Here is a 56929-nt window from a genome sequence, read left to right as displayed (position 1 = left end):
CGAAGTCGGCGGCGAACCGCTCCGCGTTCCGGCCCTCCTGCAGATAGTCGAGCTCGGCGCGCAGCGTGCGGGAGAACTCCTCGACGATGCCCGGCAGGTTGTACTGGCGGGCGGCATCCCACCGCTTGTCGGCGCGCTCGGCGAGGTTCTGCAGGATCTCCAGGTCTTCGTGGATCTGGGCGACCGCGCCGGGTCGGCGGACCTTCACGACGACCTGGGTGCCGTCGTGAAGGGTCGCGGCGTATGCCTGCCCGATCGACGCGGCGGCCAGCGGTTGCGGGTCGAACTGTGCGAAGAGCTGTTCGGGGTCCGCGCCGAGCTCCTCGCGGATCACCGCCTTCATCGGCTCCCAGGCCTCGGGCGGCGCGGCGTCCTGAAGCTTGACCAACTCGGCGAGGTAAGCGGCGGGCAGCAGGTCGTTGCGGGTGGACAGCAGCTGGCCGAGTTTGATGAAGGTCGGTCCGAGCTCCTCGAGGGCGAGTCGGAGGTGTTCCGGACTGGTGTAGGGCTCGTCCCGGCGCGCATGCCCGAGAACGCCTTTGTTGAAGGGAATCCACTTCTCCAGTCCGAGCAGCCCGAGGCCGAGCCCGAGTCCGTGGTGCTCGAGGATGGTGGCGATGCGCCGATACCGGCTCCGATGCGTGCTCATCAGTCGAGGCCTCCTTCGCGGTTGGTCGCGTCGCGGGCCGAGGTGCCCGGGCCGATCGCGAACGTCTTGGTCTGTCCGGCCGAGAGCGGCACGGCGACCGCGCCGACGCGCACGTGGATCGCGGGTGCTGAGCCGGCGTGCACGCGAAGCTCCAGGCTGCGGTCACGGAGCATCACGTCGACGAGGTGGCCGCGGTATCGGATCTGGAACCCGACCCGGGTGAGGTTCGGCGGCAGTTGGGGGGCGAAGACGAGCTCGTCGTCACCGAGGGCCATGCCGGCGAAGGAGCGGACGGGTAGGTCGATGGTGCCGGCCATCGCGCCGAGGTGGATCCCTTCGCGGGTGGTGCCGCCCTGGGAGTCGTCGAGATCGGCGATCAGCGCCTCGCGGAACGCGATCCAGGAGCGGGACGGGTCGATGCCGGCCAGGACGGAGGCGTTCACGACTCGGCTGAGCGTCGACCCGTTGGCGGTGCGGGCGAGGTAGTACTCGACCGTGCGGGTCAGGTCCTGCTCGGAGAACGGGTAGCCGAGCGTGGCGAGTTGCGCCCGGAGCCCGTCGTGACCGAGCAGGTAGACCAGCATGACGACGTCGGGCTGCTTGGCGAGCTTGTACCGGTTGGTGCTGTCGTTCTCGGACTCGAGGATGAGATCGAGCCGGCCGATGTTCCCGTACTCCTCGCGGTAGTGGTCCCAGTCCAGCTCCTGCAGGCTCTCGTAGCCGTCGAACTGGGTGAGGATGCCGTCGCGGTGGAACCCCACCGCCAGTCGTGTGCTGAGCCGGGCCCATCCCGCGATCTCCTCGTCGGTGACGCGGAGCCGGTCGCGGAGGCCCTCGCCGCGGTGCCCGTGGAGCAGGGCGAGTGTCCGGGCCGCTCGCGTGGCGACCCACGAGGCGAGGACGTTGGTGTACGTGTTGTCGCGCAGGCCGCTGCCGGGAGCGTCCGGGGCGCCGTCGTGGAACTCGTCGGGTCCCATCACCCCGGCGATGTGGAAGCGGTCGGTGGCAGTGTCGTGCTCGGCGAGCGAGGCGAACAGGCGGGTGACCTCGATGATGAGCTCGCCGCCGCGTTCGGCGAGCCACTCGAGGTCGCCGGTGGCCTGGTAGTGCTGCCAGGCGTTGTAGGCGATGGCGAGGCCGACGTGGCGTTGACGGTGGGAGTTGTCCGGCATCCACCGACCGGAGCGCGGGTTGTAGAGCGCCTCGGGCGTCTCCTCGCGACCGTCGCTGCCGCTCTGCCAGGGGAAGAGGGCTCCGCGGAGTCCGGCGGCGGTCGCCGCGGCGCGGGCGGCGTCCAGTCGCCGCCAGCGGTAGTCGATCAGCGCCCGGCTGATCTCGGGCGTGCGCAGAGCGATCACGGGCAGGACGAACACCTCGTCCCAGAAGACGTGCCCCCGATACCCCTCGCCGTGCAGGCCGCGGGCGGGCACCCCGGCGTCGAGCTCGACGGTGTGCGGCGAGAGGGTCTGGAGCAGGTGGAAGACGTGCAGGTTCAGGATGAGTCGGCTGTGCGTGTCGGCGTCCAGGGTGACCGCGAAGCGTTCCCAGAGTCGCCGCCACGCCGCCGCGTGGCGTTCCCGCAGCGCCTCGACGTCGCCACCGCGTTCGGTGAGCAGGGTCAGGGCGGCACCACCCGGCTCGCTGATGGCCCGATCGTGGGAGGTGTAGATCGCGGCCGTCTTGGTGAGGGTGACCGGTCGACCCTGCTCCAGAGGGATGCGCAGCTCCCGGGTGGGCTGCGATGGCGTGTCGATGCGGTGATCGGTCGCGCTGTCGGTTCCGGTGAGGGTCGTGCGGACGGCGGTGGCGATGTGGACCCGGCTCTGTCGGGTCCGCACCTCGCAGAGGGTGGTGTCGCCGACGTGGCGGAACGTCGGCTGCGTGAGGTGGGTGGCGTCCGATCCGAGGTACGCGGCCACGTTGCTGTTGCGCACGCCGGCGTCGATCCCGGCGCGAAGGGTGACCGTGCCGCTCCAGTCGGGGGCGGTGAGCGTGGTTTCCAGCACGGCAAGGTGAGGTTCGTCCAGGGAGGTGAACGTCGTCTGCACGAAGTCGAGTCGATCCCCGTTCGGAGCGGTGAGGACCGCGCGGCGGACGACCAGGCCGCGGCGCAGGTCGAGCTCGCGTCGTTCGCTGTGCGTCACGACCTGGCCGGTGGACAGCCACGGCCCGTCTCCGATGCGGAGGTCCACCGGAAGCCAGTTGGGCGTGTTGACGAGATGCTCCTCCTCGAGCTCGCGCCCGTGGATGGTGCTCGCCAGTCGGTTGTACACGCCGGCGAGGTAGGTGCCGGGATAGTGGATGCCGTCGTCGTGGTGCTCGGGCCGGGCGCCACGGGTGGCCAGGTAGCCGTTCCCCAGCGCGGTGAGCGCCTCCCGGTGCCCTTCGTGCGCGGGGTCGAAGCCGTCGTAGACCAGCTGCCACGGATCCGTGGTGGAGACGCCCAGGTCGAGCTCGGCGACATCGGCCAGGACGAGGTCGGCGCCCGCGGCCTCGAGCTGCTCCCGCGCTCCGGCGCGGTCGATGCCGACGACGAAGCCGAAGCCTCCGCGCCTCGCGGCCGCTACGCCGGCGACCGAGTCCTCGACGACCGCGGTGCGGGCCGCGGCGACACCCAGTCGCCGGGCCGCCTCGACGAACATGGCGGGATCCGGCTTGCCTTTCAGGTGATGCGTGAGCGCGATCCGGCCGTCCACCACGGTGTCGAAGCAGCCGGCCAGTCCTGCGGCGGCGAGCATCTGCTGCGCGTTCCGGCTCGCGGTGACCAGCCCGACCGGCACGGCCGCGTCCCGCAGGCGATGCAGCAGCGCCGCGGTGCCCGGATAGACGCGCAGCCCACGGGTGCCCAGCTCCGCCAGGAACAGCTCGTTCTTGCGCGCCGCGAGCCCCGCGATCGTCCACGCCGTTGGTGGGTCGTCGGGATCTCCGGCGTCCAGGGCGATCCCACGGGTCGTCAGGTACGCCGATACCCCGTCCTCGCGGGTTCGCCCGTCCACATAGCGGCGGTAGTCGGCGGCCGGGTCGAAGGTCGTCTCGGGGTCGTCCACCTGCACACGCGGGTCTCGCAGCACCTCGTCGAACAGCTGCTTCCACGCGGCGGCATGGATCGCGGCGGTGTTCGTGACCACGCCGTCCATATCGAACAGCACCGCGTCGTAGACGGCATCGAGGTGGTGAGTCCCGTGCTCTGCCGACCGCGGAGTCATCGCGGCGCCTCGCGTCCGGTCATGAGGCGCCGCCGGGCGTCGACGCCGGGGCGAGGCTGCTCGCCTCTGCCGGGGCCGCGGGGGCCTGCTGGGCGGGCAGCCGGAGCCGCTTGAGCAGGAGCGCGTTGACGGCGACGATCACGCTGGAGCCGGACATGCTGATGGCGGCGATCTCGGGGGTGAGCATGATCCCGAACGCGGGGTAGAACACGCCGGCGGCGATGGGGAGGGCGGCGGCGTTGTAGCCGATGGCCCAGCCGAGGTTCTGCCGCATCTTCCGCAGCGTGCCCTTCCCGATCTTCAGCGCGATCGCAACATCGAGCGGGTCGGAGCGCATCAGGACGACGTCTGCGGTCTCGATGGCGACGTCGGTGCCGGCGCCGATCGCGATGCCGAGGTCCGCCTGGGCGAGGGCGGGGGCGTCGTTGACGCCGTCGCCGACCATCGCGACCTTCTTGCCGGATGCCTGGAGCTCGGCGATTTTGGCGGACTTGTCCTCGGGGAGCACGTCGGCGATCACGGTGTCGATGCCCAGCAGCGAGGCGATGCGCTCGGCGGTGGGCTTGTTGTCGCCGGTGAGCATCGCCACCTCGATGCCCTGCTCGTGGAGTGCGTCGATCGCGGCTTTCGCGGTGTCGCGGGGGGCGTCGGCGAGGGCGATCACGCCGGCGATCTGCCCGTCGACGGCGAACATGATCGCGGTGCGGCCGCCGTCTGCGAGGGCCTGCTGCTGCGAGACGACCGGGCCGGTGTCGATGCCCTGCGCGGCCATCAGCCGGGCGTTGCCGAGCACCACCTGCCTTCCGTCGACGGTGGCGATCGCGCCCTGCCCGGTGACGTTGCGGAACGCGGACGCGGTGCGACGCGGGATGTTCCGGCTCTCGGCGTAGGTGACGATCGCCTTGGCCAGCGGGTGCTCCGACTCCCGCTCGAGCGCGGCGGCGAGGGCGAGTAGCTCGAGGTCGTCCATGCCGATGGGGATGTAGTCGGTGACCTCGGGCTCGCCCTTGGTGAGAGTGCCGGTCTTGTCCAGCACGACGGTGTCGATGTGCGCGGCGGTCTCGATGCCGGTGGCGTTCTTGAACAGGACACCACGCTTGGCGCCCAGGCCGGTGCCGACCATGATCGCGGTCGGGGTGGCGAGCCCGAGGGCGTCGGGGCAGGTGATGACGACGACGGTGATCGCGAACAGGATCGCCATCGGCACATCCGCCCCGGCGAGGAACCACACCAGGAAGGTCAGAGTGCCTCCGACGAGGGCGAGCAGGACGAGCCAGAACGCGGCCCGGTCGGCGAGACGCTGCCCAGGGGCCTTGGAGTTCTGCGCCTCCTGCACCAGGTTCACGATCTGCGCCAGCGCCGTGTCGGCGCCAACCTTCGTGGCGCGCACCCGGAGGGTGCCGACGGTATTCACGGTCGCGCCGATCACCTCCGAGCCGGGCGCCTTCTCGACCGGCATGGACTCGCCAGTGACCATCGACTCGTCGATCTCGGACTCGCCGTCCTCGACGACGCCGTCGGTGGGGACCTTCGCGCCGGGGCGGATGAGCATGAGGTCCCCGGGGACGACCTCGGAGGTGGGGATTTCGACCTCCTCGCCGTCGCGCAGGACGACCGCGCGGGCGGGAGCGAGCTCCAGCAGCCGTCGGATGGCGTCGTTCGCGCCGCCCCTGGCGCGCATCTCGACCCAGTGGCCGAGGAGCACGAAGGTGGCCAGCACGGTCGCCGCCTCGTAGAAGACCTCGCCGCCGCCGGTGAGGGTGATGATCAGGCTGTAGATCCAGCCGGCGCCGACGCCGACCGCGACCAGCACCATCATGTCGAGGGTGCGGGCCCGTAGGGCTCGGTAGGCGCCGTCGAAGAAGATCCAGGCCGAGTAGAAGATCACCGGCAGCGACACGATCAGCATGAACACGTCGTCGCGCAGCCCGAACGGGGCCGGCACCTCGAAGCCGAGCACCTCCCGGCCGATCGGGGACCACAAGGTGATCGGGATCGACAGGATCAACGCGACCAGGAACCGGTTGCGCATGTCCCGGATCATCGCGTCCATCGACATGCCGCCGTGATGCCCGCCGTGGCCCATCACATCCTGCGCGCTGCGGCCGGCCGGCTGAGCCCCGTGATCGTGCCCACCCTCGGTGGCCGGAGCGTGACCGGCATGCTCACCGGCGTCCACTGCGGAGTGGTCAGCGTGGTCCGCTGCCGGGTGCGGGTGCTCGTGCCCCGCCGGGGTGTCATGACCGGTAGAGACCGCGCGTCCCTCGTGCTCGGCGTGCTCCTGATAGCCGTCGTGCGCGTCATGCTCGGCGTGGGCATCGTGCTCGGCGTGGTCGTGGTGGTCGGCGTGCTCGTGGGGTTCGTGGGCGGGGTCGCAGATGTGGTCCGGGACGGACTGCCCGGCGCAGTGGTAGCCGCATTCGATCACCCACTGCTGCAGGTGCGCGACCGAGGTGGTCTGCGGGTCGTAGGTGACGGTCGCGGTCTGGGAGACCGGGTTCGCGTCGACGGACAGGACGCCCGGCTGGCGGGCGAGGTGGGCTTCGGTGACGTTCTTGGAGGTCGCGCGGATCATGCCGCTGACCTGCAGGGTCACGGTCTTGGTGTCGGTCATCGGATTTCCTTCGCGGTGGAGGGGCGGTTCGGGTCGGTGTCGGGGTGGGGCCAGCGCCAGTCGGCGACGGCGGGGATGTCGGTGCCGTGCTCGCGGGTGTGGGCGCGGGCGCGCAGGCGGGCGTCGACGAGTTCCTGCCGCAGCTGCGCGTGGGTCGCGGCAAGGCCCGGGACGTGGTCGAGGACGTCGATCGCGAGCCGGTATCGGTCGAGGTCGTTGAGCATGACCATGTCGAACGGGGTCGTGGTGGTGCCCTTCTCCACGAAGCCGTGGACGTGCAGGTTCTGGTGCCCGGCGCGCTTGTAGGTGAGACGGTGGATCAGCCACGGGTAGCCGTGGTAGGCGAAGATCACCGGCTTGTCGGGGGTGAAGATCGCGTCGAACTCCCGGTCCGGCAGGCCGTGCGGGTGCTGGTCCTCGGATTGCAGACGGGTCAGGTCGACCACGTTCACGACCCGCACGGACAGGTCAGGGATGTGCTCGCGCAGCAACGCGGCCGCGGCGAGCACCTCGAGGGTGGGCACGTCGCCGGCGGCGGCGAGCACCACGTCCGGCTCGGCGCCCTCGGTCTCGGTGCCGGCCCAGGGCAGGATGCCCAGGCCCCGGGTGCAGTGCTCGATCGCCTCGTCCATGGTGAGCCACTGCGGGGCGGGCTGCTTTCCGGCGACGACGACGTTGATGTAGCCGGTGGAGCGCAGGCAGTGGTCGTAGGTGGACAGCAGCGTGTTCGCGTCGAACGGGAGGTAGACGCGGACGATGTCGGGGCTCTTGTTCAGGGCGAGGTCGATGAACCCGGGGTCCTGGTGGCTGAACCCGTTGTGGTCCTGCCGCCAGACGTGGCTGGAGAGCAGGTAGTTGAAGCTCGGCACCGGTTCCCGCCAGGGCACCTCGCTGGCGGCTTCGAGCCATTTGGCGTGCTGGTTGAACATCGAGTCGACGATGTGCGTGAACGCCTCGTAGCAGTTGAACAGGCCGTGCCGGCCGGTGAGGACGTACCCTTCGAGCCAGCCCTGGCACTGGTGCTCGCTGAGCACCTCCATCACCCGCCCGGTCGGCGCCAGATGCTCGTCCACCGGCAGCACGGTCGCGTTCCACTGCTTGCCGGTGGCCTCGAACACGGGCGGGGCGAGCCGGTTGGAGGCGGTCTCGTCGGGGCCGAAGATGCGGAAGTTGTCCGGGTTGTGCCGGATCACGTCGGCGAGCCATTCGCCGAGCATCCGGGTCGCCTCCGTCGTTCCCGTGCCTCGCGCCTCGGGGTCGACCGGGTGGGCGTGGTCGCGGAAGTCGCCCAGGCGCAGCGGGACGGTCAGCTGCCCGCCGTTCGCGACCGGGTTAGCGCTCATCCGCCGCGCTCCGGCCGGGGCGGCGGCGACCGTGGCGGGGAACGGGGCGCCGTCGGCGTCGAAGAGCTCGTCGGGCCGGTAGGAGGCCAGCCAGTCCTGGAGGAGCTGCAGGTGCTCGGGGGTGTCGCGGACCTCGGCGAGCGGCACCTGGTGGGACCGCCAGGTGCCCTCCACGGGGAGCCCGTCGATCACCGGCGGGCAGGTCCAGCCTTTCGGGCTGCGCAGCACGATCGCTGGCCACGCCGGCCGGCCTTCCAGGGTGCCGGCCGCCGCGGCGGTCTTGATGTCCGCGATCCGGTCCAGCACCTCGTCCAGCACGCCGGCGAACCGGGCGTGGGACTCCCGCGGGTCCTCGCCGTCGAAGCCGACGGTGACCACGAACGGCTCGTGGCCGTAGCCGCGCAGCAGCGCGACCAGCTCGTCCTCGGGGATGCGGGACAACACCGTCGGGTTGGCGATCTTGTACCCGTTCAGGTGCAGAATCGGTAGCACCACCCCGTCCGCGGCTGGGTTGAGGAACTTGTTGCCGTGCCACGCGGTCGCCAGCGGCCCGGTCTCGGCCTCCCCGTCGCCGATCACGCACGCGACCAGCAGGTCCGGGTTGTCGAACGCGGCGCCGTAGGCGTGGACGAGGGAATAGCCGAGCTCGCCGCCCTCGTTGATCGACCCGGGCGTGTCCGGGGACGCGTGCGAGGGGATGCCGCCGGGGAAGGAGAACTGCCGGAACAGCGCCTTGAGCCCCTCCTCGGTGCGGTCGATCCGCGGGTACAGCTCCGTGTAGGTGCCGTCCAGGTAGGCGTTGGCGACCATGCCCGGCCCGCCGTGCCCCGGCCCGGTCACGTACAGGGTGTTCAGATCCCGGTCGGTGATCGCCCGGTTGAGGTGGGCGTACAGGAAGTTCAGGCCCGGGGTGGTGCCCCAGTGCCCCAGTAGTCGAGGCTTGATGTGCTCCGCGGTGAGCGGGTCGCGCAGCAGCGGGTTGTCGAGCAGGTAGATCTGCCCGATGCTCAGGTAGTTCGCCGCCCGCCACCACGCATCCACCTCCTCCAGTCGTTCCGGGGTGACGGCGGTGGTGCGGTATGCCCAGCGGGCCGGTGCGGTGCTCATGGTCGGTCTCCTCGAGGTTCGCGGCCGAGACCGCCGAATGTGGTCATGATGATATTGGTCATTGTGCGGTCCCCCCCGGGAGGACGACGGTGGTCTCGGTGCCGTGGATCCAGACGATGCCGCGGTCGTCGACGAGCACGACCGCCCCATCTGCGTTCCCGAGCGCCTGGACGGTGCCCGTGGCGGCACCGACGCTGTCCCAGGATCCGGTGCCGGTGAGTCGCCAGAGGGTGCCGTCGGTGTCGACGCCGACCAGCCCGCCCGTGGAGTCCGCCTCCACCAGGTAGAGCGGCGGCGCATCCGCGACGAGGTCGAAGGTGGCGCCCGCATCCCGGCTCTCCTGCAGGCCCTGCCGCGTCGCGGCGTAGAGGGTGCCGTCGGTGGTGACGGTCAGGTCGGCGGCGGGGAGCTCGGCGCCGTCGATCCAGGTGGTCCCGCCGTCGGTGCTGGTGCGGATGGTGATCGAGCTGGACCCGATCCCGTGGATCGCACCGTCTCCGGCGGTGAGGACGTGGAAGTCCTCCTGCCCGGTGAACGCGACCGGCTCCCAGGTGGTCCCGGCGTCGGTGCTTCGGATGAGTCCCAGGTTGTGCTCGCCGAGCTCCGCCGGGGTGTTCGGTCCCGGGTGCCCGGAGGCGTAGAGGACGTCGCCGTCGGCGGTCAGGCCCATCGCGTCGAAGTCCGCGCCTCCCAGGGGGCCGGAGAGGTCGCCGGTGTCGGTGAGGGTGTAGAGGCCTGCGTGGGCGCCCAGCAGCACGGTGCTCCCGCCGAGGTCGACGATGCCGTGCACATGACCGAGACCGGTATCCGGGGCGGGTGCCGAGGTGGCGGTCGGCGTGGAGGTGCAGCCGCTCAGCAGCAGGCCCGCAGCAGCGGCGACGGCAGCGGCCGTGATCGTGGTGGCGTTGCTGCTCATGCGATCGCCTGGATGAAGAGAATGGTCGCCGCGGACAGGATGATCAGGGCGAGGATGATGCCCACGAAGCACGCGGCCAGAGTCCGGGAAGTCATGACGGGCCTTTCGACGGGTCGACGCTGTCGGTCAGGACGGATGCGCCGGGCGGATCGCCGGGCCTCGGGCGGGGCCAGGTCAGGGGTGGTCGGCGCCGCCCGAGGGGTTCGGGTCAGAGGGCGGCGAGGATGTCCTGCATGGTGGTGATCTCGGCGGTCTGTCCGTCGATGATCTGCTGGGCGAGCGCGGCCACGTCCGGGTTCTCCCCGTTGTCCAGCACCATCTGGGCCATCGTGACGGCGCCCTGGTGGTGGCCGATCATGCCCTCGAGGAACAGCCGGGTCGCCTCGACCCCGGTGGCGGCGTCCAGGGCGGCCATGTCGTCGTCGGACATCATCCCGTCGCCGTGGTCCATGCCGCCCATGTCGGACATGGAGTCGTCGTAGGGGATTCCCCAGTCCTCGAGCCAGCCCTTCATGGTCTGGATCTCGGGGCCTTGGGCGGCTTTGATCTGCTCGGCGAGGGTCACGACCCGCTCGTCGATGCCGTCCTTGGCCAGAATCTGATCGGCCATCTCGATGGCCTGTTCGTGGTGCGGGATCATCATCGTGACGAACATCTCGTCAGCCGAGTTGAACGATGCCTGCCCGGAGGGGGCGGGGGTGCTGCTGGTCATGCCGCCGGGGCCGTGGTCCATCCCGGGCATGGATCCGTCGGTGGGGGCGCAGCCGGCGAGCACGAGCGCAGCGGCGAGCGCGCCGGTGCTCAGCGCGAGAATGCGGAAACGCACGGGTGGGTGTCCTTGTCTAGTCGGTCGAATGGTGAGTCGATTCCCCTGCCGTATGCGGGCACGGCGCAGCATCTCCCGGCACAGCGGTGACGGGAGGGCGGGGAATCAGGTTCGACTGATCGACAGGACGATGAGGGAAGGTGGTCGGGGGTGCGGTAACGCGGTGAGCACATTCCGCCCGTGCAGGCGCAGCAGGGCGAGGGCGGTGCGCAGGCGGGCCAGCAGCGCCGGGGCGAGCAGCACGATGGTGGCGGCCAACAGCGCCAGCATGCACGCCATCATCAGCATCGAATGGTCCGGCATTCCGCCCGAGCCGTCGCAGTCGCCCTCACAGTGCCCGCCCGAAGCCTCGGGGCCTGTCCCGATGGTGTCCTCGAGCATGCTCCCGGTCGCGACGATGCCGCCCAGGTCAGAGGCAGGCGCGGCATGGGCGGCTTCGGAGGCCGCTGCGGGGGTGTCGGCGTGTCCGCTGGTGAGCGTGCCGGTGAGGGTGTGCATGGCCAGCAGGCCGGCGATCAGCAGGAGCGCGGTCGCGAAGGTCAGCAGCAGCCGGTGCAGCCCGGATGGGGCGTGCACCAGGGTTCGGATGTGGTTCACCGCCGACCTCCTTCCCGCGTCCAGCGTACCCTGGTGTGCCTGGATCCCCACCGGCGCCGATCGGGCGCACGGCGGTCCTGCCCAGGCTGGTCGCCCGACCGATGCCTGGCCAGGGGCGATGGTCCCGGATGGGGACCGGCGCGCGGCAGCCGGCTCATCGGCGGCCCGTTCCGGCGCGGTGGGCCTTCTCCATCAGAGCCAGCAGCCCGAGGGTGTCGTCCTTGATCTGGGTGCGACCGACGACGGCCCAGTTGCGGGCGAGGTGATCGCGGAGGTAGTCGAGGATGTGCTCGAGCGGGACGGTGTGCCAGGAGCGGGACAGATTGGGGCGGGCGGTGTTGCCGAACGCGACCGTGCGGATCAGGTGGCCCTCCGGGGCGAGGACCTGCCCGGCCGTCAGCAGCTCCTGGACGAGCGCGGGCGCGTCGGCGGGGGTGCAGCAGCCGAACCGGGCGAACGCGGCCTCCAGCACCGCGGGGTCGCGCATCGCGGGGTTCAGCTTCGGGGCGCCCTCCTTGACCTCGCCGACGATCATGTCCGGCGCCCCGGGGCGGGCGCCGAGGGCCGGGTCGGGGTCGTCGCCGCGGATGTGGTGCAGTCGGATCGCGAGGATGTCCAGGTCGGTGACGGTGCGCGGCCCGTCCGGACCGGTCGCGTCCAGCACCGGGTACTCGGCGACGGTGAAGTACCCGTTCACCCGCAGGTAGGCCTGCACCAGCCCGACCGCTGTATCCATCCCGCGCCCCTGTCCCTGCCGTCGTGGGTCAGGCGGCGTTGGCGTAGCGGGCGGGGTCGGCGTCAAACAGCGGCCCGCACTCGGGGCAGCAGAACCAGTACCGCGTGCCTTCGTAGTCGCGGAACAGGCCGCGCTTCTCGGCCCATGCCGGGTCGACCTGGTTGCCGGGCATGACCGGGCAGGTGACGAGGTTGGTCGCTCCGGCCGGGGGCTCGTGGTGATGGTGCTCGTGGGATCCGTGATCGTGCGCGGCGTGCTCGTGGCCGGTGTGGTGCTCGTGGTCGTGCGTCATGGCGGTCTCCTTGCGTGGGTGTCAGGCGTGGACGGGGGTGGTGTCGCGGCTGGGCGTCGGGGCGGGCAGGAGGCGGAAGCGGCGCAGTCGGAGGCTGTTGGTGACCACGAACACGCTGCTGAACGCCATCGCGGCGGCGGCGAGGATGGGGTTGAGCAGGGCGAGCATCGCGACCGGGATCGCGGCGACGTTGTACGCGAACGCCCAGAACAGGTTGCCCTTGATGGTGCCCAGGGTGCGGCGGGCGAGCCGGATCGCGTCCGGGACCAGAAGCAGGTCGCCGGAGACGATGGTCAGGTCCGCGGCGGTGATGGCCGCGTCGGTGCCGGTGCCCATTGCGATGCCGAGGTCCGCTTGGGCGAGGGCGGCGGCGTCGTTCACGCCGTCGCCGACCATCGCGACCACCCGTCCGGATGCCTGCAGCTCGCGGATGGTGTCGAGTTTGCCCTGCGGGGTGACTCCGGCGCGGACGTCCTCGATGCCGGCGTCGTCGGCGATGGTGCGGGCGGCGCCGGGGTTGTCGCCGGTGAGCAGGATCGGGGTCAGCCCGAGCCCGCGCAGTCGGGCGATGGCCTCACGGCTGGTGGGCTTGATGGTGTCGGCGACGCTGATCGCGCCGCGCGCCTGCCCGTCCCACGCCACGACGGTCACGGTGGCGCCCGCGGCCTCGTCGGCCGTGATCGTCGCGGCGAGCTCGTCGGGGATCGCGATCGCCCATTGCCCGGTGATCCAGGTGGCGCGGCCGGCGGCGACCATGCGGCCGTCGACGATGCCCTGCACGCCTTGACCGGCCTCGGCGGCGAATGACTCCACGGCATCCGTCGGGCCGTCGGCTGCGGCGGTGATGGCGCGGCCGATGGGGTGCTCGGAGCCGTGCTCGAGCGCCGCGGCGAACCGGATCAGCTCCGCCTCATCGGTGCCGGGAGCGGGGTGGACGCCGGTGACGGTCATGGTGCCGGCCGTGATGGTGCCGGTCTTGTCGAGCACGACGGTGTCGATGCGGCGGGTCTGCTCCAGCACCTGGGGTCCGCGGATGAGGATGCCCAGCTGGGCGCCGCGGCCGGTGCCGACCAGCAGAGCGGTCGGCGTCGCCAGCCCCAGCGCGCACGGGCAGGCGATGATCAGGGTGGTCACCGCGGCGGTGAAGGCGACCTCCAAGGGCGCCCCCGCGATCAGCCACCCGGCGAACGCGATCAGGGCGAGAGCGATGACGATGGGGACGAAGACGGCCGACACCCGGTCGGCGAGGCGCTGCACCTGGGCCTTGCCGGTCTGCGCCTCCTCGACCAGCCGCGCCATCCGGGCCAGCTCGGTGTCGGCGCCGACGCGGGTGATCTGCACGAGCAGGCGCCCGCCGGTGTTCACAGTCGCGCCGACCACGCGGGAGCCGGGGGCGACTTCGACCGGCACGGACTCGCCGGTCAGCATCGACTCGTCCACCGCGGACATTCCCTCGGTGACGAGGCCGTCGGCGGGGATCTTCTCACCCGGCCGCACCACCACGACATCACCCGGAACGAGCTGTGCGACGGGGACGCGCTGCTCAGTGCCTTCGCGGAGGATCACTGCGTCCTTGGCGCCGAGCTCCAGCAGGGCGCGCAGGGCCTCGCCGGACTGCCGCTTGGCACGAACCTCGAGGTAGCGGCCGAGGAGGATGAACACGGTCACCAGCGCGGCGACCTCCAGGTACACCTCGTGGCCACCGGCCTGCGGGGTGCCGACGAAGGTGACGCTCATCCGCATTCCCGGCATCCCCGCACCGCCGAAGAACAGCGCGTACAGCGACCAGCCGAACGCGGCCAGCACCCCGACGCTGATCAGAGTGTCCATCGTCGCCGCCCCGTGCCGGGCATTGATCGCCGCGGCGCGGTGGAACGGCCACGCCCCCCACACCACCACCGGCGCGGCCAGGGTGAGCGTGAGCCACTGCCAGTAGGTGAACTGCAGGGCGGGGATCATCGACAGCACCGCGACCGGCACCGCCAGCACCGCCGAGACGATCAGCCGCTGCCGCAGCGACGCCAGCTCATCGTCCCGCGGGATGGTCTGCTCAGCCGTGTCGGGCACAGGCGGGGCTGGGAGGCTCGCTCCGTACCCCGCCTGCTCGACCGCCGCGATCAGCTCCTCCACCGGCACCGGGGCCTCCGAGTGCACGCGGGCCTTCTCGGTGGCGAAGTTGACCGTCGCCTCCACCCCGGGCAGCTTGTTCAGCTTCCGCTCGACCCGCGTCGCGCACGACGCGCAGGTCATCCCGGTGATGTCGAGATCGACGTCCAGCGTGCTCATGAGGCTGCGGCGAGGCTGTACCCGGCCTCCTCGACCGCCTCCCGCACTCGCTCCGCGTCCACCGGGGCGGTGCTGGACACGGTCACCGTGGACACGCCGCCGGCGTGCAGGTCGACCTCGACGCCGGAGACCCCGTCGATCGCGGAGACCTCCTCGGTGACACTGCGCACGCAGTGCGAGCACGTCATCCCCTCCACCAGGAACTGCGCCGACACCTCGCCCGATGCCGGTTGCGCCGTCGCGGAGGCGGTGGTGTTGGCCGTGGCGGCGTGGGAGGTGGGGGCGCAACAGGCGCAGCCACCGCCGTTCGTCGCCTGCAGGCCGAGGTCCTGGAATCCTTGTCCGGTCATGTTGTGCTCCTTTCGTGAGCGTGTCGATGCGTGTGGTGTGAACGTTCTAGGAGCGGACCAGCCGCGCGATCGCGGCGTTCGCCTCGCGGAGCTTCTCCTCCGCGACCGGGCCGCCCTGCGCGGTCGCCTGCGCGACGCAATGCCCGAGATGGTCCTCCAGCAGCGTCAGCGCGACCGACTCCAGCGCCTTCGTCGCCGCCGAGACCTGGGTCAGGATGTCGATGCAGTACACGTCCTCGTCGACCATCCGCGCGATCCCGCGCACCTGCCCCTCCGCCCGACGCAACCGCGCCAGCAGCGCCTGCTTGTCATCCACGTATCCGTGTGCCATCTCAGCCACCTCCGACGTCGATCGTATACCCCCTAGCGGTATAAGGTACTTCGTGAAGAGGATATTCCCGGAGCGGGCAGAGCGAAAGGGCGAACGTGACCAACTGGTACGTCATCACCGGCGGGCCCAGCTCGGGCAAGACCACCACCGTGAACCTGCTGCGGGACCGCGGCTACACCACCACCATCGAGCATGCCCGGCACTATCTCGACCTGCAGCGCATCGCCGGCCGCACCGTCGAGGAGGTCCGGGCGAAGCAGCGGCAGTTCCAGCGCGGCGTCCTGGACATGCAGCTCGCGGAGGAAGCTGCCCTCGACCCGGACGCCACCGTGTTCCTCGACCGGGCCGTCCCCGACTCCCTCGCCTACTACCGCTTCCTCGATCTCGAGCCCGACCCCGCTCTGCTCACCGCGCTCGAGCACGTCGACTACCGCAAGACGTTCATCCTCGACCTGCTGCCCCTGGCCGCCGACTACGCCCGCACCGAGGACACCGCCGCCCAGCAGCGCATCCACGAACTGCTGACCCAGGTGTACGAAGCGCTGCCCTTGCCGGTCGTGCGGGTTCCGGTCCTCAGCGCCGAGGAGCGGGTGCAGTTCATCCTGGACCGGCTCTGACCGCTCTCGCCCGATCGGGGTGTCCTGTGCAACGCTTGGGGCCCAGGGCATATCTCACCGGCACAGGTCCAGGCGAGAACGCGCCCCACGGTCGAACAGGACGGATGTCTCGGATGCCCACTCAGGAACGTCTCCGGAAGGACCTGCTTGGCGGCGCTCTCACGACCGCGCTCGGCGTCTTCACCCTCGGGATCGGGGTCTACTTCCTGTTCCTTCGACCCTTCCTCCTGCCAGAAGACATCCGGCATACGGGTATCGACGCCGCCACGCTGCCAGTGGCATTCGTGGACTGGCTCGGGATCGTCTTCTCGACCTGGGGCGGCTTCATCGCGGGGTTCGGGATCGTGCTGCTGGGCATCGGCGCGACCCTGCTGTCCCGCCGCACGCTGTGGCTCTACCTCGGCACGGCGGCCGGGGTGCTCGTCGCCTTCGGCCGCTTCGTCATCAGCAACATCCTGATCGGCTCGGACTTCCTGTGGTTCATCGCGACCATGTTCGTGCTGGCACTGGTGCTCGCAACCGTCCTCGTCTTGAACGTCATCCGACGGCATCGGACGAACGAGACCGCCTCCTCCGACGTCGACGGAACCGCTAGACGCTGACCGCTGCGAGCGACTGCCGGGCGATCTCGAGCTCCTCGTCCGTGGGAACGATCAGCACGGCGACCAGTGAGCTCGGGTCCGAGATCGCTCGCGCCCCGTCGGCCCTCGCCACGTTGCGTGCCGGGTCGATCAGGATGCCCAGGCCCGCCATGCCGGAGACCACCGCCGCGCGCGTCGCGGCGGCATTCTCGCCGACGCCGCCGGTGAAGACGATCGCGTCCGCTCCGCCGAGCTGGGCGAGGTAGGCGCCGAGATAGTGGCGCAGCCGGTGATGGTAGACGTCGAGCGCAGCGGCGGCTCTCGCATCCCCAGCGGCGGCCGCGGCGTGGATGTCGCGCATGTCCTCGGTGCCGGCCAGCGCCCGCAGGCCGCTCTCGCGCGTGAGCAGCGCCTCCAGCCGATCCCATGCGACGCCGGCGCGGCCGAGCGCGAGGAGCACCCCCGGATCCAGGTCGCCGGCGCGAGTGCCCATCACGAGCCCCTCCAGCGGCGTCATGCCCATCGAGGTTTCCACCGAGCGGCCGCCGGCCATTGCGCAAGCGGATGCCCCGTTGCCCAGGTGGAAGATGATCAGCCGAAGCTCCGACAGCGGGCGCCCGAGCAGTTCGGCGGTGCGGGCGGAGACGTGGTGGTAGGAGATGCCGTGGAAGCCGTATCGGCGGATCTGATGTCGCTGGACGAGGTCTGCGGGAAGCGCATACGATGCCGACGCAGCCGGCAGGGTGCCGTGGTGGTTCGCCTTCGCGGGCGCGGCGGTGACCCTGGTGCTCGTCTGGCGCCCCATCAGCCACATCGCTGCGGCGCGCGTCGATGACGGGACGGATGCCGCGGGCTGAGGCGCTGCGCGACCCGCGGCATCCGGTCGGTCACAGGTCGGCGACCCGGATGAGCACCTTGCCGACGGTCGCGGCTTCGACCGCGTCGTGGGCGGCTGCGGTCTCCGCGAGCGGGAACCACGTGAGCGGCAGGCCCGCCTCGTCGCCGACGGGAAGGGCGCCGTCCTCGAGGGCGCGCGTGATGTCGGCGACGGCGGCATCGAGCGCGGGTTCGCCGACCGTGTAGAGAAGGACGCCCTGGACCCGGATGTTCTTCGCGAAGGTGGGCCGGATCGGCATGCTGAACGTGTCGCCGTTATCGTCGGCGTAGAAGGCGATGACGGCGTGCCCCGCGGCGACCTCGGCGTCGAGGGCGGCATTCGTCGCCAGCGACACCTCGACGATCTGGTCGACGCCCTCGGGGGCGATCTCCCGCACCCGCGCCGCCACGTCCTCCTGTGTGTAGTCGATGACGTGGTGCGCGCCGGCGGCGCGCGCGAGTTGCGCCTTCGCGTCGGAGCTCACCGTGGTGAGGACGGTGGCACCCGCCCAGCGGGCGAGCTGGATCGCGGCGTGGCCCACGGCGCCGGCGCCGCCCTGCACGAGAACGGTGCGTCCGGCGAGCGCGCCGGGCGCCAGGCGGGCGGGGCCGTCCTCGTGCACCGTCAGCGCGCGGTGCGCGGTCACGGCCGGCACGCCGAGACTTGCCGCGGTGGCGAAGTCGATGCCCTCCGGAAGGCGGACGGCGCGGGATGCCGGGACGACTGTGTACTCCTGCGCGGTGCCCGTGGGGCGCTGGTGCTGCGCGAGGTGCACCCACACGCGGTCGCCGACCGCGAGATCCGCGACACACTCGCCGAGGGCGTCGACGACGCCGGCGCCGTCCTGGTTCGGGGCGGTCTCGGCGAAGGTCGCTCGCTGGGTGCCTCCGGAGCGGGACTTCCAGTCGGTCGGGTTCACCCCCGAGACGGCGACGCGGACCCGCACCTCACCGGGTCCGGGGTCGGCAACCTCGCGGTCGACGAGGGACAGGACGTCGGATGCGCCCGGGGAGCTGTAGACGATCGCCTTCATACCGGGCGCAACCCCTCGTGACCCGCGCGCATTCCGACACCGGCCGTTTGCCAGGCGCCGTGTGCGAGGCTCGAGGGGCGGCACGAGTTTCGTGTCGCCTGCAGGAAGGGGGCCTCGTGCCCACCTGGCTCGAACACCTCTGTCACGCTCTCATCGGCCGGACGCGATCGCACGACGATCTCCCGGATCTCCGCGTGCTCCCCACGTCCCGCGTGGACCTCGCCCGCACCCACTACCTCGTCGACGACCCCGAGCGGCGCACCCGCGACGACCGCCTCTACATCCTCCGCATCGGGCAGCGCGGCCGTCGCGGCGTCGACGTCGCCGTCCACTCGAACGGGCGCGTCGTCGGCTTCCTCCCCGACGCCTCCGCGGCGAAGCTCGCCGAGCCGCTCCTGCGCCTCGGCGGTGCCGCGATCGTGAACGGCGCCGGCCCCCGTCCGGGGACGACGAGGCTGCGGGTCGACCTCCCGACGCCGGAAGCGATGCGCTCCTTCGCTCCGGTGGGCGGACCCACGGCGTACTGATCACCGTTCGCTGAGGTCCTCTGACAGGCTTTCCCTGTGATCGAGACTCTTCTCGGCCTGGTGGTCGCGCTCCTGGTCGTCGCGTCGACGACGGTGATCGGCCGGTGGGCGGGTATCGCCGCGCCGATCCTGATGGTCGCCGTGGGCGTCGGCGGCAGCTTCCTCCCGATGTTCGACGACTTCGTCCTCGACCCGGAGTGGATCCTGCTCGGCATCCTGCCCCCGCTGCTGTACTCGGCAGCGGTCTCGATGCCGGCGATGCACTTCCGGCGCGAGTTCGGCGCCATCGCCGGGCTGTCGGTCTTCCTCGTCATCGGCACCGCCCTCGCCCTGGGCCTCTTCTTCATGATCGCGATCCCCGATCTCGGTTTCGCGTGGGGAGTCGCCCTCGGCGCCATTGTGAGCCCCACCGACGCCGTCGCGACCTCGATCATCAAACGCACGCCCGTGTCGAAGCGGGTCGTCGCGATCCTCGAGGGAGAGAGCCTGCTCAACGACGCGACGGCGCTCGTGCTGCTGCGCACCGCGGTCGCCGCGGCCGCGGCATCCTTCTCCTTCTGGGGTGCCGTCGGCACGTTCGCCTACGCCGTCGTCGTCGCGGTCCTGATCGGCGCGGTGCTCGGCTGGCTCAACCTGACGGTGCGCAAGCGTGCGACCGATCCGACCGTCAACACGGTCCTCTCATTCACCGTGCCGTTCCTCGCTGCCGTCCCGGCGGAACTGCTCGGCGCCTCGGGCCTCGTCGCCGCCGTCGTCGCCGGCATCATCACCGGAGTGGGCGGTCCGCGCGTCTTCTCGGCGCGCAATCGGCTGTCCGACGCGCAGAACTGGCGCACAGTCGAGCTGATCCTCGAGGGGTTCGTGTTCCTCTTCATGGGTCTGCAGCTGACCTCGATCCTCACCGACGTCGAGGAGGCGCACGAGGGCATCGCGCCCGCTCTCCTCATCGCGGCCGGCGCGTGGCTCCTGACGGTGATTGTGCGGGCCGCGTACGTGGCACCGTTGCTCGCGCTGCTGTCGATGAGCGCGCGTCGCGTCCGCCGCCTCCAGCCCCGCCTCGAGACGATCGCGCAGCGCCTCGAGACCGAGGAGGGCGAGGCGCAGCTCGTCGATGCGTTCGCCCGCCGCGGCCGGCGCGTCTCGCGGGGAACCGTGCGCCGCTTCGGTCCGCGCGTGACGCGCGGACTCGCCGACATCCGCTACTTCCAGAAGGCGCCGCTCGGATGGCGCGAGGGCACCCTCGTCGTCTGGGCGGGGATGCGGGGCGCCATCACGCTCGCTGCGGCGCAGACGCTCCCCGAGGACACCCCGCTGCGCTCCGTGCTCGTCTGCATCGCCTTCGCCGTCGCCGTCGTCTCCCTCGTCGGGCAGGGCGCCTCGGTCGCGCCGCTCGTCGACGCGCTCACCCCCGCTGGTTCGGCCGACGAGTCGCGCGAGCGCGAGAAGGAGGAGCGGCGGCACATCCTCGAGCTCCTCCGCGAGCGCGCGGCGGACCTCCCCGCTCCGAATCGATCGGCCGACCTCGACCGTGCCCGGGCGTTCCAGGTCGAGAGCGACTACCGCCTCGCCGTGATCGACGTCCAGCGCCGCGCGCTGCTCGACGCCCGCGACACCGGCACCTTCGATGCCGACGTGCTCGCGCACGAACTCGCGGTGATCGACGCCGCCCAGATCGCGATCGAGTTGCGCACCGGCCGCGAGTGAGGTCCGTCAGCGACCCAGCGCGCGGGCGATGTCCTCGACGTCGCGCTCGTCGTTGAAGACGTGCAGCGCGACGCGCGCGTTGCCGGCGCGGCTCGACGCGACGATCCCCGCGGCGCGCAGCCGGCCGATGTCCGCACCGCTCTCGTCCCGCCAGGTCACGATCGGCGTCGCCCGCGCCGGAGTCGGCAGGTCGAGCCGCTCCCGCAGCGCGGCCGCGAGGCCCGTCACCTCCTCGCTCAGCGCCCGCGGGTCCGCTCCTGCGAAGAGGGCGAGTGCCGGCTCGGCCCCCGTGAACGCCTGCCACGCGGGCGAGACGTCGAACCGTCGAGCGGATGCCGCCAGGGTCGCGTCCGTGCCGTAGCACGACGCCCACGGGTCCGCGCCCGCGTACCAGCCCGCCTGGCGCGGACCGATCGTCGCGGCGAAGTCCTCGCGGAGCGCGAGGAACGCGACGCCGCGGGGCGCGCACAGCCACTTGTAGGCGTGGCAGACCAGCGCATCGAAGGCCCCGGCGCCCACCGGCATCCAGCCGACGGCCTGCGTCGCGTCGCAGAGCGTGCGCGCACCGTGGCGCCGCGCCGCCGCGACGATCGCGTCGGCGTCGGCGACGGCACCCGTCGCGGACTGCACGATCGAGAAGGCCACGAGGGTCGTCGCCGCGTCGACCGCGTCGGCGAGCGCCTCGAGCGGCGCCGTCCGCACGGTGATGCCCCGACCGGCGTGGACGAACGGGAGGACGAGCGACGAGAACTCGCCCTCGGGGCACAGGACGACGGCGCCGTCGGGCAGGGAGGCCGCGAGGAGGCTCACCATCGCCGAGGTCTGCGCGCCGAGCGCGACGGCGGCCGGGTCCACCCCGACCAGTCGCGCGAACGATGCGCGACACCGCTCGGCGCTCGCGGCGTACCGGATCGGGTCGGGCCACGCGTCGAGGTCAGCGCGCATCGCGTCGCGGCTGGACAGGGGCGGGATGCCGGCGGTGCAGGCCGCGACGTATCCTCGCGCGTCGGGAAACGCGTCGCGGACGTCGGCGGGGGAGAGGGACATGACTCCATCGTCGCGATCCACGATCGAGTGCACCATGGCAGGTATTGCATCGACTGCATGACATGGCGTTATATGTCTGGATGCCGCAACCCGTCCCCGACCTCTCCGTCGCCGAGCTCCGCATCGTCAAGGCGGTGGGCGACACGGGATCCGTGACCGCCGCCGCGACCGCACTCGGGTACAGCCAGCCCGCCGTGAGCCAGCAGATCCGCCGCCTCGAGACCCGGTTGGGGATGGCGGTCGTGGAGCGGGTGGGACGGCGGATGCGGCTCACCGAGGCCGGGCGCATCCTCGCCCGCCACGCCACATCGATCACGACGGCGCTCGGCGCGGTGGCCGGTGAGCTCGCCGACCTCGGCGGCGGCCGGATCGGCACGGTGCGGCTCGTCGGGTTCCCCTCCGCCTCGCCGACGATCCTCCCGCGCCTCATGCGCCGGCTCGCCGCATCCGACCCAGGTCTCTCGCTGACGTACGTCGAGGCGGAACCGCCCGAGGCGGTCGCCGCCGTCCGCGCCGACCGGGCCGACATCGCGTTGACCTTCAGCCACCCGGGCGACGGCACCGACGCGCACGGCGACAGCATCCGGGGGCTCGACGCCCGCCGCATCGGCGCCGAGGACCTCCTCCTCGTGCTGCCCGACGGGCACGCCCGCAGCACCGAGGACGTCGTCGACCTCAGGGCGCTCGCCGACGACGATTGGATCGCGGGATGCCCGCGGTGCCGCAGCCACCTGCTGGACTCCTGCGAACGCGCGGGATTCGCGCCCCGCATCCGTTTCGAGACCGACAACGTCGCCGCCGTCGAGCAGCTGGTCGCGCAGGGTGTGGGCGTCGCGACGCTGCCGCGGCTCGCGGTGGCGTCCTTCCCCCTCGTCGCCGGGGTGATCACCCGCCCGCTGGCGTCGGGGGACCGGCGCGAGCTCCACGCCGTCTCGGCGCGCGGGGCGGCGGGCGTCCCGGCCGTCGCGACCGTGCTGTCGCACCTCGCCGCCGCGGTCGGCGACATGACGGCACCCGGTCCGGAGGTCCCCGCGGCGAAGTAGGGTGAGCCCCATGCAGCAGCGACCTCTCGCCTCCACCGGCCGTTCCGTCTCCGCCATCGGCCTCGGCACGTGGCAGCTCGGTGCCGACTGGGGGGACGTCTCCGAATCCGATGCGCTCGACGTCCTCGCCGTCTCCGTCGAGGCCGGCGTCACCCTGTTCGACACCGCCGACGTCTACGGCGACGGTCGCAGCGAGACCCTCATCGGCCGCTTCCTGGCGTCGCACCCGGGCCACGGCGTGACCGTGGCGACCAAGATGGGGCGGCGCCTCGCGCAGGAACCCGAGAACTACACCCCCGAGAACTTCCGCGCGTGGACCGACCGGTCACGGCGCAACCTCGGCGTCGACACGCTCGATCTCGTGCAGCTGCACTGCCCGCCGTCGGCGGTGATCGACGCCGACGAGACGTACGACGCCCTCGACGCCCTCGTCGACAGCGGTGCGATCGCCGCGTACGGCGTCTCGGTCGAGACCTGCGCGCAGGCCCTCTCCGCGATCTCGCGGCCCGGGGTGACCAACGTGCAGATCATTTTCAACCCGTTCCGGTTGAAGCCGCTCGACGAGGTGCTGCCGGCCGCCGAGGCCGCCGGCGTGGCGATCTTCGCCCGAGTCCCGCTCGCCTCGGGCCTCCTCAGCGGGCGTTACAGCGCGTCTACCTCGTTCGCGGCGAACGACCACCGCACCTTCAACCGGCACGGCGAGGCGTTCGACCGCGGTGAGACGTTCTCGGGCGTCGACTTCGAGACGGGTCTCGTCGCGGTGGATGAGCTCAGCGCGGCGCTGCCCGACGGCGTGTCGCTGCCGGCGGCATCCCTCGCCTGGATCGCGTCCCGTCCAGGTGTCACCTCCGTCATCCCGGGCGCGCGCACGACGGCGCAGGCGAGGAGCAACGCCTACGCCGGCGCGATCGACCCCGCCGTCCTCGACACGTTCGCGGCCGCCGTCGTCGACGTGTACGACCGCCGGCTCCGCGCGGACATCCACCCGCAGTGGTGATCGGGGTGGGGATGCCGCGCGCCGCCGTGCGTGCGACATCGCTACCGTGAGGGCATGATCGTCGAGGCCTCCGGGGTGCTGTTCCGCTGGGAGTCGCGGAGGGACGACTGGTACTTCGTCCCCCTCCCGGCGGAGGTGAGTGCGGACATCCGTGAGGTGCCGCGACCCGGGCGGGGATTCGGATCCATCCCGGTGGGGGTGACGGTCGGGTCGTCGTCCTGGCGGACCTCGATCTTCCCCGACGCGGCGCGCGGGGTGTACGTCCTGCCGCTGAAGCGCTCGGTCCGCGAGCGCGAGGGGATCTCCGAGGGCGACACGGTCTCCGTCCGTCTCGACGTCCAGGACGGCTGAGCCGTGTCCGTGCCCTGGGCCGCACTCTCGGATCCCGTCGCGATCGTCGCGGTCGTCCTCGCCTACGTCTGGCTAGTCGTCGCCTCGGTCGTCCTCGCGGTCATCGACGTCCGCACGCACCGGTTGCCCAACGCGTGGGTGCTCCCCGGCTACCCGGTGCTCGGCGGGCTGCTGCTCGTCGCGTGCCTCGCCGGAGCCCCGTGGTCGTCCCTCCTGCGCGCCGCCGTCGGAGGCGCCGCGCTGTTCGTCTTCTACCTCCTGCTGCGCGCGGCAGGGGGCGGGATGGGCGGGGGAGACGTGAAACTCGCCGGCGTCCTCGGTATGGCGCTCGGGTGGGTGGGGTGGTCCGCCCTCGCCGTCGGGGCCGTGGCCGGGTTCGTCTTCGGCGGCGTGTACGGCGCGCTGCTGCTCGCGACCCGACGCGCCTCCCGGCGCACCGCCGTCGCCTTCGGACCGTGGATGCTGCTGGGCGCCTGGACCGGCATCCTCCTCGGCGCCGACGTGGCGGACCGTCTCGGCCTGTGACGTCGCGGGTGGTGCGTGCCAGATCCGCCTCGACGATGCAAGGGGAGCGGGGCCGGTGCGTCCGCCTCGCTACCGTGAGGACATGGCCGATCGCACGAAGACCCCGCTCGTCCCGCGCCTCATCGCCCGCGCGCTGTCATGGCGGATCGTGCGGGCTTACCTCCGCTACAGCGAGCGGCGCGGTCCCCTCCTGGCCGACAGCGTGACCTATCGCACGCTCTTCAGCGTGTTCGCCGGCGTCCTGCTCGGCTTCTCCGTCGCAGCGCTCTGGCTGTCGGGCAACCCGCAGGCCTGGCAGAGTCTCATCGACGCGGTCGACGGCGTGATCCCCGGTCTCGTGGGCGAGGGCGGCGTCATCGACACGAAGGACCTCGGTCAACCGATCGCGTTCTCGCTCACCGGCGTGTTCTCCCTCGTGGGTCTCGTCCTCGCGGCGATCGGTGCGATCGGGTCGCTGCGCACCTCGCTGCGGGTGATCGCCGACAAGGTCCACGACGACACCCTGTTCATCATCGTCCTCGGCCGCAACCTCGTCCTGGCCGTCGTCATCGGGGTCGGGCTCGCCGCCGCGGCGGTCGCGACCGTCCTCGGGACGGCGGGCGTCGGTCTGGTTGCCGACGTCGTCGGGGTCTCCGCCGACAGTCCGGTGACGGTCGGTGTCAGCGCCGCGGTCGGCATCCTCGTCACCTTCGTCCTCGACACGGCGGTCGTCGCGCTCCTGTTCCGCACGCTCTCGGGCGTCCGCGCCCCGGCGCGGGCGCTGTGGACCGGGGCTCTGCTGGGCGGCTTCGGCCTGACCGTGCTGCAGCAACTGTCGAGCCTGTTCGTCGGGGGCGCCGGCTCCAACCCGCTGCTCGCCACCTTCGCCTCGCTCATCGCGCTGCTGCTGTGGATCAACCTGTCGTGCCAGGTCATCCTCATCGCCTCGGCGTACATCGTGGCGGCCACGCTCGAGAGCGGGGACCGCGTCCGCCGCGTGCACGGCGCGACGACGCTGATCGAGCGCCGCGTGCAGACCGCCGAGGACCAGGTGAAGGCGGCCGCTGACGAGCTGCAGGCGGCCCGGGACGCCCTCGCCGCCGAACGGGCGAAGGACTGACACCCCCGCTCCTTCGTCACCGGTGTGTGAACTCTGGCGCATCCACTCGATGCGCACAGTCCGGGTGTGTACCGTCGTACCGTGAAGAACCCGCGACTTCAGCCGACCCACCCGATCGCCCTCGCGCCCGTGCAGTCGCCCGAGCCCACCGTCGACGGGTTCGTGACGCAGTACCTGCGCAATCTCAACAACGGCCGCGGCGTGGCCCTGTCGACCTCGACGGCCAACGATCGCTACTTCGCGCTCGCCGCCACCGTGCGCGACTACCTCATGGCGCGGTGGCTCGAGGACGTGCGTCGGCAGCGGTCGACCCAAGCCAAGGGCGTCGCCTACCTCTCGGCGGAATACCTGCTCGGTCGGCAGCTCGACAACAACCTCCTGGCGACGGGACTCACCGACATCGCGGCCGAGGCCCTCGTCGCCTGCGGCCTCGACCTGGAGGACGTCCGCGCGCTCGAGGTCGAGCCGGGTCTCGGCAACGGCGGCCTCGGCCGCCTCGCGGCCTGCTTCATCGACTCGCTCGCGACGCTCGGCGTGCCGAGCATCGGTTACGGCATCCGGTACGAGTACGGTATCTTCCGTCAGACGTTCGTCGACGGACAGCAGGTCGAGCAGGCCGACTCGTGGCTCGCGCTCGGCTCGCCGTGGGAGTTCCCCCACCCCGAAGCCGCGCAGACCATCTCCTTCGGCGGCCACACCGAGCAGTACGACGACGAGGGCGTCACGCGCACGCGTTGGGTGCCGTCGTGGAACGTCCTCGCCGTGCCGTACAACTACATGGTCCCGGGCTACCACAACGGCCGCGTCAACACGCTGCGTCTGTGGAGCGCACAGGCCACCCAGGGTTTCGACCTGCGCGTCTTCAACGCGGGCGACTACCAGGAGGCCGTGCGCGCGCAGACCTACGCCGAGAACATCTCGAAGGTGCTCTACCCCGAGGACTCCACCCCGCAGGGCAAGGAGCTGCGCCTGCAGCAGCAGTACTTCTTCGTCGCGGCATCCATCAGCGATTTCGTGAACCTCATCCTGCCGAGCGACTTCGACCTCGCGAAGCTGCCCGATCGGGTCATCTTCCAGCTCAACGACACCCACCCCGTCATCGGTGTCCCCGAGTTGATGCGCGTCCTCGTCGACGAGAAGAAGCTCGAATGGGATGCCGCCTGGCAGATCACCCGGCAGTGCTTCGCCTACACGTGCCACACCCTGCTGCCCGAGGCGCTCGAGGTGTGGCCCGCAGACCTGCTCGGCAGGCTCCTGCCGCGCCACCTCGAGATCATCTACCGGATCAACGACGAGTTCCTCGACGAGGTCCGCGAGCGCTTCGGCGACGACGGGGAGCGGATCCGGCGGATGTCGATCATCTCGCCCGACGGTGCGGTGCGGATGGCCTACCTCGCCACGGTCGCCGGCTCCAAGGTCAACGGTGTCGCCGAGCTGCACTCGCAGCTGCTGCGCGAGAAGGTGCTGCCGGACTTCGACGACTTCTTCCCCGGCAAGTTCACGAACGTCACGAACGGGGTCACGCCGCGCCGGTTCATCCGTCTCGCCAACCCCGGACTGTCGCGCCTCATCACCGACACGATCGGACCGGGCTGGCTCACCGACCTCGACCGGCTGCGCGAGCTCGAGGACTACGCCGACGACACCGCCTTCCACGCCGCGTTCCGCGCGGTGAAGGCGTCCAACAAGCGCGTGCTCGCCCGCACCCTCGCCGACCGCGACGGGTTCGCCGTGGCCGACGACCATCTGCTCGACGTCATGGTGAAGCGCCTGCACGAGTACAAGCGCCAGACGCTCAAGCTCCTCCACATCATCACGGAGTACGACGCCATCGCCTCGGGCCGCGTCACACCCGACCAGGTCACCCCCCGCACCTTCGTGTTCGGCGCCAAGGCCGCGCCCGGCTACGCGATGGCCAAGCGCATCATCCACCTCATCAACTCCGTCGGCAGCGTCGTCAACTCCGACCCGCGGGTCGAGGGGCGCCTCGCGGTCCTGTTCCCGCCCAACTACAACGTCACCCTCGCCGAGCGGGTCGTCCCGGCGGCGGACCTCTCCGAGCAGATCTCGCTCGCCGGCAAGGAGGCCTCCGGCACGGGCAACATGAAGTTCGCCCTCAACGGTGCGCTGACCATCGGCACCGACGACGGCGCGAACGTCGAGATCCGCGAGCTCGTGGGCGACGAGAACTTCTTCCTGTTCGGGATGTCCGAGCCCGAGGTCGCCGACCTGCAGACGCGCGGGTACCACCCCATCGACTTCGTGCGCGCCGACGAGAACCTCTCGCGGGCGCTGGACCTCGTCTCCTCGGGCGCGTTCTCGGGCGGAGACGGATCGGTGTTCGAGCCGGTGGTGTCGAACCTGATCCACCACGACCCGTTCATGGCGCTCGCGGACTACACGGACTACATCGCGGCGCAGAAGCGCGTCGATGCGCTCTACGCCGATCAGGATGCCTGGACCCGCGCCGCGATCCTCAACGTGGCGCGCTGCGGGTTCTTCTCCTCCGACCGGTCGATGCGCGACTACATCGACCGCATCTGGCACACGCCGCCCCTCGTCTGACGGCCGCGGATAGCACCGCGGCGACCGGCTGACAAGTCGCGGCGGAGCTGGCGGGGCGCCGGGTTAGAGTCGGTGTCGGAGGTACATCATGGCAATCGCACGACTTCACGGCGGCCCGCTCGACGGCCAGGTCATCCCGCTCGAGGAGGACACGGATCGGCTGATCCTGCCCTACAGCGAGACGCAGATCACCTACGAGCGCGCGGGTGCCGACGAGAACACCGGGGAGGGAGACGGACCCACGTCCGCCGACTTCCACTTCGTCGCCGCGCAGGACGACATCGATCCGTCCGCCGACGAGCGCGACGACCGTTCGACCCTTGACGACTGAGCCGGAGCACTCGCTCGAGATCGAGCGCACGTACGACGTCGACGCCGGGACGCCGCTGCCCGATTGGGCTCGGCTTCCCGGCGTCGCCGCTGTCGGCGCACCCGAACCGCGAGAGCTCGACGCGCACTACCTCGACACGGCCGACGGCGCGCTGGGACGGGCGCGCGTCGCGCTCCGGCGCCGCAGCGGCGGACCCGACGAGGGCTGGCACATCAAGCGCGTGACGCCGGAAGGCAAGGCGGAGTCGCGCTGGCCGCTGGATGCCGGGGGCTCCGATGCCATCGTGGTGCCCGCGGCGATCGAGGATGTCCTCGCCCCCGTCGCGTCGCCCCCGTTCGCGCCGCTCGCGCGCATCCGCAACGCCCGCACCGCGTATGCGCTCCTCGATGCGGAGGGCAATCTGCTCGCGGAGTTCGTCGACGACAGGGTCACCGCCACCGACGTCCGCCGGGGTGTCGAGACGTCCTGGCGCGAGTGGGAGCTCGAGCTCGGTCCGGCCGCACCGACGGATGCCGCGGCCCGCGATGCGCTCTTCGCCGCGGCGGACGAGCTCGTCCGCGCCGTCGGGGGAGAGGTGTCGGGGTCGGGCTCCAAGCTCGAGCGCGCCCTCGGTCTCTGACCCCCAGGCCACAACGCGCTGACGCCGCCCCCGGCTTCGTTCGGGGCGGCGTCAGTCGTGATCGTCAGGTTACTGAAGACCCATTCGTTCCGATAGGTCTTCCCTGCCTGATCAGAGGTTGATCATGTGGCCGGCGAGGCCGTGGAAGGCCTCCTGCAGGCCCTCCGACAGCGTCGGGTGCGTGTGCACGTTCCGCGCGGCCTCGAGGGCGGTGAGGTCCCACTTCTGCGCGAGCGTCAGCTCGGGCAGGAGCTCCGACACGTCGGGGCCGATGAGGTGGCCACCGAGCAGTTCGAGGTGCTCGGCATCCGCGATCAGCTTCACGAACCCGACCGGCTCGCCCAGGCCGTTGGCCTTGCCGTTGGCCGAGAAGGGGAACTTCGCGACCTTGACGTCGTAGCCGGCGTCGCGCGCCTGCTGCTCCGTGAGGCCGAACGAGGCCACCTGCGGTGAGCAGAACGTCGCACGCGGCATGTTGCGGTAGTCCCCGAGCGTCTGCGTCTCCGCCTTGCCGATCGTCTCGGCGGCGACGACGCCCTGCGCCTCGGCGACGTGCGCGAGCTGCAGCTTGGCGGTCACGTCGCCGATGGCGTAGACGCCGTCGACGTTCGTGCGCATGTAGTCGTCGATCTCGATGGCACCGCGGTCGGTGAGCTTGACACCGGTGTTCTCGAGTCCGAAGCCCTCGACGCGCGGGGCGAACCCGATCGACATGAGGACCTTGTCCGCCTCGATCTGCCCCTTCGCGCCGTCGGCGTTGGCCGAGTAGGACACGGTGACCTTGTCGCCCGAGTCGACGACGGACTCGACCTTGGTCGAGGTGAGGATCTCGATGCCGTACTTCTTGTACTGCCGCTGGATCTCCTTCGAGACCTCGACGTCCTCGTTGGGGAGAGCGCGGTCGAGGAACTCGATGATCGTGACCTTGACGCCGTAGTTGCTCATCACGAAGGCGAACTCCATGCCGATCGCGCCGGCACCGACGATGACGATCGAGTTCGGCAGGTCGCGCGTGAGGATCTGCTCTTCGTAGGTGACGACGTTCTCGCTGAGGGTGACACCCGGCAGCAGACGCACGGTCGAGCCGGTCGAGATGATCACGTTGTCGGCCGTGACGGTCTCCTTCGAGCCGTCCTCCTTCGTGACCTCGATGGACTTCGCGTCGATGAACGAGCCGCGACCCTGGTACTCGGTCACCTTGTTCTTCTTCATGAGGAAGTGGATGCCCTTGACGTGGGTCTCGGCGACCTTGCGGCTGCGGTCCCATGCGGTGCCGAAGTCGAAGTTCACGTCACCGCTGATGCCGAAGAGGTCGGCCTTGTGGGTGAAGGTGTGCGCGAGGTCCGCGTTCTTCAGGAGCGCCTTGGAGGGGATGCACCCGACGTTGAGGCAGACACCGCCCCAGTACTTCTCTTCGATGATGGCGGTGGACAGTCCGAGCTGTGCGGAGCGGACGGCCGCGACATAGCCGCCGGGGCCGGCACCGAGGATGACGACGTCGTAGTGAGGCATGCGTCCAGCCTAGTCCGCTGCCGGTGGCCTCACTCCTTCGTCTCGCCCCGTCGACCGCGGACGATCGCGACCGCGATCACGACGCCGACGGCGAGGAAGATGATGCCTCCGCCCACCGCGTAGGGGACCGCGTTGAACCCTTCCGACGACCCTTCCGCCTGCTCGCCGGCCGATTCGCCGCACTCCTCGACCGCCGCGACCTTCCCGTCCTCACCCACCGAGAACGTGAACTGATCCGAGAGAGGATGCCCGTCGCTCGAGACGATCCGCCACTGGACGAGGACCGCCCCCTCGACCGGTCCGTCGACCGCCTGGGTGACGACGTTGTCCGCGACCTCGGGGTCCCCGGCGGCGAGCGAACGGCACGATTCGTCGTAGACCGCCACGACCGTCGCACCAGGCTCCGTCGAGGGCGTCGCACTGAACGTCAGCGAGATCTCCTCCGGGGTGGTTCCGAGGACGGCGTCGGCAGCGGGATCGGAGCTGAGCAACTCGTCGTGGGCCGCGGCGGGGGAGGCGGGAGCGAGCAGCAGCGCGGCAGCGACCGCTGCGGCGGCGATCGCGCCACCGCGACGGCGCATGCGGGGGTTCGTGGACGTCGACATGGTGGCGACGCTAACCGAACGCACGCCGCCGCTCCGCGGCCCTGTCGTCCACGCCACGGGCCCGATACCATGTCGCCTCGGCGTGGACCCGGCCACCGTGAGCGGGAGCGATCGGTTACTGTGGGAGAAGGAGGACATCGTGGACGAGAATCAGCGACCGGACGGCGACATCCATCGGGGTGCCGAGACGTCGGCGCACCCGCGTCTTGTGGATTCGACGCAGACGTTCGGGCACGACTCGGACCTCTCCTTCGTGCCCTTCGGCGCCGAGTTGACGGCCGCCGAGGTCGAGGCGATCAACGCCCTCCCGGCGCGTGCCGCGCTCCTCATCGTCCGGTCAGGGCCGACCGCGGGTGCGCGGTACCTGCTCGACACCGACGTGACGACCGTGGGTCGCCACCCCGAGGCCGACATCTTCTTCGACGATGTGACCGTCTCCCGGCGTCACGCGGAGATCACGCGCACGGGCGCCACGTTCGAGTTGATCGACCAGCGCTCGCTCAACGGCACCTACGTCAACGGCGAGCGTGTCGACCGCGCGACCCTCACCGACGGGGCCGAGGTGCGCGTCGGCAAATTCCGCCTCAACTTCTTCGTCGCTCCGGCAGAGCGGGCGATCGGCGCGTGAGCCCGGCCGCCGCCACCCGGGGACGAGCTGCGTCCTCGGGGTCCTTGAGCATCGGCCAGGTCCTCGCCCGTTTGAGCCCGGAGTTCCCCGCCCTCACCGCGAGCAAGCTCCGCTTCCTAGAGGTGCAGGGGATCGTCACGCCCGTCCGCACCGAGTCCGGGTACCGCAAGTTCTCCGCCGCCGACGTGGAGCGGCTGCGCACGGCCCTCAGCATGCAGCGTGATTTCGGCATCCCGTTGGCGCGGATCCGGGAGTACCTCGAGGAACACGGCGACGACGTGGCGCCCGTCCCGCCGGCATCCATCGTCCAGACCTCGCGTCGCTACCGTCGTGACGAGCTCCTCAGCACAGCCGGCGCCTCGGCGACGCTGCTGAACGAAGCGGTGTCCGCTGGTCTCATCGCGCCCTCCGACTCGTTCGACGAGCGTGCGCTCGGCGTGCTCCGTTCCCTCGTCGCGCTCGACGCGCACGGGATCCAGCCCCGCCACATCCGCACCATCCGGCAGAGCGCCGAGCGCGAGGTGTCGCTCATCGAGAGCGCCATCGCCCCGCTGCTGCGCCGCGCGGATGCCGGTTCCCGAGCGAAGGCCAACGAGATCGCGCCCGAACTGGCCCGTCGACTCGAAGAGATCCGACAGGTGTTCGTCGCCGCAGCGCTCGATCGTCTGACCCCGTGACCGTCCGCGACACGCCGGACGCGACGAGTCGGATGTCGTTGCCGGAGGCACCTCGGTCCTCTAGCGTGGAATCACCGATCACCCGCAGGAGGCCCCGATGACCGCGCACGATGCGCTGGGCGAGCAGAAGTTCTCGACCGAACTCCTGTTCACCGACGGCCTCCCCGAGATGGACGATGAAGTCGGTTACCGCGGAGCCCAGGCGGCACGCGCTGCCGGCATCACCTACCGGCAGCTCGACTACTGGGCCCGTACCGAGCTCGTCGAGCCCACGGTCCGCGGCGCGAGCGGTTCGGGATCGCAGCGGCTCTACGGGTTCCGCGACATCCTCGTTCTGAAGCTCGTGAAGCGGCTCCTCGACACGGGGATCTCGCTCCAGCAGATCCGCATCGCCGTCGATCAGCTGCGCGCGGCGGGTATCCGCGATCTTGCGGGGACGACCCTCATGAGCGACGGTGCGTCGGTGTACCTCTGCACCTCCAACGACGAGGTCATCGACCTCGTCAGCCGCGGGCAGGGCGTCTTCGGTATCGCCGTCGGCAAGGTCCTCCGCGAGGTCGAGACCACCCTGGTCGACTTCGAGGCCCAGCAGCCGGAACAGGTCGACGAGCTGGCCGCCCGTCGGGCCGCGCGCTCCGCCTGACGCACGCCGCATCCCCGTACGCGCGGAGGATGCTCTCGCGCGCCCGGGTGCCGGACGGTCAGGCGGGGGAGGCGGCGCCCGAGACGGGGATGCGACCCGTGCGGACGATCCGGTCGAGCAGCGAGTCGAAGTCGGCGGCGAGCTCCTGCGCGGAGTCGCCGGGCCAGATGTGCAGCGGCTTCGCGGCGCCCTGCGCCTGCTGCAGGGAGGTGCGCTCGGGGAGCTGGGGGGTCAGCACGAGCGGCCCGAACATGTCGCGCAGCTCCTTGATGCGGAACTGGTGCTCGATGGACTGCGGGCGGACGCGATTGACGACGATGCCGAGGGGCTGCAGACGGGGGGACAGACCGCGGCGGATTTCCTCTATCGCGCGGAGCGCACGGTCCGCCGCCGCGACGGAGAACAGGCCGGGTTCGGTCACGACGACGACACGGTCGGATGCCGCCCACGCGGTGCGCGTGAGGGCGTTCAGCGATGGCGCGCAGTCGATGAGCACCAGGTCGTAGTCGGCCTCGATGGTGGCGAGGGCCTCCTCGAGCTTCCACACGTCGCGGACGCTCGGGTGCGGACCGTCGAAGTTGATCGCAGAGGGGCTGCCGATCATGACGTCGATCGTGCCGGGGTGCACCTTCGCCCAGCCGCTCGAGGTGATGGCCTGACGGACCACCTTCTCTTTGGGGTTGGCGAGGACGTCGGCGACGTTGAGCCGACCCGCCACCTGGATGTCCATGCCCGTCGACACGTCGGACTGCGGGTCCAGGTCGACGACAAGGGTCCGCACCCCGCGCGCGAACGCCGCGGAGGCGAGGCCGAGGGTCACGGTCGTCTTGCCGACGCCACCTTTGAGGGAGCTGACGGAGAGTACGTGCACAAGCGACTACGTTACCGTCCCCTAGGCTGTGAGGGTACTCAGCCCGTACCTCGGCGGCCCCGACGGAGTGGCCCCGCACCCAGTGAGGTGAAGAGCATGTTTCGCAAGATTCTGGTCGCCAATCGCGGAGAGATCGCCATCCGCGCATTCCGCGCCGCGTATGAGCTCGGGGCACGGACGGTCGCCGTCTTCCCGTATGAAGACCGCTACTCGCTGCACCGGCTGAAAGCCGACGAGGCGTACCAGATCGGCGAGGTGGGCCACCCCGTCCGCGCGTACCTCGACGTCGACGAGATCATCCGCGTCGCGCTCGAGAGCGGCGCCGATGCGATCTACCCGGGCTACGGATTCCTGTCGGAGAATCCCGAGCTGTCCGCGAAGGCCGCCGACCATGGGATCGCCTTCATCGGTCCGTCCTCGACAGTGCTCGAGATGGCCGGCAACAAGGTCACCGCCAAGCAGCACGCGATCGCCGCGGGCGTGCCGGTGCTGCGTTCGACGGAGGCGTCGGACGACATCGACGCCCTGGTCGCCCAGGCATCCGACATCGGCTTCCCGATCTTCGTGAAGGCCGTCGCCGGCGGCGGCGGTCGCGGGATGCGGCGGGTCGAGCACCCCGACGCCCTCCCGCCCGCGCTGTCGGAGGCGATGCGCGAGGCGGGGAGCGCGTTCGGGGATCCGCGTGTCTTCCTCGAGCAGGCCGTGCAGCGGCCGCGTCACGTCGAAGTGCAGATCCTCGCGGATGCGGCGGGGAACACGGTCCACCTGTTCGAGCGCGACTGCTCGGTGCAGCGTCGCCACCAGAAGGTGGTCGAGATCGCACCCGCGCCGGGCCTCTCGGACGAGATCCGCCGCGACCTCTACGCGTACGCCGTCGCGTTCGCGAAGTCCATCTCGTACGTGAACGCGGGAACCGTCGAGTTCCTCCTCGAGACCGCCGGTCCCCGTGCGGGCGAAGTCGTGTTCATCGAGATGAACCCCCGCATCCAGGTCGAGCACACCGTCACCGAAGAGGTCACCGACGTCGACCTCGTGCAGTCGCAGATGCGCATCGCCGCGGGCGAGACCCTCGAGGACCTGGGCCTGCGCCAGGAGCAGATCCACCTGCGCGGCGCCGCCCTGCAGTGCCGCATCACGACGGAGGATCCCGCGCACGGCTTCCGCCCCGACACCGGCAAGATCACGACCTACCGCTCGCCGGGCGGTGCCGGCATCCGTCTGGACGGCGGGACGACCGCGGCCGGCTCGCAGATCAGCCCGCACTTCGACTCCATGCTGGCCAAACTGACGTGCCGGGGGCGCGACTTCGAGGCCGCGGTCGTCCGCTCTCGTCGCGCGCTGGCGGAGTTCCGCATCCGCGGTGTGTCGACGAACATCCCGTTCCTGCAGCGGGTGCTCGACGACCCGGCCTTCGCCGCCGGCGACCTGAGCACGGCGTTCATCGACGAGCGGCCCGAGCTCGTGCAGGGTCGTGAGTCGAAGGACCGTGGCTCCAAGATCGTGTCCTGGCTCGCGGACGTGACGGTCAACCGCCCGAACGGCGACAGCCCGGTCCACACCGACCCCGCCGCGAAGCTGCCGGTCGTCGACCTGAATGCAGCCCCTGCCCCCGGGTCGCGGCAGCGTCTGCTCGAGCTCGGCCCGAAGGGCTTCGCCGAGGCGCTCCGCGCGCAGGACGGACTCGCCGTCACGGAGACGACCTTCCGCGACGCGCACCAGTCCCTGCTCGCGACCCGCGTGCGCACGAAGGACCTCGTCCGCGTCGCCCCGCACGTCGCCCGGCTCACTCCGCAGCTGCTGTCGGTCGAGGCGTGGGGAGGTGCGACCTACGACGTCGCCCTCCGCTTCCTCGGCGAGGACCCGTGGGAGCGTCTCGACGCCCTCCGCTCCGCCCTGCCGAACGTCGCGATCCAGATGCTCCTGCGCGGTCGCAACACTGTCGGCTACACGCCGTACCCGACGAAGGTCACGGATGCGTTCGTCGCGGAGGCCGCGGCATCCGGTGTCGACATCTTCCGCATCTTCGACGCGCTCAACGACGTCAGTCAGATGCGGCCCGCGATCGAGGCGGTCCTCGCCACCGACACCGCCGTCGCCGAGGCGGCGATCTGCTACACCGGCAACCTCCTCGACCCCGCCGAGGACCTGTACACGCTCGACTACTACCTGCGCCTCGCGGAGCAGGTCGTGGACGCCGGCGCCCACATCCTCGCGATCAAGGACATGGCCGGGCTGCTGCGTCCGGCTGCCGCGGCGCGGCTCGTGTCGGCACTGCGGGAGCGCTTCGACCTGCCGGTCCATGTGCACACCCACGACACGGCCGGCGGTCAGCTGGCGACCCTCCTCGCGGCCAGTGCGGCCGGAGCGGATGCCGTCGACGCCGCCGCCGCGCCGATGTCGGGCACGACGAGCCAGCCCTCGCTGTCGGCGCTGGTCGCCGCCCTGGCGGACACGGAGCGCGACACCGGACTCGACCTGCAGGCGGTCTCGGACCTGGAGCCGTACTGGGAGGCGGTCCGCAACCTCTACGCACCGTTCGAGTCGGGGCTGCCCGGCCCCACCGGGCGCGTCTACCACCACGAGATCCCCGGCGGCCAGCTCTCGAACCTGCGTCAGCAGGCGATCGCCCTCGGGCTGTCGGAGGACTTCGAGCTCATCGAGGACATGTACGCCGCGGCCAACCGGATCCTCGGCCGTGTCCCGAAGGTCACGCCGTCGTCGAAGGTCGTGGGCGACCTCGCCCTGCACCTCGCGGCCGTGAAGGCCGACCCGGCTGACTTCGAAGCGAACCCGGAGAAGTACGACGTGCCGGACTCGGTCGTCGGCTTCATGGCCGGCGAGCTGGGCGACCTGCCCGGCGGCTGGCCGGAGCCCTTCCGGTCGAAGGTGCTCGCGGGACGCTCCGTGAAGGTGGGCGTGACCGACATCTCCGCAGAGGATGCCGCGGCTCTCGACGCGGACTCGGCGACGCGACGCGAGAAGCTCAACCGGCTGCTCTTCCCCGCTCCGACGAAGGCGTTCCACGAGGTCCGTGACACGTTCGGCGACCTCAGCGTCCTCGACACCATCGACTACCTGTACGGGATGAAGCCGGGCCAGGAGCACGTGGTCGAGATCGAGCGGGGCGTGCAGCTCTACGTCGGTCTCGAGGCGATCGGCGAAGTCGATGACAAGGGGATGCGCACGGTCATGGCGACCCTGAACGGTCAGCTGCGCCCGGTCACCGTCCGCGATCGCTCGGTCGCCGTCGAGGCCCGCCAGGCCGAGAAGGCCGACACGTCGAAGCCGGGTCAGGTCGCCGCACCGTTCTCTGGTGTCGTCACCGTGAAGGCCGACGAGGGCGCGAAGGTGCGCGCGGGGGAGCCCGTGGCATCCATCGAGGCGATGAAGATGGAGGCGGCCATCACTGCCCCCGTCGACGGCGTCGTCGAGCGCATCGTCATCGCCCCCACCGCGCAGGTGGAGGCGGGTGACCTTTTGCTCGTCGTCCGTCCCGCGGACTAACCTGGTTCGTCGGGCTTTCCGAGGCCCCAGATCCACCAGGAGTGACCCCCGTGATGCGTGAGCGCGACAACGAGATGTCCGAGGACGTCGACAACGGTGTGCTCGAGCGCACCGACAACCTCGAGACGACCGGCATCGGCATCGTCGACGGGACGACGGCCCAGATCGACCTGACGCTCCCGGCGCTCGCGGACGATGACGACGACTACGTCGATGACGACGACATCGCCCCGGTCGGGAATGACGAGGCCGAGCGGACCTCGGACGACGGCCACGACGAGGCATCCGTCGTCTCCGCATCCCGGAGCGAGGACGAGACTCCTGCGCCGACAGCCGACACCCAGGGCGACATCGTCGACGCGGAGGTCGTCCCGGCGACGGTCCCTCCGGTGACGGGGGTGACCCGGCGTGCGATCCACCATCCCGCGGGAGCCGACAAGCACGCCCTCGAGCGTGTGCGCGGGGTCCGCGTCGACGAGGAACCCCTGCAGTCCCGCCGCCTCGACCAGCTCTCGGCCGACCGCGAGAGCCCGGACCTGCTCACCGCCGATCGGCTCATCGACCGGTCCCGCGTCGCCGCGCCCGAGCCCGAAGGCGCCTGGCAGCGTCTCGTCTACACCGCGAGCTTCCGTCGGGTCCTCCTCGCGGAGAGCCCGAAGGTCCGCGCACGCAAGGAGCTCGACCGCCGCATCACCGCGCCGCTCACCGGCGGAGCGAAGTTCGTGCCCGTGCTCTCGCGCAAGGGCGGCGTCGGGAAGACGAGTGTCACCACTCTGCTCGGGATGGCCCTCGCCGACGCGCGCGAGGACCGCATCATCGCCGTCGACGCGAACCCCGACCGCGGCACCCTCGCCGAGCGGATCGAGCGCACGAGCGGCAAGACCGTGCGCGACCTCGTCCGTGCGCGCGCCGACGTGACCGGGTTCAACGACCTCTCCGGGATCGTCGCGCGGGACGAGACGCGCCTCGACATCCTGGCCTCCGATGCCGACCCGCACCTGTCCGAGGCGTTCAGCGACCGCGATTACCACGACGTCGCCGCCATCGCCGCCCACTACTACTCGATCGTCCTCACCGACAGCGGCACCGGCATCGTGCACTCCGTCATGGACGCGACCCTCGAGCTCGCCGACCAGATCCTCATCGTCGCCGGACGCAGCGTCGACGAGGCCAAGCTGGCCTCCGAGACGCTGTCGTGGCTCGAGACGAACGGGTACGGCGAGCTCGCCCGCAACGCCGTGGTCGTGCTCAACACCTCCCGGCCGGGGGCGAGCCTCATCAAGCCGAGCGAGCTCGAATCCCACTTCCGCAGCCGCGTGCGCGCGGTCGTGACCATTCCGTACGACGCGCACATCGCGACCGGCGGTCCGATCTCGTTCCGCGAGCTGGCCGGCGCGACGCGCCTCGCCGCCCGCGAGCTGGCGGCCGTCGTCGTCGAGGGGCTGCGCGCGGCGGGAACGGTGCGCTGATGGCGGTCCGTCCCATCCGCCTGTTCGGCGACCCCGTCCTGCGGTCGGTGTGCGCACCCGTCGACGACATCGACGAGGGCGTCGTCAGCCTGGTGTCGGACTTGGTCGACTCCGTCGCCGAACCGGGTCGTGCCGGCGTCGCGGCGCCGCAGATCGGTGTCGGCGTCCGCGCCTTCAGCTACAACGTCGACGGCGTCATCGGGTACATCCTGAACCCCACCCTCGAGGTCGCGGGCGATCCGGTGCCGACGGGGGAGGGATGCCTCTCGGTCCCCGGTCTCTGGCACGACGCCCTCCGTCACCCCTGGGCGCGAGTCACCGGCATCGACCTGCACGGTGATGAGCTCGTCATCGAGGGGGAGGGGCTGCTCGCACAGGCGCTGCAGCACGAATGCGACCACCTCGACGGGATGCTGTACCTCGACCGCCTGCCGAAGGACATCCGGCGCCAGGCGATGCGCGAAGTGCGCGAGTCCGACTGGTTCTGACGCGCACATGACGAAGGGCCCCGGATCGCCGGGGCCCTTCGTCGTGTGAGGGGGTGCGGGTCAGTTCCCGAGGGAGATGTTCGTGGTGGACACGTTCGCCTGGTACAGCTCCTCGATGTCGCCGGCGAAGTCCGAGAGGATCACGTTCCGCTTGATGCTCATCTTCGGCGTCAGGTGACCGGATGCCTCGGTCCACTCGGTGTCGAGGATCACGAACTTGCGGATCGACTCCGCGCGCGAGACCGCCTTGTTGGCCCGGTCCACCGCGGACTGCACCTCGGCGAGCACCTTCGGGTGCGTGATCACCTGCGACATGGGCATGTCGGCGGCGAGTCCGTTGTTGGACATCCAGGTCGGCAGCATCTCGCGGTCGAGCGTGACGAGGGCGCCGATGAACGGCTTCTGGTCGCCCACGACGACCACCTGCCCGACGATGGGGTTCGCGCGGATGGGGTCCTCGAGGACGGCGGGGGCGACGTTCTTACCCCCGGCCGTCACGATGATCTCCTTCTTGCGCCCCGTGATGGTGAGGTAGCCCTCGGAGTCGAAGGTCCCGATGTCGCCCGTGCGGAACCAGCCGTCGTGGAAGGCCTCCGCGGTCGCCTCGGGGTTGCGCCAGTACTCCTTGAAGACGTTGATGCCGCGGACCTCGATCTCGCCGTCCTCGCCCAGCCGGACGCCGACGCCGGGGAGCGCGGGGCCCACCGTGCCGATCTTGGACTTCGTGGCGAGGTTCACGGTCGCCGGCGCGGTGGTCTCGGTGAGCCCGTAGCCTTCGAGGATCTGCACGCCGAGGCTGTGGAAGAAGTGACCGAGGCGCGGCCCGAGCGGCGCCGATCCCGAGACGGCGTGCGTCACACGCCCGCCCATCGCGGTGCGCAGCTTGCTGTAGACGAGGCGGTCGAAGAGCGCGAACTTGATCTTCATCCCGAGCGGGATCTTCTCGCCGTCCTGCAGGCGGCGGGAGTGCTCGACGGCGACGGCCGCCGCGGCCCGGAAGATCTTGCCCTTGCCGCCGGCCTCCGCCTTCTGCTCGGCCGAGTTGTAGACCTTCTCGAACACGCGCGGCACCGCGAGCAGGTACGTCGGCTTGAACGAGCCGAGTCCGGCGAGCAGCTTCGTCGTGTCGGGCTCGTGGCCCGTCTTCACCCCGGCGTGGATGTTGAGGATCGAGATGAACCGTGCGAACACGTGCGCGAGGGGGAGGAAGAGGAGGGTCGCGGCCCCGGGCTGCTCGACGACCTCGTGGAGCGCCTTGGCGGAGTTGCGGGAGAGCTCGACGAAGTTCTTGTGGGTGAGGACGCAGCCCTTGGGCCGGCCGGTCGACCCCGACGTGTAGATGAGGGTCGCGATGTCGTCGGCGTTGGCCAGCGAACGGCGGCGCTCGATCTCGTCGTCGGTGATCTCGGTGCCCCGTGCGCGCAGGCTGTCGAGGTCCCCGGTGCCCATCGTCCACACCTCGCGCACGAGCGGGACCTCCGAGCGGATCTCGGCGACACGCTCGGCGTGGGTCGCGTTCTCGACCACCATGGCCACGGCGCCCGAGTCGGTGAGGATCCAGTTGATCTGCGACGCGGAGCTGGTCTCATAGACCGGCACCATGACGGCTCCTGCGAAGAAGAGCGCGAAGTCGACGAGGGTCCAGTCGTAGGTCGTCCGTGCGAGGAAGGCGACCTTGTCGCCGGGCTGGATGCCGCTGGCCGCGAATCCCTTCGCGAGCGCGATCACTTCGCGGTGGAACTCCGCTGCGGTGACGTCTCGCCATCCGTCCCCGTCCGGGACGGCGAACAGGGCCAGCGACGGCGTCGCCTTCACCCGCTGGACGAGGATGTCCGAGGTGTTCGCGGTCGGGTCGGCGGGCACAACGGCGGGGACGTCGAATTGTACGGCGCTCATGGGCGGCAACTCCTTCGGTACCGGGTGGCGTCAGGTGCGACCGAGTCTAGGCCATCGTGATCCTCGATCCCACGGCCGCGGCGGCCCGTCGCGCCCCGTTAGACTCACGGATGCCGTGCGCCCGCACGCGCGGAGGGGAGTGGTGTGCTTAACGTCGGCATCGACATCGGTGGGACCAAGATCGCCGGAGGCATCGTCGACCCGGACGGCACGATCGTCGACCGGCGCCGTGTCCCCACCCCCGCCGATCCCCACGCGCTGGCGGACGCCGTCGCCGCCATGGTGGACGACCTCGTCACCGACCGGGTGGTGCACGCCGTGGGCGTGGCCGCGGCCGGCTTCATCGATGCGAGCCGGTCCGTCATCCTGCACGCCCCCAACATCGACTGGACCGACGAGCCGCTCCGCGACGAGCTGGAGCGACGCATCCGACGTCCCGTCACCCTCGAGAACGATGCCAACGCGGCCGGGTGGGGCGAGTTCCGCTTCGGTGCCGGTCGGGACGTCCGCGACATGGTGATGATCACCCTGGGCACGGGCGTGGGCGGCGCCGCGATCATCGACGGCGAGCTGCTCGTCGGCGGCAACGGCATCGGCGGCGAGCTCGGCCACATCCGCTTCGAGCGCGGCGGCCGCCCCTGCGGCTGCGGTCAGAACGGATGCCTCGAGCAGTACGCCTCCGGGCGCGCCCTGCAGCGCGAAGCGGCGGACATCGCGGCATCCGGCGCCCTCGGCGCGGGCCTCGCCGCCGCGCGGACCGCCGACGGGATCGTGCCGGCAGCGGCCATGGAGCGACTCATCGCGGACGGCGACGCCGGCGCCCTCGAGGCGGTTCACCGCGTCGCGACGGCCCTCGGTGAGGCGTGCGGCGGCTTCCAGGCCGTCCTCGACCCGGCCCTGTTCGTCATCGGCGGCGGTGTCGCCGACCTGGGGGAGCGGCTCCTCCACCCGGTGCGCGAGGCATACGCGACGGCGCTGCCGGGCTACGGCGAGCGACCGGTCGCATCCTTCGCCATCGCCACCCTCGGCAACGACGCCGGCCTGATCGGCGTGGCCGACCTTGCAGGAGGCCGGGTCTGAGATGGTCTACTGGGTCCTGAAGTACCTCATCATCGGACCGATCGTGAAGGCGATCTTCCGTCCGTGGATCGTGGGTCGGAGCAACATCCCGGCGACCGGGGCCGCCATCATCGCCAGCAACCACCTGTCGGTCAGCGACTCGATCTTCCTGCCGCTGATGATCGACAGGCCGATGTCCTTCCTCGCCAAGAGCGATTACTTCACGGGCAAGGGGCTGAAGGGCTGGGCCACGCGCGTCTTCATGCAGGGGACCGGCCAGATCCCGATCGACCGCACGGGCGGCAAGGCCTCCGAGGCATCCTTGAACACCGGACTCCAGGTGCTCGGTCGCGGCGACCTGCTCGGGATCTACCCCGAGGGCACCCGCAGCCCCGACGGCAAGCTGTACCGCGGCCGCACGGGCCTCGCGCGGATGGCGCTGACGGCGCGCGTCCCGGTGATCCCGGTCGTCATGATCGGCACCGACGACGTCATGCCGATCGGCCGGTCGATCCCGCGGGTCGGCCGGGTGGGCATGGTCATCGGCGAGCCCCTCGACTTCAGCCGCTTCCACGGCATGGAGTCCGATCGCTTCGTCCTGCGCTCGGTGACCGACGAGATCATGGTGGCCCTCCAGCGCATGGGGGAGCAGGAGTACGAGGACGTCTACGCCTCCACGGTGAAGCACCGGCGCCCGGCATCCGCTTCCTGAGCTCTCGCTGCGCCGTCGCGGCCCCCCGTCACACGGCCGGGGGCGCCGTCCGCCGCCGCTAGAATTGGCGGATGCCCACTCCTCTCGACCACTGGCGCTCGCTCCCGATCAAGCAGCAGCCGTTGTGGCCCGACGCGGATGCGGTCGCCGCCGTCTCCGCCGAGATCGCGACCCTTCCGCCCCTCGTCTTCGCCGGCGAGGTCGACAATCTCCGCGCCCGCCTGGCGAACGCCGCCGCAGGCCAGGCCTTCCTGCTGCAGGGTGGCGACTGCGCCGAGACCTTCGCGGGTGCCACGGCGCAGCAGATCCGCAACCGCATCAAGACGGTTCTGCAGATGGCCGTCGTCCTCACCTACGGCGCGTCGATGCCGGTCGTGAAGATGGGGCGTATGGCGGGTCAGTTCGCCAAGCCGCGCTCGAGCGACACCGAGACGCGCGGCGACGTCACCCTGCCCGCGTACCGCGGCGACATCGTCAACGGTTACGACTTCACCGAGGCCTCGCGCACCGCCGACCCGCAGCGGCTCCTGAAGGGGTACCACACGGCGGCGTCCACGCTGAACCTCATCCGCGCCTTCACGCAGGGCGGGTTCGCGGACCTCCGCGAGGTCCACAGCTGGAACCAGGGCTTCGCGAAGAACCCCGCGAACCAGCGTTACGAGCGTCTCGCAGGCGAGATCGACCGGGCCATCAAGTTCATGGAGGCCGCGGGGGCGAACTTCGACGAGCTGCGCGGCGTGGAGTTCTACACCGGTCACGAGGGTCTGCTCATGGACTACGAGCACCCGATGACGCGCATCGACTCGCGCACGGACACGCCGTACAACACGTCGGCGCACTTCCTGTGGATCGGGGAGCGCACCCGCGACCTCGACGGCGCCCACGTCGACTACTTCTCGAAGATCCGCAACCCCATCGGGGTCAAGCTCGGACCGAGCACGTCGCCCGAGACCGCCTTGGCCCTCATCGACAAGCTCGACCCCGAGCGCGAGCCGGGGCGGCTCACCTTCATCACGCGGATGGGCGCCGGCAAGATCCGCGACGCGCTCCCGCCGCTGCTGGAGGCGGTGAAGGATGCCGGTGCCACGCCGCTCTGGGTGACCGACCCGATGCACGGCAACGGGATCACGACGCCGACCGGCTACAAGACGCGTCGCTTCGACGACGTCGTCGACGAGGTGCGCGGCTTCTTCGAGGCGCATCGTGCGGTCGGTACGTTCCCGGGCGGCATCCACGTCGAGCTCACGGGCGATGACGTGACCGAGTGCCTGGGCGGGTCCGAGATGATCGACGAGGCGACCCTCGCGACGCGTTACGAGTCGCTGTGCGACCCGCGCCTGAACCACATGCAGTCGCTCGAGCTCGCCTTCCTCGTCGCCGAGGAGCTCGGCAACCGCTGACGAGGCGACACCAGGGCCCGGCGGTGATCGACCGCCGGGCCCTCGTCGTCCGTCAGCCGAGCAGACTGATCGTCAGGGCCACCTCGGAGCCCCGTCTCCGCTGCTCGCCTGCCGCCGGATCTGTTCGCTGCACCTTCGTCAGTTCGTTCGGGACCGCGTTCCAGAACCCTTGATAGGTCGGCGTGAATCCTCTGTCGCGCAGGAGCTGCGCCGCCTCTGAGAGTGTCAGTCCACCCACGTCCGGGATGGGGAATAGCTGAGGACCCTTCGAGACGATCAGCGTCACTTCGTCTCCCGGCTTCCAGGAACCAGGCTCGGTGCGATCAGCGATGGCGATTACTCGCCCGGAGTCGACGGTCTCGCTGAACTCCTCTGTCACCTTCGACTCGAGTCCGACACCGCTCAAGACATTCTGAGCTTGTTCCAACTCCATCCCGGTCACCTCGGGGACGGGACCGAGGGAGACCCGGAGCTCGGAGGTCGATCCCTCCAGCACTTCACAGCCCTCCGTGCACTCGACGGGCTCACTTCCGGCGCCTTGCGTGACGTATGCCCGAACGACCTGATCCGGCGGGAAACTCGTGAAATACTTACCGACCGTTTCGACGGTGATGTTCGCCTTCTCCAGCACCGCCCGCACGTCCTCCTCTGACCTGCCCTGCAGGGCCGGCAGCTCGGCGGTGGCGGGACCGGCGGAGATCTGCACGGTCACCGGAGTGTCGCGGTCGACGAACTCGCCGGTGCCGGGGTCCGTCCCGATCGCCTCCCCGGCGGGGACCTCCAGGCTGTGGACGTCACTGCGGCGCGCGACGAGGGTGTTCTCGGCCAGCAGGTCCTCGGCGTCGTCGAAACTCATCCCGACCACCGTCGGGACGGCGACGAGTGAACCGGGACCGCTGCCGAACCACCATCCGGCCAGGCCGGCACCGGCGGCCAGCACCAGGACCACGGCGAGCAGCCAGCCGCCCTTGACCGCGTTGCGGTGCGTGCGTCGCCGCAGGCGGGTCGCGTTGTCGACCTCCGTCGTGACGCTCGGTGCCGTGAACGTGCCGGGCATGACGCGGGTCACCTCGTCGGAGTCGAGCGAGTCGTCGACGACGACCTTCGTCCCGGTGGGGGTGGAGCGCACCACCTGCGGGAACACGCCCAGCTGCTTCTCGATCTCGCGCAGGCGCTCGAGCATCTCGCGCGCGTCAGTCGGACGGTCCTCGGGCGAGCGCTCGGTGGCCCACAGCACGAGCTCGTCGAGCTGTTCCGGCACGGCGGGGTTCTTCACGCTCGGGCGCGGAACCGAGTGGGTCGCGTGCTGGTAGGCGATCTGCATCGGCTGCTCGCCCTTGTAGGGCTGTTCGCCCGCGAGCATCTCGTAGAGCATGATGCCGAGCGCGTAGATGTCGCTGCGGGCGTCCGCCGTCCCCCGCGTCACCAGCTCGGGCGCCAAGTAGGCGATCGTCCCGAGCAGCATCTGCCCGGTGGCGGTGTTCGCGCTCGTCGCACGGGCGAGGCCGAAGTCGCCGATCTTGATGCGGCCGTCCTCCGCCAGCAGGACGTTCTCGGGTTTCACGTCGCGGTGCACGATCCCCGCGCGGTGCGCCGCCGAGAGACCGGACAGGATCGCATCCATGATCGTGATCGTCTGGGGGAGCGTGAGCCGCTTCTGCTCGCGCAACAGCTCGCGCAGCGTGATCCCAGGGAGGTACTCCATGACGAGATACGCCATCTCGCCGTCCTGGCCCTGATCGAAGACGTTGACGACGTGGGGGTCGGCGAGACGCGCGGCCGACCGTGCTTCCTGGATGAAGCGGTTCTGGAAGACGGTGTCGTCGGAGAGGTGGCCGTGCATCACCTTGAGCGCGACGCGCCGCTCGAGCCGCAAGTCCGTCGCGACGTACACGGTGGCCATGCCGCCTCGGGCGATGCGCCCGCGGACCCGGTACCGGCTGTCGACCAGGCGGCCGATCAGCGGGTCGGTCTGCGGGGTGGCGTTCACGTCAGAAGTCTACGGAGCCGACCCTGCGAGCCCGGGTAACGCCTCACCCCCGGAGCCGGTCGGCCGAGGAAATCACCCGTACGTCTCGAGCCAGCGGTACGCCTGCGCCTCCCAGGGTCCGTACCGTTCGGGGTAGGCGGAGATCTGCACGGCCTGGGCCGCGTCGCCGAAGGCCATGTCCTCCCACCCCTCGATGTCGAGCAGGCCGCGGGTCCGGTCGCCGTTGGGGTCTGCGGAGCCGCCGTAGAACGCAGCCGCGGACCGTCGCGGGTCGCGGATCTCGGCCACCGAGCCCCAGCCCGCGCTCGGGCGCTGCTGGAAGAGGCCGACCGAGTCGCGATCGCCGCCGTCGAGGTTGCGGATCCAGGACTCCACCATCGCCGTGGCCAGGGCGATCGCGATGCCGTCGCGCGAGACGCCGCGCTCGCGTCCGACCGCGATGATCGTCTTGACGTTGGCGATCTGCTCGGCGTCCAGGGCGACAGAAGCCGCGCCACTCGAGGCGGGGGAGGGCGCCGCGGCGGTCGGGATGCGGAGCTTCTGCCCCGGATAGATGATCGAGCCCTCGTCCAGGCCGTTGGCGGCGAGCAGGCGCCCGAGGCTGACACCGCTGCGCTGCGCGATCGCCCAGAGCGTCTCGCCCGCGGACACCTCGTGCACGGGGCCCGCCTTTTCGGGTCGGGGTGCGCTGGGGCGGGAGGCGGCGGCAGGAGTGGCGGCCACCGACCTGATCGTCAGCTTCTGCCCCGGGTGGATCATCGTCGACGATCCCAGTCCGTTGGCCCGAGCGAGGGCGGCGACGCCCATGCCGTGGCGGGTGGCGATGGACCAGAGGGTGTCGCCCCGTTTCACCGTGTAGGTGGATTCCGGAGCCGCCGCTGCCGGTGTGCGCCCGGCATCCCGCCCCGAGCTCTTCGGTCCGAGACGGAGGACGTCACCGGGTCGGATGATCGACCGCCAGCCCAGGCCGTTCCAGGCCAGGACGTCGGCGGTGCGCACGCCGTTCGCCGCGGCGATGGCGCTGACCGTGTCGCCCCGGGCGACGACGTGGGTCTTCACGGCCTTCCGCGCCGCCGGGCTGCCGACGACGGTGGCCGCCGTGGCGGACTCGGTCGCGGATCTGGCCGTGACGGGTTCCGGGGTGTTCCGCCGGGGCTCCTCGGCCTGTGCGGCGTCCATCGGCAGGAGCGACATCGAGAGAGCTATCGAGCCGATGACGGCAGGGGCGCGCTTGTCGCGCAGGGCGGTGGACAGGAGGTCGTTACGGCGCACAGGTGTTCCTTCGTTCGTCCCAGTTCGTCGATCCCCCCGCAGAACCGTGTCACGGCCGTGTTGCTGGTGTCAATGGATGAGGCGCATGTGACTGGTGTGATCAACGCCGCGCCGGCGCGGATGCGATAGTGGAGGGGTGAGTTCTGACGCGACCGTGTCCACTGATTGGCTGAGTCTTCCCGAGCTGGTCGAGCTGACCGGCGAACCCCTCGGACGCGTGCGCCGGATGCTCGACGAGCACCAGCTGATCGCGTCGCGGCGATTCGGGGCGCCCCGGGTCCCCTCCGTCTTCCTCGTGGACGGAGCGCCGATCTCCGCCCTCCGGGGGACGATCATCGTCCTGCAGGACGCGGGGTTCTCGGACGACGAGGCGATCGACTGGCTGCTGGCGCCCGAGGACTCGATCGGCGTCGCACCGATCGAGGCCCTCCGACAGGGTCGCAAGAGCGAAGTCCGTCGCGTCGCGCAGTCCTTGGCCTGACCCCTCGCGGGGTCTGACGCCGGGGCGGTCGTCGCTCAGGCGGTGCGGACGGTCGCCGCGCGCGCCAGGTCGCGGAGTTCGCTGACGGCTGCGTGCCCCAGGCGTGCGCCGCGGAGGGCGCGGTCGGCCTCGGCCGCCCATCCCGCGATCCGATCCTCGACGCGCGCGAGCGCACCGGTGTCGATGATCGTCTGCTGCAGGTGCGACACCTGTTCGGGCGTCAGGTCCCGGTCGCCGATCAGCTCGTCGAAGACGGCGAGGGCCCCCGGTGCCAGGGAGGCCCGGGTGTAGGCGACGAGGAGCGTCCGTTTGCCTTCGCGCAGGTCGTCTCCCACGGGCTTGCCCGTGACGGTCGTGTCGCCGAAGACGCCGAGCACGTCGTCCCGCAGCTGGAACGCGAGGCCGACGGGGTGACCGAACGCGGCGAGGGCGGCGTACTGGTCGTCGTCCGCGCCCGCGAGAACCGCACCGAGCTGGAGCGGATGCTGCACGCTGTAGCGCGCGGACTTCAGCGACGCCACGCGCAGCGCGCGGTCGGGGTGCGTGTCGACGGGCACGACGACGTGGACCGACTCCTCGGCGATGTCGAGGAACTGACCCACGGTGACCTCCCGCCGCATGCGGGCGAACTCGGCGCGCGCGCGGGCGGCGGCGGTCGGTTCGGCGGCCAGCAGGCCCTCTTCGAGGAGGTCGTCGCTCCACGCCACCAGGAGGTCGCCCAGGAGGATGGCCGCCGACGTGCCGAAGCCCGCCGCGTCGCCCGCCCAGCGGCCCGCGCGGTGCGCCGCCTCCCAGGCGCGGTGGGCGGCGGGGCGCCCTCGGCGGGTGTCGGAACGGTCGATGACGTCGTCGTGCACGAGGGCGGCGGCGTGGAAGACCTCCAGTGCCGCGGATGCCGCGGTCACGACCTCCGGCACGTGGCCGGGGGCGGGCGCCTCGGCCGTGGCCACAGCGCGCCATCCGGCGAGGCAGAAGCGGGCGCGGAAGCCCTTCCCACCGGTGGCGGCGGCGGCGCCGGAATCCACGAACGACCGGGCTTCCTCGCCGAAATCCGCGACCGCATCGCGCTGCACCTGCAGGAACCTCTCGACTCGCTGGGAAACGGCCACGATCGGGTCGGGGGAAGAGGACACGGGCCTAGCCTAGTGATCGCGCGCACGCGTACACTTGATGGACCGACCCGAGGGGGATGCATGCCACTGTCAGAGCAGGAGCAGCGTCTGCTGGACGAGATGGAACGCCATCTCATGCGCAACGACGCCGATGTTGTCAGCGCGGACCGGGGCGCGGCCCCCCTCAGCTATCGCAACATCGTCTACGGGTCCGTCATCGTCCTCCTCGGCATCGCCGGGCTCGTCGTCGGCGTGGCCACGTCCCTCGTTGTCATCGGCGTCATCGCCTTTGTCGTGATGGTGGGCGGTGTCGTCCTCGCCTTCACCCCTGCCAAGGGTGCCGCTGCCGCTCGGGCCGCGACGGGGTCGCGCAAGCCGCGCGCCGCGAAGGCGCCGGCATCCGCCTCCTTCATGGACCGCATGAACGACCGGTGGGATCGACGCAACGACGATCGATGATCTGAGTTCCTCCACACCCCTCCACTTCTGAAGCACCGACCTCCGGGTCGGTGCTTTTTTTGTGCCCTCGCAGGGAGCGCGGGCGGGGCCCGCCCGGCGTGGCCGACCGCGATGAGCGCAGACGAGAGCGCATCGGGGCGGGAATCTGTCGCGGAGTGGAGGAAAGTGGAGTAAAGTGGCGTCATCCTGGAGCGGGCCGGACGAAGGGGGTGACCGAGCGATGTTGTTGGGCACCCACACCCCGAAGCTGGACGACAAAGGTCGGGTCATCCTGCCGGCGAAGTTCCGCGACGACCTCGGCCCCGGCGTCGTGATCACCCGCGGCCAGGAGCGCTGCCTTTACGTCTTCAGCTCGGCGGAGTTCGAGCGGGTGTACGAGCGCATCCGCGAAGCCCCCTTGACCAACAAGCAGGCGCGCGACTTCCAGCGCATGTTCCTCTCCGGCGCGAGTGCGGAGAAGCCCGATTCGCAGAACCGGATCACGATCCCGCCGCACCTGCGGACCTACGCGGCTCTGGAGCGCGAACTGGTCGTGACGGGTGTCGGCGCGCACGCCGAGATCTGGAACGCCGATGCCTGGAACGCCTACGCGGGCAGCAACGAAGACACGTACTCGGACATGGAGCAGGAGGTGATCCCGGGACTCTTCTGATCCTCGACCGCGACTCCCAGCCGCTCGCCCTGACGCACTTCCCCGGCGCCAGGTCGGAGCGGATGGGGATCGGGGCCGAGGGCCTCTGCAGAACCGAACGCACCATGGCCTACGACGACATCCACACCCCCGTCCTCCTCGACCGCTGCGTCGAGCTGCTCGCACCCGCGCTCCAGCGCGACGGCGCCGTCGTCGTCGACGCCACCGAGGGCATGGGCGGCCACTCCGAAGCGCTCCTCGAGCGCTTCCCCCAGGTGCGGCTGATCGGCCTCGACCGCGACACCGACGCCCTTCGGATCGCGGGGGAGCGGCTCGCCCGGTTCGGGGACCGCGTGACCCTCGTCCACACCGTGTACGACGACATCGCCGACGCGGTGCGCAGCGCCGGAGCGACGACGGTCGACGGCATCCTGTTCGACCTGGGGGTGTCCTCCCTCCAGCTCGACGAGGCGGACCGCGGGTTCGCCTACGCGAAGGATGCCCCGCTCGACATGCGGATGGACCAGACCGCCGCGACCACGGCGGCCGACATCGTCGCCACCTACGGTGAGGGCGACCTCCGCCGGATCTTCGAGCGGTACGGCGAGGAGAAGCTCGCCGGCCGGTACGCCCGTGCCATCATCGCCGCGCGCCAGGAGGCGCCCATCGACCGCTCCGCGCGCCTCGTCGAGATCCTCATCGCCGCGACGCCCGTGGCCGTGCAGCGCGAGCGCAGCGGTCACCCCGCGAAGCGTGTGTTCCAGGCGCTGCGCATCGAGGTCAACGGCGAGCTCGCGGTGCTCGAGCGCGCCCTGCCCGAGGCCCTCGGCATCCTGCCCCTCGGCGGTCGCATCGTCGTCATGTCGTACCAGTCCCTCGAGGACCGCCTCGTCAAGCGGGTGTTCGCCGAGGCGACGCGGTCCACGGCGCCGGCGGGCCTCCCGATCGAACCACCCGAGCACGCCCCCCGCTTCCGCCTCCTCACCAAGGGCGCCGAAGTGGCATCAGACGAAGAGAAGTCCCGCAACCCGCGCGCCACACCGGTGCGTCTGCGTGCGGCAGAGCGAGTGAGGGAGGCGTCATGACCGTTCCGGCCCTGGCCACCACTGCGATCGACAGCGCACGCGATGAGGTCGTCCTCGGTTCGGCGGCACCGGTCCTCCGTCCGCTGGGTCGCCCCGGCGTCGGCATCGCGCCGCAGCCGCGACGCCGTCCGCGGCTCGTGTTCGGCCTCGTCGCGGTCGCCGGCGCCCTCGCCATCGCCGGTGTGCAGATGGGGCTGTCGATCGTCACGACGCAGGGCGCCTACGAGGTCAAGGACCTCACGGCGCAGCAGCGGGACGCGAACTACCAGAAGCAGATCCTCGAGGAGGAGATCGCGGGGCTCAGCTCGCCGCAGTTCCTCGCCGCCAACGCCGCCGCCCTCGGCCTCGTCGCCGGCGGCGAGCCCAACTACCTGCGCCTGAGCGACGGCGCGACCCTCGGACCGCAGAAGGGCGCGTCGGATGCCTCCTCGATCGAGGCGCTGTCGCGGGCGGCGGTCTCCAACGCCCTCGTCGCGGGTGTCCCGCTCGTGACGGACCCCGAGGCGAGCCTGGACTCGGGTGTGTCCATCGACGAGGACCTGCTGGCCAATACGCCGACACCCCCCTCGATCACCGACGGACTGCCGACCCCCAGCACACACTGAGAAGATGACGACACGAGCAACCCGAGGCCCGCGCCGTCGCACCGTCGTCGCCCTCGCCGTCGTCCTGGTGGTCCTGGTCTCCTTCGTCGTCCGCCTGGTCGACATCCAGATCGTCAATGCGAGCCAGCACGTCGGCGACGCCTTCAGCAAGGGGATGCGGGTCACCTCGAAACTCGAGGGTGCGCGGGGAACGATCGTCGACACGAACGGCACTCCGCTCGCGACGAGCCTGCTGCGCTATCACGTCGTCGTGAACCCGAAGCTCGCCGAGAAGGGGATGTCCCTGCGGGACGAGAACGGCTCGCTCGTCAAGGACGAGAACGACAAGACGGTGCTGGTGACGTGGCCCGAGATCGCCGCGCAGATCGCCGAGGTGACGGGTCAGGATGCCGCCGAGGTCCAGGCCATCGCCGACGACGCGTTCGCGAAGGACCCGGCCGACCAGTTCGAGTACGTGAAGAAGTTCGTCTCGACGGCGGAGTTCCGCAAGCTCGCCGATCTGCAGATCCCGTTCATCTCCTTCAAACCGATCGCCTCGCGCTCGTACCCGAACGGCGCGGTCGCGGGCAACATCCTCGGTTTCGTCGGTTCCGACGGCAAGCCCCTCGAGGGTGTCGAGTCGCTCCAGAACTCCTGCCTCGCGCCCACCGACGGCAGCATCCGCTATCAGAAGGGCGCCGACGGGGTGGTCATCCCCGGAACGGCGGTCGAGCAGCCGGCGAAGAACGGCGGCACCCTCGCCCTCACGATCGACGCCGACCTGCAGTGGTACATGCAGCAGCTCATCGCCGAGGAGACCTCGCGCTACCAGGCGGACTGGGGCGGGATCATCGTGATGGAGGTCGCGACGGGCAAGATCCGTGCGCTCGCGGAGACCCCCACGGTCGACCCCAACGATCCCGGCGCCAGCGAGCCCGAGGACCGCGGATCCCGGCTGCTTCGGTTCTCCTTCGAGCCGGGTTCCACCTTCAAGCCGGTCACGGCGGCGACGGCCATCGAGCAGGCCGGCGTGACGCCGGAGTCGACAGTCACGGTGCCCGACCGGATGGTGTTCGACAACGGCGCGGTCGTCAACGACTCCGAGAACCACGCGACGGAGAACCTGACGCTCAACGGCGGTCTGGTCACCTCGTCGAACGTCGCGATGTCGCAGTTCGGCGGCATGGTCGACCCGCAGACGCGGTACGAGTACCTGACCAAGTTCGGCGCCGGCCAGCCGACCGGTCTGGACTGGTCGGGTGAGCCGAAGACGACGATCGCCCCCCCGGACTCGTGGGACAACCAGACGAAGTACGCGACCACCTTCGGGCAGGCCTTCACCGTCACCGCCGTCCAGGTCGCCAGCGCGTACCAGACCTTCGCCAACCACGGTCTGCGGATGCCGGCATCCCTCGTCGAGTCCTGCACGACGCCCGACGGCACCGTCGTCGAGCCGAAGCTCGCGGCCCCCGAGCAGGTCATCAAGAAGGAGACCGCCGACGAGGTCTCGCTCATGCTCGAGAACGTCTTCGCGCAGGGGACGCTCGCCGACGACATCGCCCTCCCCGGCTACCGGATGGGCGGCAAGACCGGCACGGCGCAGATCTCCGACGGCAAGGGCGGCTACAAGCCGAACCTGTACTTCACGTCCCTCGTCGGCTTCGCTCCCGCCGAGGATCCGAAGTATGTTGTCCTGACGGTCTTCGACGAGCCCAAGAAGCAGCGCATGTCGTCGGCCAACCGCTCGGTGTTCAAGAAGGCGATGGCGCAGGTGCTCACGCACTACCGCGTCATGCCGTCGGGTTCGGAGACCCCCCTCCTGCCCGTCACAGGCTGAACCCGAGCGCACGAGGAGACACCCCAGCATGATCCGGATGACGCTCGCCGAGGTGACGCACGCCGTCGGCGGCACCCTTCAGCTCCATGGCACCGACACCCCGGAGACGGTCGTCTCGGGCACGGTCGACACCGATTCCCGCGAGATGGGGCCCGGGTCCGTCTTCGTCGCCAAGCCCGGCGACGCGACCGACGGCCACCTGTTCGTCGACGCTGCCGTCACGGCCGGGGCGTCCCTCGCGATCGTGCAGCGCCCCGTCGACGCGCCGGTCTCGCAGATCGTGGTGCCCGACGCCGTCGCCGCCCTCGGCGCCCTCGCCCGTGAGGTGGTCGCCCGCGTCCGCGCGCACGGAGGCCTGCAGGTGGTGGGGATCACCGGCTCGAACGGCAAGACGACGACGAAGAACCTCCTCGCCCGCATCCTGCAGGACGAAGGCCCCACCGTCGCCCCCCGGGCGTCGTTCAACAACGAGGTCGGCGCGCCGGTGACGATGCTCCGCGTCACGGAGGACACCCGCTTCCTGGTGAGCGAACTCGGGGCGTCCCGTCCCGGCCGCATCGCCGAACTGGCCGGGCTCATCACGCCCGACATCGGTGCCGTCCTGATGGTGGGCCTCGCCCACGCCGGCGGGTTCGGCGGTGTCGAGGCGACGCAGAAGGCGAAGACCGAACTCGTCCAGGCGCTCCGTCCCGGCGGCACGGCCGTCCTCAACGCCGACGACGCCCGCGTCGCGGCGATGGCCGCCGTCGCCGAGGAGCGCGCCGTCGCCGTCCGCTGGTTCGGGCGGGGCCCGTCGGCCGACGTGCGCGCCGAGGACGTCGACGTCACGGCATCCGGCACGACCGCGACGATCCTCGTCGACGGTCGGCGCCTGCCGCTGCACCTGCGGGTGCTGGGTGAGCACCACGTCATGAACGCGCTGGCCGCCATCACCGTCGCCCAACTGCTGGGGGTGGACCCCGCCGATGCCATCGAACGGATCGGCACGGTCGAGATCGCCGAGCGCTGGCGGATGCAGCCGCTCGGGAGCGAGCGCGTGCGTGTCATCAACGACGCCTACAACGCCAGCCCGGACTCCATGGCCGCAGCCCTCCGTACCGTCGCGCAGATCACCGCACCCGGGCAGCGCAAGGTCGCCGTCCTCGGGGCAATGACCGAACTCGGTGAGCAGGCGGGGGAGGAGCACGACCGCATCGGACTCCAGGCCGTCCGCCTCCGCTACGAGCGCATCGTCGTGGTCGGTTCCGCCGCCCGGCGCCTGTACCTCGCCGCCATCAGCGAAGGCTCCTGGGACGGTGAGGCCGTGTTCTTCGAGACCGCCGATGAGGCCTACGACTACCTGATGACCGAGCTCCGCGACGGCGACCGGGTTCTCGTGAAGTCCTCGAACGCGGCGGGGCTCAGGTTCCTGGGCGATCGTCTGGGAGAATCGTTCTCGTGAGATCCCTGCTGGCCGCTGCGACGATCTCGCTGGCATTCACCCTGTTCCTCACGCCCTTGTTCATCCGGGTCTTCCGGAAGATCGGGTGGGGCCAGGTCATCCGCACGCCGGAGGACATCAACAACCCGAGCCACCACACCAAGCGCGGGACGCCCACGATGGGCGGCATCGTCTTCATCGTGGGGACGATGGTGGGCTTCTTCGTCGGCAGCTACACGGGGGGCACGGAACCCACCGTGTCCGGCCTGCTCGTCCTCTGGATGATGGTGGGTCTCGGCATCATCGGCTTCATCGACGATTACATGAAGGTCCGGTCGCAGCGCAGCCTCGGGCTCTCGGGTTGGCGCAAGATCGTCGGACAGGTGGCCGTCGCCGTCCCGTTCGGCGTGATGGCACTGAACTTCCCGAACCAGTACGGCGAGACCCCGGGCTCCGCCTACATCTCCTTCTTCCGCGACATCCCGACGCTCTCCTTCATGGCGCTCGGGGCGGTCGCCGGATGGATCCTCTACCTCCTGTGGATCTCGTTCATGTCGGTGGCCTGGTCCAACGCGTCGAACCTCACCGACGGCCTCGACGGTCTGGCGACCGGTGCGGGGATCTTCACCGTCTCGGCGTACAGCCTCGTCACGTTCTGGCAGTTGCAGCAGCGCTGCCACTCCGCCGCGCTCGCCACCGAGTACACCGCCGCCTGCTACGACACCCGCGACCCGATGGGCCTGACGATCGTCGCCGCATCCTTCGTCGGAGCCCTTGTCGGCTTTCTCTGGTGGAACGCGCCCAAGGCGAAGCTGTTCATGGGTGACACGGGCTCGATGGCGATCGGCGGCGTGATCGTCGCGATGGCCGTCCTCAGCCGCACCGAGATCCTCTCGGTCATCCTCGCGGGCGTCTTCATCATCGCCCCGGCCTCGGTGATCTTGCAGCGGTACTACTTCAAGGCGACCGGTGGCAAACGCCTCTTCCTCATGAGCCCGTTCCACCACCATCTCGAGATGCGCGGGTGGCCCGAGATCACGATCGTCGTCCGGATGTGGGTCATCGCCGGCATCTTCGCGATCTTCGGTGTCGCTCTCTTCTACGTCGGCTGGCTGGCCGCCGTATGACCGCCGACCTCAGCCGACTGACGAGCTGGCACGCCGACTGGTCGGGGCTCCGGGTCGTCGTCCTCGGGCTGTCGATGACGGGATTCTCCGTCGCCGACACGCTCGCCGAGCTCGGCGCCGACGTCCTGGTCGTGACCGAGGACGCCGCCGAGGAGTACGCCCGACTGGTTCCCGTCATCGGGGCGCGGATGTGGGAGGGCCCGCTCGACACCGTCCCCGAGGAGCTCACGGCGCACCGTCCCGACGTCGTCGTGGCCTCGCCCGGATTCCCGCCGCACCACCCCGTCGTCACGTGGGC

The 56929-nt window shown here is 70.6% G+C and carries 52 protein-coding genes (2 of these 52 running past the window's edge); 30 read left to right on the top strand and 22 right to left on the bottom strand.

Annotated features, from left to right (window positions below):
* The 12 genes from ACPEH0_RS04780 to ACPEH0_RS04725 form a co-directional block, all read right to left on the bottom strand.
* Positions 1 to 649 carry the start of an ABC1 kinase family protein gene (locus ACPEH0_RS04780; protein ID WP_366212891.1) on the bottom strand. 998 nt of this gene lie to the left of the window's left edge, so the window shows 649 of its 1647 coding nt (coding positions 1-649); its start codon is at positions 647 to 649; the stop codon falls past the left edge of the window.
* Positions 649 to 3855, bottom strand: a complete 3207-nt coding sequence (locus tag ACPEH0_RS04775; protein ID WP_366212892.1) for an HAD-IA family hydrolase — start codon at positions 3853 to 3855, stop codon at positions 649 to 651. Before ACPEH0_RS04775 ends, ACPEH0_RS04780 begins: the two co-directional genes overlap by 1 nt.
* Positions 3856 to 3874: 19 nt before the next feature.
* Positions 3875 to 6469 (bottom strand): heavy metal translocating P-type ATPase, encoded by a 2595-nt coding sequence (locus ACPEH0_RS04770; RefSeq protein ID WP_366212893.1) that lies wholly within the window; start codon positions 6467 to 6469, stop codon positions 3875 to 3877.
* Positions 6466 to 8919 carry a phosphoketolase family protein gene (locus tag ACPEH0_RS04765; RefSeq protein ID WP_366212894.1) on the bottom strand — a complete coding sequence of 818 codons (2454 nt, stop codon included), beginning with the start codon at positions 8917 to 8919 and terminating at the stop codon, positions 6466 to 6468. Before ACPEH0_RS04765 ends, ACPEH0_RS04770 begins: the two co-directional genes overlap by 4 nt.
* 58 nt (positions 8920 to 8977) lie before the next feature.
* Complete coding sequence (locus ACPEH0_RS04760) at positions 8978 to 9835, bottom strand: F510_1955 family glycosylhydrolase (RefSeq protein WP_217531251.1); 858 nt, start codon at positions 9833 to 9835, stop codon at positions 8978 to 8980.
* Between the two features lie 208 nt (positions 9836 to 10043).
* Positions 10044 to 10661 (bottom strand): DUF305 domain-containing protein, encoded by a 618-nt coding sequence (locus ACPEH0_RS04755; protein ID WP_184215106.1) that lies wholly within the window; start codon positions 10659 to 10661, stop codon positions 10044 to 10046.
* Positions 10662 to 10766: 105 nt separating this feature from the next.
* A complete protein-coding gene (locus tag ACPEH0_RS04750; RefSeq protein ID WP_366212895.1) occupies positions 10767 to 11258 on the bottom strand; it encodes a DUF6153 family protein in 492 nt (163 codons plus the stop codon).
* Positions 11259 to 11412: 154 nt separating this feature from the next.
* Positions 11413 to 11994, bottom strand: a complete 582-nt coding sequence (locus tag ACPEH0_RS04745; protein ID WP_042378563.1) for a hypothetical protein — start codon at positions 11992 to 11994, stop codon at positions 11413 to 11415.
* Positions 11995 to 12022: 28 nt separating this feature from the next.
* Positions 12023 to 12286 (bottom strand): YHS domain-containing protein, encoded by a 264-nt coding sequence (locus tag ACPEH0_RS04740; protein WP_217531253.1) that lies wholly within the window; start codon positions 12284 to 12286, stop codon positions 12023 to 12025.
* Between the two features lie 21 nt (positions 12287 to 12307).
* On the bottom strand, positions 12308 to 14572 hold the full coding sequence (locus tag ACPEH0_RS04735; RefSeq protein WP_366212896.1) for a heavy metal translocating P-type ATPase: 2265 nt from the start codon (positions 14570 to 14572) through the stop codon (positions 12308 to 12310).
* Positions 14569 to 14922, bottom strand: coding sequence for a heavy-metal-associated domain-containing protein (locus ACPEH0_RS04730; RefSeq protein ID WP_021010665.1), 354 nt, complete (start codon positions 14920 to 14922; stop codon positions 14569 to 14571). Before ACPEH0_RS04730 ends, ACPEH0_RS04735 begins: the two co-directional genes overlap by 4 nt.
* Before the next feature lie 46 nt (positions 14923 to 14968).
* The gene (locus ACPEH0_RS04725) at positions 14969 to 15253 is read right to left on the bottom strand and encodes a metal-sensitive transcriptional regulator (protein WP_033107649.1); all 285 of its coding nucleotides are present in this window, start codon (positions 15251 to 15253) and stop codon (positions 14969 to 14971) included.
* A 95-nt stretch (positions 15254 to 15348) separates the two neighbouring features.
* On the opposite strand from ACPEH0_RS04725, the gene ACPEH0_RS04720 reads away from it, so the two are divergent.
* Both ACPEH0_RS04720 and ACPEH0_RS04715 read left to right on the top strand, forming a co-directional pair.
* A complete protein-coding gene (locus ACPEH0_RS04720; protein WP_366212897.1) occupies positions 15349 to 15870 on the top strand; it encodes an ATP-binding protein in 522 nt (173 codons plus the stop codon).
* 113 nt (positions 15871 to 15983) lie between these two features.
* Positions 15984 to 16472: a hypothetical protein gene (locus ACPEH0_RS04715; protein WP_366212898.1), complete on the top strand. Its 489-nt coding sequence runs from the start codon at positions 15984 to 15986 to the stop codon at positions 16470 to 16472.
* Here the strand turns inward: ACPEH0_RS04715 and ACPEH0_RS04710 are convergent.
* Together ACPEH0_RS04710 and ACPEH0_RS04705 are read right to left on the bottom strand one after the other, a co-directional pair.
* Complete coding sequence (locus ACPEH0_RS04710) at positions 16462 to 17256, bottom strand: hypothetical protein (RefSeq protein ID WP_366212899.1); 795 nt, start codon at positions 17254 to 17256, stop codon at positions 16462 to 16464. The two genes, ACPEH0_RS04715 and ACPEH0_RS04710, sit on opposite strands and share 11 nt — an antisense overlap.
* 82 nt (positions 17257 to 17338) lie before the next feature.
* On the bottom strand, positions 17339 to 18361 hold the full coding sequence (locus ACPEH0_RS04705; protein ID WP_366212900.1) for an NADPH:quinone reductase: 1023 nt from the start codon (positions 18359 to 18361) through the stop codon (positions 17339 to 17341).
* A gap of 194 nt (positions 18362 to 18555) precedes the next feature.
* On the opposite strand from ACPEH0_RS04705, the gene ACPEH0_RS04700 reads away from it, so the two are divergent.
* Complete coding sequence (locus ACPEH0_RS04700; RefSeq protein ID WP_311861760.1) at positions 18556 to 18888, top strand: hypothetical protein; 333 nt, start codon at positions 18556 to 18558, stop codon at positions 18886 to 18888.
* A gap of 36 nt (positions 18889 to 18924) precedes the next feature.
* A complete protein-coding gene (locus tag ACPEH0_RS04695; protein WP_366212901.1) occupies positions 18925 to 20592 on the top strand; it encodes a cation:proton antiporter in 1668 nt (555 codons plus the stop codon).
* A gap of 6 nt (positions 20593 to 20598) precedes the next feature.
* On the opposite strand, the gene ACPEH0_RS04690 is transcribed toward ACPEH0_RS04695, so the two are convergent.
* The gene (locus ACPEH0_RS04690; RefSeq protein ID WP_366212902.1) at positions 20599 to 21639 is read right to left on the bottom strand and encodes an aminotransferase class V-fold PLP-dependent enzyme; all 1041 of its coding nucleotides are present in this window, start codon (positions 21637 to 21639) and stop codon (positions 20599 to 20601) included.
* Positions 21640 to 21719: 80 nt separating this feature from the next.
* On the opposite strand from ACPEH0_RS04690, the gene ACPEH0_RS04685 reads away from it, so the two are divergent.
* The 8 genes from ACPEH0_RS04685 (at position 21720) to ACPEH0_RS04650 (ending at position 29169) form a co-directional block, all read left to right on the top strand.
* On the top strand, positions 21720 to 22682 hold the full coding sequence (locus ACPEH0_RS04685; RefSeq protein WP_217531332.1) for a LysR family transcriptional regulator: 963 nt from the start codon (positions 21720 to 21722) through the stop codon (positions 22680 to 22682).
* 10 nt (positions 22683 to 22692) lie between these two features.
* Positions 22693 to 23679 (top strand): aldo/keto reductase, encoded by a 987-nt coding sequence (locus ACPEH0_RS04680; protein ID WP_366212903.1) that lies wholly within the window; start codon positions 22693 to 22695, stop codon positions 23677 to 23679.
* A 54-nt stretch (positions 23680 to 23733) separates the two neighbouring features.
* Entirely contained in the window at positions 23734 to 24030 is a 297-nt protein-coding gene (locus ACPEH0_RS04675; RefSeq protein ID WP_359919195.1) for a DUF1905 domain-containing protein, read from the top strand.
* Between the two features lie 9 nt (positions 24031 to 24039).
* Positions 24040 to 24555, top strand: coding sequence for a prepilin peptidase (locus ACPEH0_RS04670; RefSeq protein WP_217531333.1), 516 nt, complete (start codon positions 24040 to 24042; stop codon positions 24553 to 24555).
* 82 nt (positions 24556 to 24637) lie between these two features.
* Positions 24638 to 25654, top strand: coding sequence for a YihY/virulence factor BrkB family protein (locus tag ACPEH0_RS04665; RefSeq protein ID WP_217531264.1), 1017 nt, complete (start codon positions 24638 to 24640; stop codon positions 25652 to 25654).
* 81 nt (positions 25655 to 25735) lie between these two features.
* Entirely contained in the window at positions 25736 to 28219 is a 2484-nt protein-coding gene (locus ACPEH0_RS04660) for a glycogen/starch/alpha-glucan phosphorylase (protein WP_217531334.1), read from the top strand.
* An 88-nt stretch (positions 28220 to 28307) separates the two neighbouring features.
* Complete coding sequence (locus ACPEH0_RS04655; protein WP_064002366.1) at positions 28308 to 28550, top strand: hypothetical protein; 243 nt, start codon at positions 28308 to 28310, stop codon at positions 28548 to 28550.
* A complete protein-coding gene (locus ACPEH0_RS04650) occupies positions 28540 to 29169 on the top strand; it encodes a CYTH domain-containing protein (RefSeq protein WP_359919200.1) in 630 nt (209 codons plus the stop codon). Before ACPEH0_RS04655 ends, ACPEH0_RS04650 begins: the two co-directional genes overlap by 11 nt.
* A 111-nt stretch (positions 29170 to 29280) precedes the next feature.
* Here the strand turns inward: ACPEH0_RS04650 and lpdA are convergent, their stop codons facing one another.
* Together lpdA and ACPEH0_RS04640 are read right to left on the bottom strand one after the other, a co-directional pair.
* Positions 29281 to 30681, bottom strand: coding sequence for a dihydrolipoyl dehydrogenase (lpdA, locus tag ACPEH0_RS04645; RefSeq protein ID WP_359919202.1), 1401 nt, complete (start codon positions 30679 to 30681; stop codon positions 29281 to 29283).
* 29 nt (positions 30682 to 30710) lie between these two features.
* Complete coding sequence (locus ACPEH0_RS04640; protein WP_366212904.1) at positions 30711 to 31286, bottom strand: copper resistance CopC family protein; 576 nt, start codon at positions 31284 to 31286, stop codon at positions 30711 to 30713.
* A gap of 139 nt (positions 31287 to 31425) precedes the next feature.
* On the opposite strand from ACPEH0_RS04640, the gene ACPEH0_RS04635 reads away from it, so the two are divergent.
* The 3 genes from ACPEH0_RS04635 to ACPEH0_RS04625 all read left to right on the top strand — a co-directional run bounded on the left by ACPEH0_RS04635 (position 31426) and on the right by ACPEH0_RS04625 (position 33234).
* Positions 31426 to 31914, top strand: a complete 489-nt coding sequence (locus ACPEH0_RS04635) for an FHA domain-containing protein (protein ID WP_217531335.1) — start codon at positions 31426 to 31428, stop codon at positions 31912 to 31914.
* Positions 31915 to 31958: 44 nt separating this feature from the next.
* A complete protein-coding gene (locus ACPEH0_RS04630) occupies positions 31959 to 32591 on the top strand; it encodes a MerR family transcriptional regulator (RefSeq protein WP_064002361.1) in 633 nt (210 codons plus the stop codon).
* Between the two features lie 97 nt (positions 32592 to 32688).
* Positions 32689 to 33234: a MerR family transcriptional regulator gene (locus ACPEH0_RS04625; RefSeq protein WP_064002360.1), complete on the top strand. Its 546-nt coding sequence runs from the start codon at positions 32689 to 32691 to the stop codon at positions 33232 to 33234.
* A 58-nt stretch (positions 33235 to 33292) separates the two neighbouring features.
* Here ACPEH0_RS04625 and ACPEH0_RS04620 read toward each other — a convergent pair whose 3' ends face one another.
* A complete protein-coding gene (locus tag ACPEH0_RS04620; protein WP_064002359.1) occupies positions 33293 to 34105 on the bottom strand; it encodes a ParA family protein in 813 nt (270 codons plus the stop codon).
* Between the two features lie 96 nt (positions 34106 to 34201).
* Here ACPEH0_RS04620 and ACPEH0_RS04615 point away from each other — a divergent pair, with 96 nt between their 5' ends.
* The 3 genes from ACPEH0_RS04615 to ACPEH0_RS04605 are packed head-to-tail and all read left to right on the top strand — an operon-like array spanning position 34202 to position 39566.
* Entirely contained in the window at positions 34202 to 37609 is a 3408-nt protein-coding gene (locus ACPEH0_RS04615; protein ID WP_217531268.1) for a pyruvate carboxylase, read from the top strand.
* Positions 37610 to 37662: 53 nt separating this feature from the next.
* Entirely contained in the window at positions 37663 to 39078 is a 1416-nt protein-coding gene (locus ACPEH0_RS04610; protein ID WP_217531336.1) for a MinD/ParA family ATP-binding protein, read from the top strand.
* Positions 39078 to 39566, top strand: coding sequence for a peptide deformylase (locus ACPEH0_RS04605; RefSeq protein ID WP_366212905.1), 489 nt, complete (start codon positions 39078 to 39080; stop codon positions 39564 to 39566). The genes ACPEH0_RS04610 and ACPEH0_RS04605 overlap by 1 nt, the downstream gene beginning before the upstream one ends.
* A 60-nt stretch (positions 39567 to 39626) precedes the next feature.
* Here ACPEH0_RS04605 and ACPEH0_RS04600 read toward each other — a convergent pair whose 3' ends face one another.
* Positions 39627 to 41462, bottom strand: coding sequence for an AMP-dependent synthetase/ligase (locus ACPEH0_RS04600; protein WP_359919209.1), 1836 nt, complete (start codon positions 41460 to 41462; stop codon positions 39627 to 39629).
* 144 nt (positions 41463 to 41606) lie between these two features.
* Here ACPEH0_RS04600 and ACPEH0_RS04595 point away from each other — a divergent pair, with 144 nt between their 5' ends.
* The 3 genes from ACPEH0_RS04595 (at position 41607) to ACPEH0_RS04585 (ending at position 44633) form a co-directional block, all read left to right on the top strand.
* The gene (locus ACPEH0_RS04595; RefSeq protein WP_423719411.1) at positions 41607 to 42542 is read left to right on the top strand and encodes an ROK family protein; all 936 of its coding nucleotides are present in this window, start codon (positions 41607 to 41609) and stop codon (positions 42540 to 42542) included.
* A gap of 1 nt (position 42543) precedes the next feature.
* Positions 42544 to 43233: a lysophospholipid acyltransferase family protein gene (locus tag ACPEH0_RS04590; protein WP_064002354.1), complete on the top strand. Its 690-nt coding sequence runs from the start codon at positions 42544 to 42546 to the stop codon at positions 43231 to 43233.
* A gap of 71 nt (positions 43234 to 43304) precedes the next feature.
* Positions 43305 to 44633, top strand: a complete 1329-nt coding sequence (locus ACPEH0_RS04585) for a class II 3-deoxy-7-phosphoheptulonate synthase (protein ID WP_064002353.1) — start codon at positions 43305 to 43307, stop codon at positions 44631 to 44633.
* A gap of 52 nt (positions 44634 to 44685) precedes the next feature.
* Here the strand turns inward: ACPEH0_RS04585 and pknB are convergent, their stop codons facing one another.
* Entirely contained in the window at positions 44686 to 46623 is a 1938-nt protein-coding gene (gene pknB / locus ACPEH0_RS04580; protein ID WP_366212907.1) for a Stk1 family PASTA domain-containing Ser/Thr kinase, read from the bottom strand.
* Positions 46624 to 46695: 72 nt separating this feature from the next.
* Entirely contained in the window at positions 46696 to 47895 is a 1200-nt protein-coding gene (locus tag ACPEH0_RS04575; protein ID WP_366212908.1) for a LysM peptidoglycan-binding domain-containing protein, read from the bottom strand.
* Between the two features lie 154 nt (positions 47896 to 48049).
* On the opposite strand from ACPEH0_RS04575, the gene ACPEH0_RS04570 reads away from it, so the two are divergent.
* Positions 48050 to 48376 (top strand): Rv2175c family DNA-binding protein, encoded by a 327-nt coding sequence (locus ACPEH0_RS04570; protein ID WP_366213397.1) that lies wholly within the window; start codon positions 48050 to 48052, stop codon positions 48374 to 48376.
* A gap of 35 nt (positions 48377 to 48411) precedes the next feature.
* On the opposite strand, the gene ACPEH0_RS04565 is transcribed toward ACPEH0_RS04570, so the two are convergent.
* Positions 48412 to 49509: a polyprenyl synthetase family protein gene (locus tag ACPEH0_RS04565; protein WP_366212909.1), complete on the bottom strand. Its 1098-nt coding sequence runs from the start codon at positions 49507 to 49509 to the stop codon at positions 48412 to 48414.
* Positions 49510 to 49569: 60 nt separating this feature from the next.
* Here ACPEH0_RS04565 and ACPEH0_RS04560 point away from each other — a divergent pair, with 60 nt between their 5' ends.
* From ACPEH0_RS04560 to murD, 8 genes are all read left to right on the top strand, one after another.
* Positions 49570 to 49947: a DUF3040 domain-containing protein gene (locus ACPEH0_RS04560; RefSeq protein ID WP_217531274.1), complete on the top strand. Its 378-nt coding sequence runs from the start codon at positions 49570 to 49572 to the stop codon at positions 49945 to 49947.
* A gap of 220 nt (positions 49948 to 50167) precedes the next feature.
* Positions 50168 to 50599, top strand: a complete 432-nt coding sequence (gene mraZ / locus ACPEH0_RS04555; protein WP_366212910.1) for a division/cell wall cluster transcriptional repressor MraZ — start codon at positions 50168 to 50170, stop codon at positions 50597 to 50599.
* Between the two features lie 62 nt (positions 50600 to 50661).
* Positions 50662 to 51663 (top strand): 16S rRNA (cytosine(1402)-N(4))-methyltransferase RsmH, encoded by a 1002-nt coding sequence (gene rsmH / locus ACPEH0_RS04550; RefSeq protein ID WP_423719410.1) that lies wholly within the window; start codon positions 50662 to 50664, stop codon positions 51661 to 51663.
* The gene (locus ACPEH0_RS04545) at positions 51660 to 52268 is read left to right on the top strand and encodes a hypothetical protein (RefSeq protein WP_253034503.1); all 609 of its coding nucleotides are present in this window, start codon (positions 51660 to 51662) and stop codon (positions 52266 to 52268) included. Before rsmH ends, ACPEH0_RS04545 begins: the two co-directional genes overlap by 4 nt.
* 4 nt (positions 52269 to 52272) lie before the next feature.
* Positions 52273 to 54084, top strand: coding sequence for a peptidoglycan D,D-transpeptidase FtsI family protein (locus tag ACPEH0_RS04540; protein WP_366212912.1), 1812 nt, complete (start codon positions 52273 to 52275; stop codon positions 54082 to 54084).
* A gap of 28 nt (positions 54085 to 54112) precedes the next feature.
* Positions 54113 to 55525, top strand: coding sequence for a UDP-N-acetylmuramoyl-tripeptide--D-alanyl-D-alanine ligase (locus ACPEH0_RS04535; protein ID WP_366212913.1), 1413 nt, complete (start codon positions 54113 to 54115; stop codon positions 55523 to 55525).
* A complete protein-coding gene (mraY, locus tag ACPEH0_RS04530; RefSeq protein ID WP_064002343.1) occupies positions 55522 to 56631 on the top strand; it encodes a phospho-N-acetylmuramoyl-pentapeptide-transferase in 1110 nt (369 codons plus the stop codon). Before ACPEH0_RS04535 ends, mraY begins: the two co-directional genes overlap by 4 nt.
* Positions 56628 to 56929 carry the start of a UDP-N-acetylmuramoyl-L-alanine--D-glutamate ligase gene (gene murD / locus ACPEH0_RS04525; RefSeq protein ID WP_366212914.1) on the top strand. The gene runs 1240 nt beyond the window's last position, so only the first 302 of its 1542 coding nucleotides appear in the window; its start codon is at positions 56628 to 56630; the stop codon falls past the right edge of the window. The genes mraY and murD overlap by 4 nt, the downstream gene beginning before the upstream one ends.

It is taken from the genome of Microbacterium sp. NPDC079356, assembly GCF_049545465.1.
Classification (GTDB): Bacteria; Actinomycetota; Actinomycetes; order Actinomycetales; family Microbacteriaceae; genus Microbacterium; species Microbacterium gawkjiense.
This window is presented reverse-complemented; position numbering and strand designations above follow the sequence as displayed.

What these genes read in the sequence shown, in the direction of transcription:
- ACPEH0_RS04775 (WP_366212892.1), bottom strand. Translation starts at nt 3,855, where the DNA reads ATGACTCCGCGGTCGGCAGAGCACGGGACTCACCACCTCGATGCCGTC.
- ACPEH0_RS04770 (WP_366212893.1), bottom strand. Translation starts at nt 6,469, where the DNA reads ATGACCGACACCAAGACCGTGACCCTGCAGGTCAGCGGCATGATCCGC.
- ACPEH0_RS04765 (WP_366212894.1), bottom strand. Translation starts at nt 8,919, where the DNA reads ATGAGCACCGCACCGGCCCGCTGGGCATACCGCACCACCGCCGTCACC.
- ACPEH0_RS04760 (WP_217531251.1), bottom strand. Translation starts at nt 9,835, where the DNA reads ATGAGCAGCAACGCCACCACGATCACGGCCGCTGCCGTCGCCGCTGCT.
- ACPEH0_RS04745 (WP_042378563.1), bottom strand. Translation starts at nt 11,994, where the DNA reads ATGGATACAGCGGTCGGGCTGGTGCAGGCCTACCTGCGGGTGAACGGG.
- ACPEH0_RS04740 (WP_217531253.1), bottom strand. Translation starts at nt 12,286, where the DNA reads ATGACGCACGACCACGAGCACCACACCGGCCACGAGCACGCCGCGCAC.
- ACPEH0_RS04735 (WP_366212896.1), bottom strand. Translation starts at nt 14,572, where the DNA reads ATGAGCACGCTGGACGTCGATCTCGACATCACCGGGATGACCTGCGCG.
- ACPEH0_RS04730 (WP_021010665.1), bottom strand. Translation starts at nt 14,922, where the DNA reads ATGACCGGACAAGGATTCCAGGACCTCGGCCTGCAGGCGACGAACGGC.
- ACPEH0_RS04725 (WP_033107649.1), bottom strand. Translation starts at nt 15,253, where the DNA reads ATGGCACACGGATACGTGGATGACAAGCAGGCGCTGCTGGCGCGGTTG.
- ACPEH0_RS04715 (WP_366212898.1), top strand. Translation starts at nt 15,984, where the DNA reads ATGCCCACTCAGGAACGTCTCCGGAAGGACCTGCTTGGCGGCGCTCTC.
- ACPEH0_RS04710 (WP_366212899.1), bottom strand. Translation starts at nt 17,256, where the DNA reads ATGGGGCGCCAGACGAGCACCAGGGTCACCGCCGCGCCCGCGAAGGCG.
- ACPEH0_RS04705 (WP_366212900.1), bottom strand. Translation starts at nt 18,361, where the DNA reads ATGAAGGCGATCGTCTACAGCTCCCCGGGCGCATCCGACGTCCTGTCC.
- ACPEH0_RS04690 (WP_366212902.1), bottom strand. Translation starts at nt 21,639, where the DNA reads ATGTCCCTCTCCCCCGCCGACGTCCGCGACGCGTTTCCCGACGCGCGA.
- ACPEH0_RS04685 (WP_217531332.1), top strand. Translation starts at nt 21,720, where the DNA reads ATGCCGCAACCCGTCCCCGACCTCTCCGTCGCCGAGCTCCGCATCGTC.
- ACPEH0_RS04680 (WP_366212903.1), top strand. Translation starts at nt 22,693, where the DNA reads ATGCAGCAGCGACCTCTCGCCTCCACCGGCCGTTCCGTCTCCGCCATC.
- ACPEH0_RS04675 (WP_359919195.1), top strand. Translation starts at nt 23,734, where the DNA reads ATGATCGTCGAGGCCTCCGGGGTGCTGTTCCGCTGGGAGTCGCGGAGG.
- ACPEH0_RS04665 (WP_217531264.1), top strand. Translation starts at nt 24,638, where the DNA reads ATGGCCGATCGCACGAAGACCCCGCTCGTCCCGCGCCTCATCGCCCGC.
- ACPEH0_RS04655 (WP_064002366.1), top strand. Translation starts at nt 28,308, where the DNA reads ATGGCAATCGCACGACTTCACGGCGGCCCGCTCGACGGCCAGGTCATC.
- lpdA (WP_359919202.1), bottom strand. Translation starts at nt 30,681, where the DNA reads ATGCCTCACTACGACGTCGTCATCCTCGGTGCCGGCCCCGGCGGCTAT.
- ACPEH0_RS04640 (WP_366212904.1), bottom strand. Translation starts at nt 31,286, where the DNA reads ATGTCGACGTCCACGAACCCCCGCATGCGCCGTCGCGGTGGCGCGATC.
- ACPEH0_RS04625 (WP_064002360.1), top strand. Translation starts at nt 32,689, where the DNA reads ATGACCGCGCACGATGCGCTGGGCGAGCAGAAGTTCTCGACCGAACTC.
- ACPEH0_RS04615 (WP_217531268.1), top strand. Translation starts at nt 34,202, where the DNA reads ATGTTTCGCAAGATTCTGGTCGCCAATCGCGGAGAGATCGCCATCCGC.
- ACPEH0_RS04610 (WP_217531336.1), top strand. Translation starts at nt 37,663, where the DNA reads ATGCGTGAGCGCGACAACGAGATGTCCGAGGACGTCGACAACGGTGTG.
- ACPEH0_RS04605 (WP_366212905.1), top strand. Translation starts at nt 39,078, where the DNA reads ATGGCGGTCCGTCCCATCCGCCTGTTCGGCGACCCCGTCCTGCGGTCG.
- ACPEH0_RS04600 (WP_359919209.1), bottom strand. Translation starts at nt 41,462, where the DNA reads ATGAGCGCCGTACAATTCGACGTCCCCGCCGTTGTGCCCGCCGACCCG.
- ACPEH0_RS04590 (WP_064002354.1), top strand. Translation starts at nt 42,544, where the DNA reads ATGGTCTACTGGGTCCTGAAGTACCTCATCATCGGACCGATCGTGAAG.
- ACPEH0_RS04585 (WP_064002353.1), top strand. Translation starts at nt 43,305, where the DNA reads ATGCCCACTCCTCTCGACCACTGGCGCTCGCTCCCGATCAAGCAGCAG.
- ACPEH0_RS04560 (WP_217531274.1), top strand. Translation starts at nt 49,570, where the DNA reads ATGCCACTGTCAGAGCAGGAGCAGCGTCTGCTGGACGAGATGGAACGC.
- mraZ (WP_366212910.1), top strand. Translation starts at nt 50,168, where the DNA reads ATGTTGTTGGGCACCCACACCCCGAAGCTGGACGACAAAGGTCGGGTC.
- rsmH (WP_423719410.1), top strand. Translation starts at nt 50,662, where the DNA reads ATGGGGATCGGGGCCGAGGGCCTCTGCAGAACCGAACGCACCATGGCC.
- ACPEH0_RS04545 (WP_253034503.1), top strand. Translation starts at nt 51,660, where the DNA reads ATGACCGTTCCGGCCCTGGCCACCACTGCGATCGACAGCGCACGCGAT.
- ACPEH0_RS04540 (WP_366212912.1), top strand. Translation starts at nt 52,273, where the DNA reads ATGACGACACGAGCAACCCGAGGCCCGCGCCGTCGCACCGTCGTCGCC.
- ACPEH0_RS04535 (WP_366212913.1), top strand. Translation starts at nt 54,113, where the DNA reads ATGATCCGGATGACGCTCGCCGAGGTGACGCACGCCGTCGGCGGCACC.